This is a genomic window from Streptomyces scopuliridis RB72 (assembly GCF_000718095.1).
Taxonomy (GTDB): domain Bacteria; phylum Actinomycetota; class Actinomycetes; order Streptomycetales; family Streptomycetaceae; genus Streptomyces; species Streptomyces scopuliridis.
This window is the reverse complement of the sequence record NZ_JOEI01000033.1, coordinates 1-56,460: the sequence shown is the minus strand read 5'-3', so window position 1 is coordinate 56,460 and position 56,460 is coordinate 1. Positions and strand designations below refer to the sequence as shown.

Annotated in this window: 51 protein-coding genes (1 of these 51 only partly in view); 28 read left to right on the top strand and 23 right to left on the bottom strand. The window is 71.9% G+C overall.

The features are described from left to right. The 4 genes from pheT to IF11_RS0132170 all read left to right on the top strand — a co-directional run. On the top strand, positions 1-917 hold the 3' end of the coding sequence (gene pheT / locus IF11_RS0132185; RefSeq protein WP_030355328.1) for a phenylalanine--tRNA ligase subunit beta. 1,612 nt of this gene lie to the left of the window's left edge; the window shows 917 of its 2,529 coding nt (coding positions 1,613-2,529); its start codon lies beyond the left edge, outside the window; the stop codon is at positions 915-917. A gap of 204 nt (positions 918-1,121) precedes the next feature. Then, positions 1,122-2,246, top strand: a complete 1,125-nt coding sequence (locus tag IF11_RS0132180; protein WP_063759271.1) for a PP2C family protein-serine/threonine phosphatase — start codon at positions 1,122-1,124, stop codon at positions 2,244-2,246. Between the two features lie 360 nt (positions 2,247-2,606). Then, complete coding sequence (locus tag IF11_RS0132175; RefSeq protein WP_030355326.1) at positions 2,607-3,947, top strand: NsdA family TPR-like regulatory protein; 1,341 nt, start codon at positions 2,607-2,609, stop codon at positions 3,945-3,947. Between the two features lie 85 nt (positions 3,948-4,032). Next, a complete protein-coding gene (locus IF11_RS0132170; RefSeq protein ID WP_030355325.1) occupies positions 4,033-4,563 on the top strand; it encodes an NUDIX hydrolase in 531 nt (176 codons plus the stop codon). A gap of 15 nt (positions 4,564-4,578) precedes the next feature. Here the strand turns inward: IF11_RS0132170 and IF11_RS0132165 are convergent, their stop codons facing one another. Together IF11_RS0132165 and IF11_RS0132160 are read right to left on the bottom strand one after the other, a co-directional pair. Next, positions 4,579-4,836 (bottom strand): hypothetical protein, encoded by a 258-nt coding sequence (locus IF11_RS0132165; protein ID WP_030355324.1) that lies wholly within the window; start codon positions 4,834-4,836, stop codon positions 4,579-4,581. 174 nt (positions 4,837-5,010) lie between these two features. Continuing rightward, positions 5,011-5,871, bottom strand: a complete 861-nt coding sequence (locus tag IF11_RS0132160; protein ID WP_030355323.1) for a 3-hydroxybutyryl-CoA dehydrogenase — start codon at positions 5,869-5,871, stop codon at positions 5,011-5,013. Between the two features lie 192 nt (positions 5,872-6,063). On the opposite strand from IF11_RS0132160, the gene IF11_RS0132155 reads away from it, so the two are divergent. Continuing rightward, a complete protein-coding gene (locus IF11_RS0132155; protein WP_030355322.1) occupies positions 6,064-7,302 on the top strand; it encodes a glycoside hydrolase family 10-like protein in 1,239 nt (412 codons plus the stop codon). A 69-nt stretch (positions 7,303-7,371) separates the two neighbouring features. Here IF11_RS0132155 and IF11_RS0132150 read toward each other — a convergent pair whose 3' ends face one another. Continuing rightward, on the bottom strand, positions 7,372-8,325 hold the full coding sequence (locus IF11_RS0132150) for a DMT family transporter (protein ID WP_030355321.1): 954 nt from the start codon (positions 8,323-8,325) through the stop codon (positions 7,372-7,374). On the opposite strand from IF11_RS0132150, the gene IF11_RS0132145 reads away from it, so the two are divergent. Continuing rightward, on the top strand, positions 8,324-9,760 hold the full coding sequence (locus IF11_RS0132145; RefSeq protein ID WP_030355320.1) for an aminotransferase-like domain-containing protein: 1,437 nt from the start codon (positions 8,324-8,326) through the stop codon (positions 9,758-9,760). The two genes, IF11_RS0132150 and IF11_RS0132145, sit on opposite strands and share 2 nt — an antisense overlap. 127 nt (positions 9,761-9,887) lie before the next feature. Continuing rightward, positions 9,888-10,463 (top strand): histidine phosphatase family protein, encoded by a 576-nt coding sequence (locus IF11_RS0132140; protein WP_030355319.1) that lies wholly within the window; start codon positions 9,888-9,890, stop codon positions 10,461-10,463. A gap of 72 nt (positions 10,464-10,535) precedes the next feature. Here the strand turns inward: IF11_RS0132140 and IF11_RS0132135 are convergent, their stop codons facing one another. Next, entirely contained in the window at positions 10,536-11,399 is an 864-nt protein-coding gene (locus tag IF11_RS0132135; protein ID WP_051746402.1) for a DEAD/DEAH box helicase family protein, read from the bottom strand. Then, on the bottom strand, positions 11,396-13,324 hold the full coding sequence (recQ, locus tag IF11_RS0132130; protein WP_078491028.1) for a DNA helicase RecQ: 1,929 nt from the start codon (positions 13,322-13,324) through the stop codon (positions 11,396-11,398). Before recQ ends, IF11_RS0132135 begins: the two co-directional genes overlap by 4 nt. 186 nt (positions 13,325-13,510) lie before the next feature. Between recQ and IF11_RS0132125 the strand changes: the two genes are divergently transcribed. After that, positions 13,511-14,287 (top strand): VOC family protein, encoded by a 777-nt coding sequence (locus IF11_RS0132125; RefSeq protein WP_030355316.1) that lies wholly within the window; start codon positions 13,511-13,513, stop codon positions 14,285-14,287. Between the two features lie 18 nt (positions 14,288-14,305). On the opposite strand, the gene IF11_RS0132120 is transcribed toward IF11_RS0132125, so the two are convergent. The 7 genes from IF11_RS0132120 to IF11_RS0132090 all read right to left on the bottom strand — a co-directional run bounded on the left by IF11_RS0132120 (position 14,306) and on the right by IF11_RS0132090 (position 24,100). After that, on the bottom strand, positions 14,306-14,497 hold the full coding sequence (locus IF11_RS0132120; protein ID WP_030355315.1) for a DUF1059 domain-containing protein: 192 nt from the start codon (positions 14,495-14,497) through the stop codon (positions 14,306-14,308). A gap of 68 nt (positions 14,498-14,565) precedes the next feature. Next, positions 14,566-15,816, bottom strand: a complete 1,251-nt coding sequence (locus tag IF11_RS0132115) for an RNA polymerase sigma factor (protein ID WP_206300718.1) — start codon at positions 15,814-15,816, stop codon at positions 14,566-14,568. Positions 15,817-15,858: 42 nt separating this feature from the next. Next, on the bottom strand, positions 15,859-16,215 hold the full coding sequence (locus IF11_RS0132110) for a YciI family protein (protein ID WP_030355313.1): 357 nt from the start codon (positions 16,213-16,215) through the stop codon (positions 15,859-15,861). Between the two features lie 225 nt (positions 16,216-16,440). After that, positions 16,441-16,812, bottom strand: coding sequence for a hypothetical protein (locus IF11_RS0132105; RefSeq protein ID WP_240627822.1), 372 nt, complete (start codon positions 16,810-16,812; stop codon positions 16,441-16,443). Positions 16,813-16,909: 97 nt separating this feature from the next. Next, positions 16,910-17,905, bottom strand: a complete 996-nt coding sequence (locus tag IF11_RS0132100) for an ABC transporter ATP-binding protein (RefSeq protein WP_030355311.1) — start codon at positions 17,903-17,905, stop codon at positions 16,910-16,912. Next, on the bottom strand, positions 17,902-20,697 hold the full coding sequence (locus IF11_RS0132095) for an ABC transporter permease family protein (RefSeq protein ID WP_030355310.1): 2,796 nt from the start codon (positions 20,695-20,697) through the stop codon (positions 17,902-17,904). The genes IF11_RS0132100 and IF11_RS0132095 overlap by 4 nt, the downstream gene beginning before the upstream one ends. A gap of 1 nt (position 20,698) precedes the next feature. Further along, positions 20,699-24,100 (bottom strand): FtsX-like permease family protein, encoded by a 3,402-nt coding sequence (locus IF11_RS0132090; protein WP_030355309.1) that lies wholly within the window; start codon positions 24,098-24,100, stop codon positions 20,699-20,701. Positions 24,101-24,251: 151 nt separating this feature from the next. On the opposite strand from IF11_RS0132090, the gene IF11_RS0132085 reads away from it, so the two are divergent. Next, positions 24,252-24,983 (top strand): ABC transporter ATP-binding protein, encoded by a 732-nt coding sequence (locus IF11_RS0132085; protein ID WP_030355308.1) that lies wholly within the window; start codon positions 24,252-24,254, stop codon positions 24,981-24,983. 188 nt (positions 24,984-25,171) lie between these two features. On the opposite strand, the gene gap is transcribed toward IF11_RS0132085, so the two are convergent. Continuing rightward, on the bottom strand, positions 25,172-26,170 hold the full coding sequence (gene gap / locus IF11_RS0132080) for a type I glyceraldehyde-3-phosphate dehydrogenase (RefSeq protein WP_030355307.1): 999 nt from the start codon (positions 26,168-26,170) through the stop codon (positions 25,172-25,174). A gap of 107 nt (positions 26,171-26,277) precedes the next feature. Then, positions 26,278-27,234, bottom strand: a complete 957-nt coding sequence (locus IF11_RS0132075; RefSeq protein ID WP_030355306.1) for a GlxA family transcriptional regulator — start codon at positions 27,232-27,234, stop codon at positions 26,278-26,280. A 220-nt stretch (positions 27,235-27,454) separates the two neighbouring features. On the opposite strand from IF11_RS0132075, the gene argC reads away from it, so the two are divergent. Genes argC through IF11_RS0132050 form a run of 5 tightly spaced genes read left to right on the top strand, consistent with a single transcriptional unit; the run spans position 27,455 to position 32,315 of the window. Beyond that, positions 27,455-28,492 (top strand): N-acetyl-gamma-glutamyl-phosphate reductase, encoded by a 1,038-nt coding sequence (argC, locus tag IF11_RS0132070; protein WP_030355305.1) that lies wholly within the window; start codon positions 27,455-27,457, stop codon positions 28,490-28,492. After that, positions 28,489-29,673 (top strand): bifunctional glutamate N-acetyltransferase/amino-acid acetyltransferase ArgJ, encoded by a 1,185-nt coding sequence (gene argJ / locus IF11_RS0132065; protein ID WP_030355304.1) that lies wholly within the window; start codon positions 28,489-28,491, stop codon positions 29,671-29,673. The genes argC and argJ overlap by 4 nt, the downstream gene beginning before the upstream one ends. Further along, positions 29,670-30,575: an acetylglutamate kinase gene (gene argB / locus IF11_RS0132060; RefSeq protein ID WP_030355303.1), complete on the top strand. Its 906-nt coding sequence runs from the start codon at positions 29,670-29,672 to the stop codon at positions 30,573-30,575. Before argJ ends, argB begins: the two co-directional genes overlap by 4 nt. Next, positions 30,572-31,771 (top strand): acetylornithine transaminase, encoded by a 1,200-nt coding sequence (locus IF11_RS0132055; RefSeq protein WP_030355302.1) that lies wholly within the window; start codon positions 30,572-30,574, stop codon positions 31,769-31,771. The genes argB and IF11_RS0132055 overlap by 4 nt, the downstream gene beginning before the upstream one ends. A gap of 7 nt (positions 31,772-31,778) precedes the next feature. Next, the gene (locus IF11_RS0132050; RefSeq protein ID WP_030355301.1) at positions 31,779-32,315 is read left to right on the top strand and encodes an arginine repressor; all 537 of its coding nucleotides are present in this window, start codon (positions 31,779-31,781) and stop codon (positions 32,313-32,315) included. Between the two features lie 36 nt (positions 32,316-32,351). On the opposite strand, the gene IF11_RS0132045 is transcribed toward IF11_RS0132050, so the two are convergent. From IF11_RS0132045 to IF11_RS0132025, 5 genes are all read right to left on the bottom strand, one after another. After that, a complete protein-coding gene (locus tag IF11_RS0132045; RefSeq protein ID WP_030355300.1) occupies positions 32,352-33,125 on the bottom strand; it encodes an FAD:protein FMN transferase in 774 nt (257 codons plus the stop codon). Continuing rightward, complete coding sequence (locus tag IF11_RS0132040; protein WP_051746401.1) at positions 33,125-33,649, bottom strand: FMN-binding protein; 525 nt, start codon at positions 33,647-33,649, stop codon at positions 33,125-33,127. Before IF11_RS0132040 ends, IF11_RS0132045 begins: the two co-directional genes overlap by 1 nt. 9 nt (positions 33,650-33,658) lie before the next feature. Continuing rightward, entirely contained in the window at positions 33,659-35,026 is a 1,368-nt protein-coding gene (locus IF11_RS0132035) for a ferredoxin reductase family protein (protein ID WP_030355298.1), read from the bottom strand. 98 nt (positions 35,027-35,124) lie between these two features. Further along, positions 35,125-35,886: a L,D-transpeptidase family protein gene (locus IF11_RS0132030; RefSeq protein WP_030355297.1), complete on the bottom strand. Its 762-nt coding sequence runs from the start codon at positions 35,884-35,886 to the stop codon at positions 35,125-35,127. Positions 35,887-35,992: 106 nt separating this feature from the next. Then, positions 35,993-36,574 carry a pyridoxamine 5'-phosphate oxidase family protein gene (locus IF11_RS0132025; RefSeq protein ID WP_030355296.1) on the bottom strand — a complete coding sequence of 194 codons (582 nt, stop codon included), beginning with the start codon at positions 36,572-36,574 and terminating at the stop codon, positions 35,993-35,995. A gap of 83 nt (positions 36,575-36,657) precedes the next feature. Here IF11_RS0132025 and IF11_RS0132020 point away from each other — a divergent pair, with 83 nt between their 5' ends. From IF11_RS0132020 to argH, 3 genes are all read left to right on the top strand, one after another. Further along, positions 36,658-37,056, top strand: coding sequence for a DUF488 domain-containing protein (locus IF11_RS0132020; protein ID WP_030355295.1), 399 nt, complete (start codon positions 36,658-36,660; stop codon positions 37,054-37,056). Between the two features lie 62 nt (positions 37,057-37,118). Then, on the top strand, positions 37,119-38,312 hold the full coding sequence (locus IF11_RS0132015; protein WP_030355294.1) for an argininosuccinate synthase: 1,194 nt from the start codon (positions 37,119-37,121) through the stop codon (positions 38,310-38,312). An 83-nt stretch (positions 38,313-38,395) separates the two neighbouring features. Continuing rightward, positions 38,396-39,823: an argininosuccinate lyase gene (gene argH, locus IF11_RS0132010; RefSeq protein WP_030355293.1), complete on the top strand. Its 1,428-nt coding sequence runs from the start codon at positions 38,396-38,398 to the stop codon at positions 39,821-39,823. A 43-nt stretch (positions 39,824-39,866) separates the two neighbouring features. Here the strand turns inward: argH and IF11_RS0132005 are convergent, their stop codons facing one another. Beyond that, complete coding sequence (locus tag IF11_RS0132005; protein ID WP_240627692.1) at positions 39,867-40,400, bottom strand: HAD domain-containing protein; 534 nt, start codon at positions 40,398-40,400, stop codon at positions 39,867-39,869. Between the two features lie 94 nt (positions 40,401-40,494). Here IF11_RS0132005 and IF11_RS0132000 point away from each other — a divergent pair, with 94 nt between their 5' ends. Then, a complete protein-coding gene (locus IF11_RS0132000) occupies positions 40,495-41,043 on the top strand; it encodes a TetR/AcrR family transcriptional regulator (RefSeq protein WP_030355291.1) in 549 nt (182 codons plus the stop codon). Further along, on the top strand, positions 41,040-42,581 hold the full coding sequence (locus IF11_RS0131995) for an MFS transporter (protein WP_030355290.1): 1,542 nt from the start codon (positions 41,040-41,042) through the stop codon (positions 42,579-42,581). Before IF11_RS0132000 ends, IF11_RS0131995 begins: the two co-directional genes overlap by 4 nt. Positions 42,582-42,645: 64 nt before the next feature. Here IF11_RS0131995 and IF11_RS0131990 read toward each other — a convergent pair whose 3' ends face one another. Then, positions 42,646-43,275 carry a lysophospholipid acyltransferase family protein gene (locus IF11_RS0131990; RefSeq protein WP_240627693.1) on the bottom strand — a complete coding sequence of 210 codons (630 nt, stop codon included), beginning with the start codon at positions 43,273-43,275 and terminating at the stop codon, positions 42,646-42,648. A 332-nt stretch (positions 43,276-43,607) separates the two neighbouring features. Here IF11_RS0131990 and IF11_RS0131985 point away from each other — a divergent pair, with 332 nt between their 5' ends. The 3 genes from IF11_RS0131985 (at position 43,608) to IF11_RS0131975 (ending at position 46,016) form a co-directional block, all read left to right on the top strand. Beyond that, positions 43,608-44,771, top strand: coding sequence for a glycerophosphodiester phosphodiesterase (locus IF11_RS0131985; RefSeq protein WP_030355288.1), 1,164 nt, complete (start codon positions 43,608-43,610; stop codon positions 44,769-44,771). 128 nt (positions 44,772-44,899) lie between these two features. Then, positions 44,900-45,460, top strand: a complete 561-nt coding sequence (locus IF11_RS0131980; RefSeq protein WP_030355287.1) for an RNA polymerase sigma factor — start codon at positions 44,900-44,902, stop codon at positions 45,458-45,460. Between the two features lie 37 nt (positions 45,461-45,497). After that, a complete protein-coding gene (locus IF11_RS0131975) occupies positions 45,498-46,016 on the top strand; it encodes a GNAT family N-acetyltransferase (protein ID WP_030355286.1) in 519 nt (172 codons plus the stop codon). A gap of 110 nt (positions 46,017-46,126) precedes the next feature. Here IF11_RS0131975 and IF11_RS0131970 read toward each other — a convergent pair whose 3' ends face one another. Beyond that, on the bottom strand, positions 46,127-46,540 hold the full coding sequence (locus tag IF11_RS0131970) for a hypothetical protein (protein ID WP_030355285.1): 414 nt from the start codon (positions 46,538-46,540) through the stop codon (positions 46,127-46,129). Positions 46,541-46,544: 4 nt separating this feature from the next. After that, positions 46,545-46,904, bottom strand: coding sequence for a hypothetical protein (locus IF11_RS0131965; protein ID WP_030355284.1), 360 nt, complete (start codon positions 46,902-46,904; stop codon positions 46,545-46,547). 640 nt (positions 46,905-47,544) lie between these two features. On the opposite strand from IF11_RS0131965, the gene IF11_RS0131960 reads away from it, so the two are divergent. From IF11_RS0131960 to cobT, 6 genes are all read left to right on the top strand, one after another. Further along, the gene (locus IF11_RS0131960) at positions 47,545-48,630 is read left to right on the top strand and encodes a methionine ABC transporter ATP-binding protein (RefSeq protein ID WP_030355283.1); all 1,086 of its coding nucleotides are present in this window, start codon (positions 47,545-47,547) and stop codon (positions 48,628-48,630) included. Then, a complete protein-coding gene (locus tag IF11_RS0131955; RefSeq protein WP_030355282.1) occupies positions 48,627-49,298 on the top strand; it encodes a methionine ABC transporter permease in 672 nt (223 codons plus the stop codon). Before IF11_RS0131960 ends, IF11_RS0131955 begins: the two co-directional genes overlap by 4 nt. Positions 49,299-49,371: 73 nt before the next feature. Then, positions 49,372-50,232, top strand: a complete 861-nt coding sequence (locus IF11_RS0131950) for a MetQ/NlpA family ABC transporter substrate-binding protein (protein WP_030355281.1) — start codon at positions 49,372-49,374, stop codon at positions 50,230-50,232. Positions 50,233-50,379: 147 nt separating this feature from the next. Further along, the gene (locus IF11_RS0131945; protein ID WP_051746403.1) at positions 50,380-51,018 is read left to right on the top strand and encodes a GNAT family N-acetyltransferase; all 639 of its coding nucleotides are present in this window, start codon (positions 50,380-50,382) and stop codon (positions 51,016-51,018) included. A 176-nt stretch (positions 51,019-51,194) separates the two neighbouring features. Then, complete coding sequence (cbiE, locus tag IF11_RS0131940; protein ID WP_030355279.1) at positions 51,195-52,415, top strand: precorrin-6y C5,15-methyltransferase (decarboxylating) subunit CbiE; 1,221 nt, start codon at positions 51,195-51,197, stop codon at positions 52,413-52,415. A gap of 345 nt (positions 52,416-52,760) precedes the next feature. Then, a complete protein-coding gene (gene cobT, locus IF11_RS0131935; protein WP_030355278.1) occupies positions 52,761-56,057 on the top strand; it encodes a nicotinate-nucleotide--dimethylbenzimidazole phosphoribosyltransferase in 3,297 nt (1,098 codons plus the stop codon). Positions 56,058-56,460: the final 403 nt, after the last annotated feature.

Genomic DNA, 56,460 nt, shown 5'->3' with positions numbered 1-56,460 from the left:
ACGCCCTCGGGCTGCCGGCCGACGACGAGCGGCGCCGCACGGTGAGGCTCGTCAACCCGCTCTCCGACGAGGAGCCCGCGCTGCGCACCACGCTGCTGCCGGGCCTGCTCACGGCGCTGCGCCGCAACGACGGCCGCGGGTCGCACGATCTGGCGCTCTTCGAGACCGGACTGGTCTTCCGGCCCACCGGCCACGAGACCGTGCCGGTACGGCTGCCCGTCGACCGGCGGCCGACCGACGAGGAAGTGGCCGCGCTCGACGCCGCGCTGCCGGACCAGCCGCGGTACGCCGCCGTCGTGCTGGCCGGCGCGCGCGAGCAGGCCGGCTGGTGGGGCAAGGGACGCCCCGCGGAGTGGGCGGACGCCGTCGAGGCGGCCCGTGCCGTCGCCCGCGAGGCCGGGGCCGAACTGACCGTACGGGCCGAGCGGTACGAGCCGTGGCACCCCGGCCGCTGCGCCGCGCTGTTCGCCGCCGTGGACGGCGAGGAGACGCTCCTCGGCCATGCCGGAGAACTGCATCCGCGCGTCGTGAAGGCGCTCGGGCTGCCGGACCGCACCTGCGCCATGGAGATCGATCTCGATCTGCTGGAGCGCGCGGGCGCCGGTGTGATCAAGGCGCCGCGGATTTCCACCTATCCGGTGGCCACGCAGGATGTTGCGCTTGTCGTACCGAGCGAAGTGCCGGCCGCCGAGGTGGAGCGGGCGCTGCGCGAGGGCGCGGGGGAACTCCTCGAATCCCTGCGGCTGTTCGACGTCTTCACCGGCGAGCAGATCGGTGAGGAGCACAAGTCGCTTGCCTACGCCCTGCGTTTCCGGGCGGCGGACCGCACACTGACGGTCGACGAGGCCACGGCGGCCCGTGACGCGGCCGTCGCGCTCGCCGCCGAACGGACCGGGGCGGTCCTGCGCGGCGCGTGACCACCCTGCCGCGCGCCGTCGCTGTACTGGCTCTCGGCCCGTGAGGGGCGCACCCGGATCACCGGATGCGCCCCTCACTCATTCGGGTGAGAAGTCCTGGCGTGTCACGTCATGGGGCTTCCGTGATCGACACAATCGATCAGGCCGAGACGGTCGACGTACGCCCCACGGCTTAGCGGCCGGGCGGCCGAGGGAGGCCGACGGATGAATCGGACCAAGGCGACAGAGGACGCGCAGGCGGAAGCGCCGGCCTCCTGGGGCCTTGTCGAATGCGCGCTCCCGGGCGGTCTGCTCACAGCGGTGATCACCTGGGAGCTGACCCGCCCGGCGGCGGACCGCGACGACCTGCTCTCGCGCATCGTGAACTGCGTCGTCTTCCTGCTGGTGGTGGCGTATCTGCTGATCCGCGTACGGCGGCGGGCGGCGCGGGAGCTGCGGGAGGTCAAGGCCGTGGCGCGGGCCGCCCAGGAGGTGCTGATCCGGACCCTGCCGCCCCGGCTGGACGGTCTCGCGCTCTCCGCACGCCAGCTCTCCGCCTCGCGCGGCGCCGATGTCGGCGGCGATCTGTACGAGGTGGTGGCCACGGCCTACGGGGTGCGGGTCGTCATCGGGGATGTGCGCGGCCATGGACTGCCCGCCATCGGGGCGGTGGCCGCGGTCCTCGGCAGCTTCCGGGAGGCCGCCCATGACGAGGCCGGGCTCGACGGCGTCCTGCGCCGGCTCGACCGCGCTCACCAGCGCCATCTGCGGGAGTTGGCGCGTCAGGAGCCGCCCGCCGCCGGTGGCCAGGAGCCGGACTCCCTGTCGGGGGAGGAGTTCGTCACCGTACTGCTGCTGGAGATCGGGGCCGACGCGGAGGTACGGGCTCTCAACTGCGGCCATCCCTGGCCCTATCGGCTCGGCCGGGGCGCCGCCCGGCTGGCCTCCGGCGAGCCGCTGCCGCCGCTGGGCGCCTTTCCGCTGCCCGCCGATCTGCTGCCGTACCAGTGCGGTCCGCTGCGGCCCGGTGAGGCGCTGTTCCTGCACACCGACGGCGCCGAGGACGCCCGGGACTCGGCGGGGCGGTTCTTCGCTCTGGAGGAAGCGCTCGCGCAGGCCGCGGCGGGCCCGCCCCTGTCCCCCGCCGCCGTGGTGCGCCAGGTCCACGCGGCGCTGCTGCGGCACACCGGCGGGCGGATCACCGACGACATGGCGCTGCTCGTGCTGCGCAACGACCGCCCACCGGTGGGCGATTCCTCACGCGTGCCCGCGCAGCCCGGCGGACCGGGCCTGTGCTGTACGTGGGTTTCCGCGCGGGAACCCACCACCCACGCGCCCGGCCCGGGATGACCCGGCGCGCCACCCCCGTCGAGCGACCCCGGCGCCGAACGACCGCTGTCGGAAAGCCCGCTGTCCGAAAGCCCGCTGGAAGGCCCCATGGCTGCCCCGGCCTCCCTGTCTCGTACACGCGCCGCCCGCTCCGCCGCGGAGTGTCGGGCAGGTCGGCGGGGCGGACGGCGCGGTTGCGGGCCACCGCACTGTACGAGGGGGAGCCGGCGGCCCGGCGCCTCTTTTGCGAGGCGATTCAGTCAACCGGTCCCGCGATCCCCGCGGCAGGGTGCACGGGGCGTGTTTCCGGGCATTACGTTCACACCCCGTGCGTTTCCCGTTCCACTACGCTGGTTCGGCCGAGCCACCGGAGGGGCACTCATGCACCCCAATTCTCTGCTCGATTCCCTGCTCGACGAGGCGGGTATCTCCCATGCCGGTCTCGCCGCGCGGGTCAACCAGGCGGGCCGGGCCAGAGGCCTCGCCCTGCGCTACGAACACACCGCCGTCTCACGGTGGCTGAAGGGACAGCGGCCACGCGGCCAAGTGCCCGACCTGATCTGCGCGGTGCTGAGCGAGCGGCTGCACCGCTCGCTCACGCTGGACGACATCGGGCTCGGGGTGACGGGAGAGTCGCTCGTACCGCATGGCACCCCGCTCTCCGGTTTCGTGGAACGGGCCACCGCGCTGTGGCGCTGCGACGAACAGCAACGTCCGCACATAGTGGGCGCCCCCACCGTCACCGGCACGCCCGCCGTCATGCCCGTCTGGGAGTGGGAGAACCCTCCCGAGGACGCCGATGTCTCCCGCAGCGGCCGCAACAAGGTCGGCCCGGCGGACATCAAGTTGCTGCGGTCGGCCAGGGCGCACTACGAGCTGATGTACCGCCGGGCGGGCGGAGTCGCCACCCGCGCCAGGATCGTCCGCTTCCTCAACGCCGAGACCGCCCCGCTGCTGCGCGGCGGGTACAGCGACGCGCTGGGCCGCCAACTGCACCGCGCCACCGGCGGTCTGGTCGCGGTGGCCGGTATCTGCGCGTACGACTCCGACGCCCATGGGCTCGCCCAGCGCTACTTCCACCAGGCGCTGCGGCTGGCCAAGGCGAGCGGGGACCGGGGTCTCGGCGCGTATGTGATCGCGCTGCTGGTCAACCAGTCGCTGCACATGGGGGAGTACCGCCAGGCCGTCGCCTTCGCCGAGGCGGCGCTGCGGACGGCCGGGCGCCAGATCACCCCGGCGCTCGCCGCGGATCTGTACGCGATGCAGGCCAAGTCGTATGCGCATCTCGGCGACGGCAGCGGGGCGCTCGGCTGTATCCGGCGCGCGGAGACGGAGGCGGAGCGCATCCGCCCCGGCCACGAGCCGGACGAGACGGGCTACGTTCAGCCGGGTCTGGTGAATGTACAGGTGGCGGAGGCGCTGCTCAGCCTCGGTGATCTGGCCGCGGCACGGGCGCACGCGGCGGCGGCCGTGGACACCCCGGCGCACGATCGCGGCCGGGTCCACCGGCTCGCGATGCTCAGCCATATCGAGTTGCGGCAGGGCGAGGCCGACCGCGCCGCCAGAACAGCGGCCGAAATGGCCGAGCGCGCAAGGGGGATGGAGTCCCAGCGCCTGCGAGACCGGTTGCGCGCCGTACAGGAACAGCTGGTGGCCAGCGGATCCACGGACGCCGAGGAGACGGCGGAACTCATCGAAGGCGCGCTGCGCGTTCCTCTGTGAGCCCCTTTATGAGCCCCCGCACGTTCCCGTCCGCCAAGACTGCTGCTGCGATATTGCCATCAACTTGTCGGAAGGTGGCAGAAACGTGCAGTGGACGAAACTTAGCGAACAGACCGTGTACGAGAACCGCTGGTTCCGGGTCAATCTCGCGGACGTCAAACTCCCTGACGGCCGGCATCTGGACCACTTCCTCATCCGGCTCCGCCCCGTCGCCGTGGCGACGGCGGTCAACTCCGCCAACGAGGTGCTGATGCTGTGGCGGCACCGCTTCATCACCGACAGCTGGGGCTGGGAGCTGGCCGCGGGGGTGGTCGAGGACGGCGAGGACATCGAGACCGCGGCCGCCAGGGAGATGGAGGAGGAGACCGGGTGGCGCCCGGGACCGCTCCGGCATCTGCTCACGGTCGAGCCGTCCAACGGCCTGACCGACGCCAGGCACCATCTCTACTGGGCGGAGGACGCCACGTACATCGGCCATCCCGAGGACGACTTCGAGTCCTCGCGCCGGGAGTGGGTCCCGCTCAAGCTGGTGCCGGACATGATCGCCCGGGGTGAGATCCCGGCCGCCAATATGACGGCCGGGCTGCTGATGCTCCATCACTTAAGGCTGGGCTAGTCCTGGCCGCCGGCACTAGCGGCCCAGGGACTGCCAGACCGCCACCGCCAGCGCTCCGAGCGAGCAGAGCGCCGCCACGGCGGGCAGCGGCCACCTGGCGTGCTCCAGGGCCGCGACGCGCGCGGCCAGATCGGTCACATCCTTGTCGGTCTGGTCGTTGCGCTGGGCCAGTAACGCCAGCCTGCCGTCGGTCCTGGCGAGACCGACGTCGAGGCTGCGCCGTAACTCGGCACACTCTTCGCCGACCAGAGAATGGTCAGAGGGGGTGGTCACGAATCCGCTCCTGTTCGGGAATGTCGTCCAACGGTTCGACGCCCGGCCCCGGCGGTGCCGGGACCAAGCGGAACCGAGTCAACTCCCCTTGTGCGCGGGGCAGCAGGGTGTGTGAATGGCATATGCGAGCACCCTTCGCACACGCCGTGCGAATTTTGCGACTCTCCGTAATCGTCACCCGTAGGAGTAGAAGCCCGCGCCCGTCTTGCGGCCCAGCCTGCCCGCGTCCACCATCCGCTGGAGCAGTGGGGACGCCGCGTACAGCGGCTCCTTGTACTCCGCGTACATCGAATCGGCGACCGACGCCACGGTGTCCAGGCCGATCAGATCCGAGAGCTTGAGCGGGCCCATCGGATGGGCACAGCCCAGCTCCATCCCGTTGTCGATGTCCTCGCGGCTCGCGATCCCCGACTCGAACATCCGGATCGCGGCGAGCAGATACGGAATCAGCAGCGCGTTCACCACGAATCCCGAGCGGTCCTGGGCCCGGATCGCGTGCTTGCCGAGCACCCCCTGGACCACGGCCTCGGCGCGCTTGACCGTCTCGTCCGAGGTCGTGAGCGCGGGGATCAGCTCGACCAGCTTCTGCACCGGGGCCGGGTTGAAGAAGTGGATGCCGATGACCTGGTCGGGACGCGAGGTCGCGACGGCCAGCTTGACCAGCGGAATGGAGGAGGTGTTGGAGGCCAGGATCGCGTCGGGACGCGTCACGACCTGATCGAGCACCTGGAAGATCTCCGTCTTGATCTGCTCGTTCTCCACGACCGCCTCGATGACGAGATCGCGGTCGGCGAACTCCCCGAGATCCGTGGTGAAGCTGAGCCTGCCGAGCGCCTCGTCCCGCTCCGTCTCGGTGATCTTGCCGCGTTCGGCGGCCTTCGAGAGGGAGTTCTGCAGCCGGGTACGGCCGATCTCCAGGGCCTCGCCGGTGGTCTCGGCGACCTTGACCTCCAGGCCGCTGCGCGCGGCGACCTCCGCGATGCCTGCGCCCATCTGGCCGCAGCCCACCACTCCGACGCGGGCGATATCGGTCAGGGTGTCGGTCACATCGTGCCTTTCGCTGGTCCGTGTCCCGGCAGGTCCCCCGTGTGATTCCGGCGCCCGCCCCGGGACAGGACGTTACTCCGCCGGGGTGTGTGGACGGGGTGCCGGGGCGGGCATGCTGAGGCCGTACGGCGGCCCGGGTTCCGGTGACCCGGCCGCGCGGACCGACACAGGGGACGGAGCATGGGGCAGATCGGCAGAAGAGGGTTCGTGGCGGCGGCGACAGGGGTGGTGACCTCGCTGGTCACGGCCGGGGACGTGGCGGCCGTCGCCGCGTCCGTACCACGGCGGCACGCCCCGCGCCGGGAGCTGCGCGGGATGTGGATCGCGACCGTCGTCAACCGCGACTGGCCCTCCGCGCCGGGGCTCACCGCCGACCGGCAGAAGGCCGAGCTGCTCCAGCACCTGGACACGGCGGTCGCCCGCGGGCTGAACGCCGTGGTCTTTCAGGTACGGCCCACGGCGGACGCGCTGTGGCCCTCGCCGTACGAGCCCTGGGCGCAGTACCTCACCGGCACCCAGGGCAAGGACCCCGGCTGGGACCCGCTGGGTACGGCGGTACGGGAGGCACACGCGCGCGGACTGGAGCTGCACGCCTGGTTCAACCCGTACCGGGTCGCCAACCACACCGACCCCTCGCGGCTCATCGCGACACATCCGGCCCGGGTCCACCCGGACTGGGTGCTGCCGTACGGCGGGAAGCTCTACTACAACCCCGGTCTGCCCGAGGTCAGGACGTTCGTCCAGGACGCGATGCTGGACGCGGTCAAGCGCTACGACATCGACGCCGTGCACTGGGACGACTACTTCTATCCGTATCCGGTCGCCGGACAGGTCTTCGAGGACGACGCGGCGTACGCGCGCTACGGAGCGGGCTTCCCGGACAAGGCGGCCTGGCGGCGGGACAACACCGACCGGCTGGTGCGGGAGACGGCCGAGCGGATCAAGAGGATCAAGAAGCATGTGCGGTTCGGGATCAGCCCGTTCGGGGTGTGGCGCAACGCCGCCACCGACCCGCTCGGCTCCGACACCCGCGCCGGGGTGCAGACATACGACGATCTGCACGCCGACACCCGAGGGTGGATCAAGAAGGGCTGGATCGACTACATCGTCCCGCAGCTGTACTGGAACATCGGCTTCGCCGCCGCCGACTACGCGAAGCTGCTGAGCTGGTGGGACGGCGTCGTACGGGGGACGGGCGTCGATCTGTACATCGGCGAGGCCCTCTACAAAGTGGGCGATCCGGCCCAGCCGGCCGCCTGGCAGGACCCGTCCGAGCTGTCCCGCCATCTGACCCTCGCCAAGGAGTACGCGGGGGTGCGGGGGCACTGCTTCTTCTCGGCGAAGGAGGTCGGCGCGGATCCGATCGGGGCGATGTCGAGGGTGGTGGCCGACCACTACGGGAAGCGCGCGGAGAAGTGAGCCCAGCGGTGCCGGACTTCCTGACCGGCTCCCCGGGGGCCGGTCAGGTGCCCGCTCCTCCGGGGCCGGTCAGGTGCCCGCCCGCTGGGTGACCGCGATACAGACGAGCACCGCGACGGCCGCGACCGGCGCGGCGGGGGTGAGGTGCTCGCCGAGCAGCAGTACGGACCAGACCAGGGTGAGGACCGGCTGCGCGAGCTGGAGCTGGCTCGCCCGGGCGATGCCGATCGACGCCATGCCCCGGTACCAGACGTAGAGGCCGAAGAACGTCGAGCCCGCGGCGACCCAGGCGAGTCCGATCACGCCATGAACCGTCAGCCGGGCCGGTTCGAAGGACAGCGCCACCGCCGCGCCCGCCACCGCGAGCGGCAGACAGCCGATCAGCGCCCAGCCCACCACTTGCCAGCCGGGCATCACCCCGGCCAGCCGGCCGCCCTCCGTATAGCCCGCCGCGCACACCAGCAGGGCTCCGAAGAGATAGAGATCCCCGGAGGAGAGGGCCCCGCCGCTCTGCTGGACCGCGAACGCGATCACCACGGCCGCGCCGGCGAGAGCGGCCAGCCAGAAGGCCCTGGAGGGGCGCCTGCCCGTACGGACAGCGGCGAACGCGGCCGTGGTGAGCGGCAGCAGCCCGACCACCACGGCGGCGTGCGAGGTGGTGGAGGTCTCCAGCGCGAGCGTCGTCAGCAGCGGGAAGCCCACCACGACCCCGCCGCCGACGACCGCGAGCCCGGCCCAGTGCCGGCGCTCGGGGACCGGGACGCGGAGGGCCAGCAGAAAGCCGCCCGCGATGAGCGCGGCGAGCGCGCTGCGTACGGCGACGAGGGACCAGGGGCCGAAACTCTCCAGGCCCCACACGGTGGACGGGAAGGTGAGCGAGAAGGCGACGACGCCCAGCACGGCGAGGAGTGTGCCGCCGCGTGTGCTGTGTATGCCGCGCGTGTCCCCGGTGCTGCGCCCGGTGCCAGTGCCGCCGCTGACCGCTATCGAGGTGGGGGGAGTAGCGCTATCCTTTGCTGTCATGCATGAGCGTAGCAGTGTGGTGGAACTGGCGAATTCGCTGAAGCGGGAGTTGAACCGCTACTCACCTGGTGGAAAGCTGCCGTCCAGCAGGGCGCTGGTCGACCGTTATCGCGTCTCGCCGGTGACGGTCTCCCGCGCCCTCGCCAGACTCGCCGCCGAAGGGCTGGTCGTCACCCGCCCCGGCGCCGGTGCCTTCCGCGCGCCGGCCAGGACCGCCGCCCCGCCGCCGGGCGACACCTCCTGGCAGGAGGTCGCCCTCAGCGCCGACGCCGCCACCGAACTCGTACCGCGCTCGGTCGACGCCATCGGAGTACTGGTCACCCTCGCCGCACCACCGCCCGGCGTCATCGAGTTCAACGGCGGCTATCTGCACCCCTCGCTCCAGCCGGAGCAGGCGATGGCCGCCGCGCTGGCGCGGGCGGGCAGACGGCCCGGCGCCTGGGGCAGACCGCCCACCGACGGCCTGCCCGAACTGCGCGACTGGTTCGCGCGGGGGATCGGGGACACCTGGACGGCCGCCGAAGTCCTGGTCACGGCCGGCGGTCAGAGCGCGCTGACCACCGCGCTGCGCGCGCTCGCCCCACCCGGTGCGCCGGTGCTGGTCGAATCGCCGACCTACCCGGGGATGCTGGCGATCGCCCGCGCCGCCGGGCTGCGCCCCGTACCGGTGCCGGTGGACCCCGACGGCGTACGGCCCGAGCTGCTCGCCGCCGCCTTCCGGGCCAGCGGCGCCCGGGTCTTCGTCTGCCAGCCGCTCTTCCAGAACCCCACCGGAGCCGTGCTCTCCCCGGCCCGCAGACCCGAAGTGCTGCGGATCGCGCGGGAGGCCGGGGCGTTCATCGTGGAGGACGACTTCGTACGGCGGCTGGTGCACGAGGACGCGGGCCCGCTGCCAGGACCGCTCGCCGCCGACGACCCCGACGGCGTCGTCGTCCATGTCTGCTCCCTCACCAAGGCGACCTCCCCGAGCCTGCGGGTCGGCGTACTGGCCGCTCGGGGCCCGGTCCTGGAGCGGCTGCGCGCCATCCATGTCGTCGACACCTTCTTCGTACCGCGCCCGTTCCAGGAAGCCGCCCTGGAACTGGTCGGCTCCGCCGCCTGGAACCGCCATCTGCGCTCCGTCTCCGCCGCGCTGAAGACCCGCAGGGACGCGATGACCACCGCGCTGCGCACCGAACTGCCCGAGCCGGCCCTTCCCCATATCCCGTCCGGCGGCTACCACCTCTGGCTCCGCCTCCCGGACGGCACCGACGAACAGGCCGTCGTCTCGGCCGCCCTGCGCGCGGGGGTCGCGGTCGCGCCGGGCCGTCCGTACTTCAGCGCCGAGCCGCCCGCCGCCCATCTTCGGCTGAGCTTCGCCGCGGTGGCGGGGCCCGCGGAGATCACCGAGGGCGTACGACGGCTCCGTACGGCCTGGGACGAGACCCTCGGCTGAACGGGGCACGGTATGGCCGAGCGTCGCGCACGGACGGGGCACATGCCCGGCACATATCCGGAATCGTTTCCTCCGCGCCACCGGCTGCCTCTTGACCGGTCCGGCTTTCGGCCCCACGATCACGGCCATGAGTGTTCGGGTCACTTTGGTCGCCGCCGCGCGCAGCTCGGACCTGTACGACGAGCGCTTCGACGACGACCGCCCCCTCGACCGGGCCGGCTGGTACGAGATGCAGCGCGTCGCCCACGCCCTCGTCCCGCTGTCCGCCGCCGACCTCCGCTACTGCTCGCCGACGCTGCGCAGCCGTACCACCGGCGACGCCCTCGGCTACGCGCCGCTCGCGCAACCCGCCCTGCGTGACTGCGACATGGGCCGCTGGCGCGGCTTCACCCTCGCTGAGGTGATGGCCCGCGAACCGGCGGCGGTCGACGCCTGGGTGGCCGACCCGCGCTCCGCCCCGCACGGCGGCGAGACACTGCTGGCCTTCATCTCCCGGATAGGGGGCTGGCTGGACACCCGGCCCGCCGAGGACATCGCCGCGATCGTGGCGGTCGCCGAACCGGCCGTCGTACGGGCGGCGCTGGTGTACGCGCTCAAGGCGCCGCCGCGCACGTACTGGTACGTGGATGTCCAGCCGCTGTCGACCATCACCCTGACGGGCACCCCGGGCCGGTGGAGTCTGCGACTGGACGGCGGCGTCTGAGCGGCGGAGTCTCAGCGACCCGGCGGAGCGGGCTCTAGTGCCGCGACGGGGCAAACATTGCCGGGAGGGGCACTAGCGGGCGCGGTGGTGTCCCGGGGCCAGGACCGGTGGGGACGCGGCATCGTCGGGCGGGGCCGGGAAGTCGGCGATGGCGAGGTCGATGTCGTCCCGGCAGTCCTCCCGTCCGCACTCACAGGCGAAGGCATGGACGGCCGTCCGCGCGTCCCCCGGGGACCACGGGCGCGCGAAGAAGGCCTCGTACTGGGCGACCACGGCCCGGTTGGCATACCGCAGCAGCCGCGCGCGCTCGCCGGCCGTCTCCGCCACCGGGCCCATGCTCAGGGCCCCGGCGAAGATCTTCTCGACCGCCGCCACGGTCTCCTCGACCCCACTGTCCCCGTCGATCACCAGCCGATGGGCGCCGTACTCCGCCACCTCGGCCTCGATCTCCCCGACCAGTGACCGGTAGAGCGTGAGCGGCCCGGCGGAGAGCCCGCGTTCACGCAGCCGGGCCCGCTGGATCTCCGCCGACGGCTGGAGCCAGACGGACGCGGCCGGGCCGCCGGGGACCGTCGCGACGACCGCCGGGGTGATCGGGGTGCCCTCGGCGATGGTCAGCGGGGCCGCCGGGAGCGCGCGGAGGTCGTCGACGATCATCCGCCCGCGCTCATGGTGCAGGGACATCGCGATCAGCTCCGACTCGGGCACCGACCAGCGCTCCGCGCGCGGCAGCGCCTCGAACCGGATCGCGGCCGGGTGTCCGGCGGCGATCGCGCGGTCGCGGTGCTCCCAGGTGTGGGCGTCGGCGTTGTACCAGCGCAGTCCGCGCCGCCGGGCGATTAGCCGGGCCACGGTCGTCTTGCCGGCCCCCGGCGGCCCGCCGATCCAGAGCACCTGGGGCAGTGCCTGGGGCAGCGGCGGCTGAGGCCGGCTCATTCCGCCGCACCGACCGCCGCCGTACCGAGCGTCTCCAGGATCTGCTGCCCGTACTTCGCCAGCTTGTTCTCGCCGACCCCCGTGACCGTGCCCAGCTCCGCCAGCGTCGACGGAGCCAGCGTCGCGATCTCGCGCAGCGTCGCGTCATGGAAGATCACATACGCCGGTACGCCCTGCTCCTTCGCCGATGCCGCCCGCCAGGCGCGCAGCGTCTCGAACACCGGCACGGCCTCCGCCGGCAGATCGACCGGTGCGGAACGCTGCTTGGACGACTTCTCCGCGCGCGCCGGCCTGGCCGCCTTCTCGGGCTCGCGCCGCAGGACGACCGGGCGCCGCCCGCCCAGGACCTCTCCGCTCTCGTCCGTGAGCACCAGCGTCCCGTAGTCGCCCTCGACGGCGATCAGCCCCTGCGCCAGCAACTGCCGCGCCACGCTCCGCCACTCGGCCTCGCGCAGCTCCGTACCAATGCCGAAGACGCTCAGCGCGTCATGGTCGAACTGAATGACCTTGGCCGTCTTCTTGCCCAGCAGGATGTCGGTGATCTGCCCCGCGCCGAACTTCTGGTTGCGCTCGCGCTTCAGCCTGACCACGGTCGACAGCAGCTTCTGCGCGGGGACCGTGCCGTCCCAGGACTCCGCGGGCGTCAGACACGTATCGCAGTTGCCGCATGCGGTGCTCCGCTGCCCGAAGTACGCGAGCAGCTGGACGCGCCGGCATTCGACGGTCTCGCACAGTGCGAGCATGGCGTCGACATGGGCGCCCAGCCGTCGGCGGTGCGCGTCGTCGCCCTCGGAGGTCTCGATCATCTTGCGCTGCTGTACGACGTCCTGGAGCCCGTACGCCAGCCAGGCCGTGGACGGCAGCCCGTCACGCCCGGCGCGTCCGGTCTCCTGGTAGTAGCCCTCGACGGACTTCGGCAGATCGAGATGGGCTACGAACCGTACGTCCGGCTTGTCGATGCCCATGCCGAACGCGATGGTCGCGACCATCACCATCCCGTCCTCCCGCAGGAAGCGCGCCTGGTTCCCGGCGCGCGTGCGGGTGTCGAGCCCCGCGTGATACGGCAGCGCGTCGACGCCGTTCTTCACCAGGAACTCGGCGGTCTTCTCCACCGACGCCCGGGAGAGGCAGTAGACGATGCCCGCGTCGCCGGGGTGCTCGGCGCGCAGCAGCTGGAGCAGCTGACGCTTCGGGTCGTTCTTCGGCGCGATGCGGTACTGGATGTTGGGCCGGTCGAAGCTGGCCACGAAATGCCGCGCGTCCTGGAGGCCGAGCCGGGACGCGATCTCCGCGTGCGTGGCCTCGGTGGCGGTCGCGGTCAGCGCGATACGCGGCACATCGGGCCAGCGCTCGTGCAGCGAGGAGAGGGCGAGATAGTCGGGGCGGAAGTCGTGTCCCCACTGGGCCACGCAGTGCGCCTCGTCGATGGCGAACAGTGAGATCGTGCCGCGCTCCAGCAGCCGTACGGTCGACTCGACGCGCAGCCGCTCCGGCGCCAGATAGAGCAGATCCAGCTCACCGGCGAGGAACTCGGCCTCGACGAGGCGCCGTTCGTCGAGATCCTGGGTGGAGTTGAGGAATCCGGCCCGTACGCCGAGCGCCCTCAGGGCGTCGACCTGGTCCTGCATGAGCGCGATGAGCGGTGATACGACGACCCCGACGCCCTTACGCACCAGGGAGGGGATCTGGTAGCAGAGCGACTTGCCGCCACCGGTCGGCATGAGCACCAGCGCGTCGCCGCCCGTGACCACATGCTCGATGATCTCCTGCTGGCTCCCGCGGAAGGAGTCGTATCCGAAGACGCGACGCAGGACCTCCAGCGCCTCACTCGCTTCAGGACCCGCTTCAGGATCCGTTTCAGGACCTGCTTCGGGACCTGCTTCGGGGCGCGTCTCGGGAGGGGTGCCGGTTTCCGGGGAGCTCATCCGCCGATTCTACGAGGGACCGCCGACATCGATCAGGCCGATCGCGATCTCCGCCGCGGGGACGGGTGCTGTAGGACATGTTCTGACCTGCATCGCCTCTAGCGTCGGAGACCCGGCACGGAGGAGACCTCCTCCGGGTACCGGATGAGCCTCCGAAAACCCTTAGAGAGAGCGCAGGAGCGATCGATGAGCCTTGTCACCCGCAATCAGCCGGCCGGCACCCCCACCTGGATCGACCTCGACGTGCCCGATGTCGAGCGCGCGAAGGAGTTCTACGGCGCGCTGTTCGGCTGGGAGTACGAGCCGGGTGCGGCCGCCTACACGGTGTGCCGTCTGCGCGGCCGTGCGGTGGCCGGATTCCGGCAGGTCCCCGCCTCGGATTCCACCGCTTCGACCCTCTCGGGTCTGTGGTGTGTGTACTTCGCGACCGACGACTGCGACGCCACCGCGAAGCGGATCGTCGACGCGGGCGGCACCCTGACGCGGGGCCCGCTGGAGATCGGGGACCAGGGCACGCTGGCACTCGCCGCGGACCCGTCCGGCGCCCGGTTCGGCCTCTGGCAGGGGCGCGCGCTCCTCGGCTGCGAGATCGTGAACGAGCCGGGCAGTCTCGTACGCAACGACCTGACCAGCCCTGACCCGGGACCGGCGCGGGAGTTCTACCCGGCGGTCTTCGACTTCACGCTGGACGGCAACGACGATCTGCCGGGCGCGGACTTCAGCTTCCTGCGCCGGCCCGACGGTCATGAGATCGGCGGCATCATGGGGGTCCCGGAGGCGCCGTCCGCCGCGTGGCAGACGCTGTTCGAGGTCGCCGACGCGGACGCCGCGGCAGAACGGGCCCTGGCGGCCGGCGGCACCGCGGGCGTCCCCGCGGACACGATCTATGTGCGGATGGTGAAGATCACCGATCCCTTCGGCAATACCTTCGAGGTGGGCTCCCGGCCCGTGGGCACCCCGTAGGGCCGGGTCGGCCGGGCCTCAGGCGTGCTGGGGCATCTCGTCCTTGAGTGCGGCGCGGATCTGTTCACGCAGTTCCGGGCTGCTCTTGTGGCCGTGCATGGACACAGCGTGCTCGCTGGCGGCGCGGACCACTTCTTCCTCCTCGCCGGAGATGGCGAGGGTGCAATTCGTCTCGCTCGGGAAATCCCGGCAGTCGGCTACCTTGCGCATGATGTACCTCCTCGTCCCAGTTTCCTCCTTTTTGCCTGTTTGTAGCCATACGGGGTATTCCGCTGCTGTCACCCGGGGTCGGAAACGGCTCGGGCCGCCCGTTCCAGGAGCAGCCCCCGCTCCCGTGCGTTACGGGTCAGGGACGCCGCCCGCTCGAACTCCGCGCGTGCCTCGTCGCCCCGCCCCAGGCGCTCCAGCAGATCTCCCCGGACGCTCGGCAGCAGGTGATAGCCCTTCAGGGCCGGTCCTTCCGCCAGGGCGTCCACCAGCTTCAGCCCGGCCGCGGGGCCCTCCGCCATCGAGACGGCGACCGCTCGGTTCAGCTCCACCACCGGGGACGGGGTCAGTGCCATCAGCCGGCCGTACAGCGCCGCGATCGCCGTCCAGTCCGTGTCCTCGTAGCGGACCGCCCGCGCGTGGCAGGCGGCGATCGCGGCCTGGACGGAGTACGGGCCGTGGCCCGCGCGCCGCAGGGATTCGACGCCACGGAGGATGAGCATGCGGTTCCACTTGTGGCGGTTCTGGTCGGCGAGCAGCACCGGCTCGCCGTCGGGGCCCGTGCGGGCGGCGATGCGCGAGGCCTGGAGCTCCAGGAGCGCGGCCAGACCATGGACTTCGGGCTCCTCGGGCATCAGGCCCGCCAGGACACGCGCCAGCCGCAGCGCGTCCTCGCACAGGGCCGGGCGCACCAGATCGTCCCCGGCCGTCGCGGAGTACCCCTCGTTGAAGATGAGGTAGATGACTTCGAGGACCGACGCGACCCGGGCGGCCCGGTCGGCGGCGCCCGGGACCTCGAAGGGGACCCCGGCCTTGGCGAGCGCCCGTTTCGCGCGGACGATGCGCTGGGCGACCGTCGGCTCCGGGGCCAGGAACGCGCGGGCGATCTCCTCGGTCGTCAGTCCGCCCAGCAGCCGCAGCGTGAGCGCGACCCGGGCCTCCGTCGACAGCACGGGATGGCACGCGGTGAAGATCAGCCGCAGCAGATCGTCGTCGATGTCGTCCGCGCCCACGGGCTCGGGCGGCGGCCCCACGTCCTCCAGCGCCCGGCCGACCTCCGCCAGCTTGCGCGCGTACGTCTCCTTGCGGCGTACGAGATCGATGGCGCGGTGCTTGGCGGTGGCCATGAGCCAGGCGCCCGGTCTGTCCGGGACGCCCGACTCCGGCCACTGCTCCAGCGCGGCGACCAGAGCGTCCTGCGCGAGTTCCTCCGCGATGCCCACGTCCCGCACGATGCGGGCGACACCCGCGATGATCCGCGCGGACTCGATCCTGAATACCGCTTCGACCGTTTCGGTCGCGCTTGCTGATGTCACGACCACCCATCAGAGCAGCCGGGTGGGGGTGGGGCAAGCGGGGCCCGGTCAGCCCTCGGCGATCTCGCGGACCTCGACGCTGACGGTCCAGTTCTCCGGGTGGACCTCAAGGAACCGCTTCGCCCACTCCAGGGCCTCCGCCTTGTCCTTGCAGCGGGTGAGGGAGTAGCCGCCGATGACTTCCTTGCTCTCGGTGAAGGGCCCGTCGGTGTAGCTGAGCTTGCCGTCGGACCAGGTGATCCGGGTGCCCTCGGACGTCGGGGTGAGTCCGGCGGTCTCCAGCATGACCCCGGCCTTGGTGATCTCCTCGAACAGCGCTCCCATGCGCGCCTCGAACTCGGGGTCGGGGCCCTCGGCGGGGGAATTCTGCTCGTCGATGCGGACCATCGTCAGAAAACGCGGCATGGTGACTCCTCGGTCGGGAGGGCGGGGGCTTTCCCCGCCTCTCACACCCTTGCGTCGAACGGGATACGGCCGGATCGACAGCTCCTCCGGAAATCTTCCAAGATTTTTCCGGGCCGGTCTCGTCGTACCGCAGGGTGACCGGGCTGGTCAGGGAACGGGTCGGCCAGGGCGGGTGACGGTCACGGCGGCCTGATCGTGATCGTCACCCGTCGCGCCGGCACCTCGTCACATGAAGCCGACGATGCGCGGCGGTGCGAACAGATGGCGGGCACGGTGCTCCAGCACCATCTCGTCGCGGATCCGCCGGCCCGACGTGTCCGACACACACCGCTCGCACGCCGGGTCGACCGCGGGCACCTCCGAGGTGTGCTCGGCGGCGATGTGCTGGGCGAGCCGGATCTGTGTCGTCACGACCGAGTCGAAGGGGTCGTAATCCACCCCAGGCTCACCCGCCGCCCGCGCCGCTTCCACCACTTCCGGTGCGCGCTTCATCGCCTTGTACAGCCTGTTGCACTCGTGGCAGCTCCACATCCAGGAAGGAGGCAGCGGCCACTCCTCCTCAGGGCGGGGTGCGTCCTTGGCGTCCTTGGCGTCCATGGCGGTCACCGTAGCGACAGCCGTACGGCGGACGCAGCGGTTCGGCCGAACCTCACCCGTGCGTGGGCGCACCACTCCCCGCGCCCTGGGGCCCGGCCTACTTCTCGCCCGCGTCGTCGGGCCAGACCCCGATGTGGTCCTGCTCCAGCTCCAGCATCACGCGGTCTTCCATGCCCAGTGCCGTGGCGTACTCCGCGGGCAGCTGAAGCCGTCCGGCCCGGTCCAGCATCGCGTACTCCCGGGCCACCACCGACTCCCGGCCCTCCGCGTCGACCTCCGTGCGGCGCAGCACCTCCGACGCGGTGCGGCCGTCACGGATCGCGACCGTACGGCGGACCTCGTCCGCGACGGCCTGGTCGTGGGTGACGATCACGATCGTCGTGCCCAATTCCTCGTTGGCCCGGCGGAACGCCGCGAAGACCTGCTCACCCGTCGCCGAGTCCAGCTCGCCCGTCGGTTCGTCGGCGAGCAGTACGGAGGGGGAGTTGGCGAGAGCGACGGCGATCGCGACGCGCTGCTGCTGCCCGCCGGACAGCTGGTGCGGGCGGCGGTCGCCGCAGTCGGCCACCCCCAGCATCGCCAGGAGCTCCGTCGCCCGCTCGGCCTTCCGCTTCGAGCCGCCGCGGCCCGCGCGTCCCCGCAACTGCATCGGCAGCGCCACATTCTGGGACGCCGTCAGGTAGGGGAGGAGATTGCGGGCTGTCTGCTGCCAGACGAAACCGACCACGTGACGGCGGTAGTCCAGCCGGGACTTGGCGTCCATCGCGAGCAGATCACGGCCCGCGACCTTGGCCGCGCCCGCCGTGGGGACGTCCAGACCGGCGAGGATGTTCATCAGCGTCGACTTGCCGCTGCCGGAAGCGCCGACCAGGGCCATCAACTCGCCCTCCTGGACCGTGAGATCCAGCCCCTGGAGGGCCTGCACCTCCACTCCGTCCGTGGTGAAGATGCGCACCAGCCGGTCGCAGGCGATCAGCGCGTCATGACCGTACGAGGGACGGCCCCCGCGCGCCGCGGCGCGTTTCTCCAGCTCGGCGAGAGTCGGCCGCGCGCTCGGCGTTCCGGCCGCCGGATCGGTCGTCGTGTCGGTCATCGCGTGTCTCCTGCTCTGAGTTCGGTGATCGATCCGCGCCGCCCCGTCCACCAGGCCTGGCCGAGGGCCACGGCCCCCGTCAGCGCGACCACGCCGGCCGCGGGCAGCGCGAGGGTCCACACGTCGGTACGCAGCGACACGCCGCCCGCCGGCGTGAGACCGGAAGCGGCGGTCAGGGCGAGCCGGGCCAGGTCGACGCCGGGAGCGAGCAGTTGGATGGTGGCCCAGGCGACGAGGATGCCGCCCCCGGCGGCGAGCAGCGCCTGGGGCAGCGCCTCAAGGCCCAGCAACTGACGGCTCTGACGGGTCGTCAGCCCCATGGTGCGCAGCCTGGCCAGCAGCGCGGCCCGTTCCGGCGCCGAGTGCAGCAGCGACAGCAGAAGGGCGACGACGGCGTAGGCCGCGCCCGCGACCACGGCGGTGGCATAGATCCGCTCGGCACCGGACTGGAGCGGTGAACCGGTGAGCGCCGCCCGTTCCTCGCTCCGGAGCGACACCTCGATCTCCTGCTCGGCCCCGGCGCCGAGCGCGGCCCGCAGCGCCGACGCGTCCATCCCCGTGCCCATGGCCAGCAGCGTCGTTGGATCGGCGTGCTTCAGGCCCTTACGGTCGACGAGCAGGAATTCGGAGCGGGGGGCGGCCGGCGTATGGGGCCGTACGGCGGTGATCCGTACGGTGACCTCACCGGCCGGCGAGGTGATCCGGCGCGGCGCGGTACCGAGCCGCTTAGCGACGCCCGGTGAGGCGACCGCGTCGAGCACCCCGCCCGTGCTCCTCAACGCGTCGGCGGGGAAGGCCCCGAGGTCCAGCTGCCGGGCCAGCCGCGTGTACGACTCCGGCTCGACCCCGATGAGGGTGAGCGGCTTCTGCGGCGCGGTACTGGCGCTCTCGCCGATCGCGAGTTCCGCCGTCGACTCGACGCGTACGGCCGCCGTGTCCCGTACACCCGCCACCTTCCGCGCCGCCCGTTCCGCCTCCGCCGGCAGTGGTGTGGCGTCCCGAGGGGTCGAGACCCGGGCGTCGGCGCCGACCGCCAGCAGCGCGGCCCGGTCCCGTGCCTCCGTGACCCCGGACAGCACCGAGCCGCCGAATGCCGCCGTCGTCAGCGCGATGAGCAGCGCCAGCAGCGGCAGCGTCGCCGTCGCCGACGACCGCCCGGCGCGGGCCAGCGACAGGAAACCGATCGCGCCACGCAGCCGCGCGGCCGGACGGGCCGCCCAGCGCAGGGGCAGCGGATACAGCCGTACGAGCACGAGCGCGGCGATCAGCGCGACGAGCACCGGAGCCGCGCTCACCAGCAGGTCACCGGTGCCGGACGTGCCGCGACGGCGCAGGGTCACCACGGAGGCGACGGCGATGATCAGCAGGGTCAGTTCGGCGACGGTCCGCTGTCTGCCGGGTCTGGCCAGGGCGAGGTCGTCGCGGTCGCCGTGCGCCCGCGGCCGCCGGTGCAGGAAGACGGCCCGCACCGGCAGGGTGGCGCAGGCGAGCAGTGCCACGGCCGTCGCGCCGTACACGGCGGGCAGCGGACGCGCCTCGTCCACCGCCACCACGGCCAGCAGCAGACCGGCCCCGGACGCGGGCAGCGCGATCACGGCGGTTTCGGCGAGGAGCCGTCCGCCGATGCCGCGCAGGGAACCGCCGCGGGAGCGCAGGAGGGCGAGTTCATCGGTGCGGCGCGCGGCGATCAGACCACCGGCCATCGCGAGCACGACGGCGGCGACCGACCCGACCCCGAAGGCCGCGACGACGACGATGCGTGTGATCGCCTCACGCGTCGCGACATGCGAGCCGACCACCGTCTCCAGCTCGGTGCTCAGGACCGCGGTGCCGCCCGCGATCTCACGCATCTTCAGCAGTTCGGGTCCGCCTTCGAGGGAGGCGATCCGCTGGAGGAGTCCGGGCGTGTCCTGCGCGGTCAGCCCTCCGGTCGCGGGCGCGACGCGCCAGTACCTCTCCGGCATCGACTGGGTGCCGAGGAGGGCGGGCCCGGCGTCGGGCGCCAGCAGGAGGCCCGCCTCCCAGCGGTACAGCGGCGGGTTGCTCGGCAGGGCGGCCAGACCAGGGGTGCGCAGGACCGGTTCGACGGACCAGTAACTGCCCTGCGAACCTCGGGGGTCGACGATCCCGGTGATCCGTACGGCCAGATCCGTGGACCCGGTCGAGTCACTCAGCCGGATCACCGAGCCGACCCGAAGACGCAGAGTACGGGCGGTCTCCGAGGTCACGGCGGCCTCCAGCTCCTTGGTCTCCGCCGTGATCCGCCCGTCGGCGGCGGGCAGCCGGCCTTCGCGCACGGCGGCGTGGGCGGCCAGGTCCGACTGCGTGGCCAGCGTGAACCCGGGAGAGACCCCGTCGGGACGCGGCAGCCAGCTGTCCTGGCCGCTGAGGGCTTCGGAGGTCCGTACCCCGTACGCCGACTCCGCCGCGTCCGCCCGCAGCGGCCCTGGCAGACCCGCCAGCACCTTGCGGTGGACGGCCGAGAGCGCGGCGGGCCGCATCTCCTCCTCGCGGGCGGGCAGCGGAATCTCCAGCCCGGGCTGGGGCGTGGTCAGCTGCAGCGCGGTCGCGCTCGGGGGCGCGTCGGCGATCTCCCGCCGTAGTCCTCCGGTCTCGTAGGAGTCCACGGCCCGCGGGAGCGCGGCGGCGAGGAACGCCGTGATCAGCACGAGCAGACCGAAGGCCACGGCAGCCCCGGGGGCTGTCCGCAACCGCGTCCGCACCCATGGCGCGACCGCGCGCCCCGGCCGTTCCGCGCGCTCCGTACGTACATCGACTGGCCCGCGTGTCATCTCAGTTGTCCCCCTGGTGGCGAAGCGAACCGACAGGATCGGCGCGCCGGACGGCGATGGCCGCGGTGATCAGCACGGGCACGGCGGCGACGCCCGCGAGGAACAGGGCGACCTGGGACACCGGGAGCTCCACGAGCACCCGGGGGACCGGCTGGGCCGCCTGCGCGGTCAGTACGACCAGCGGCACCACGGCCCGGGTCAGGAGCGTCCCGAGCACCGCGCCGGCGAGCAGACCGATACCGATCAGCAGCCCCTGCTTCGTCGCGACCAGGCGGGCGAGGCTCCGGCGCGATGCCCCGAGGGCACGCAGGACGGAGAGTTCGGCGGACTGCTCCCGCAGGGAACCCACGGCGCTCACCGCGAACCCCACCGCGGCGAGCGCGGCGGCGGCCACCGCGACGGCCATCAGCGCCGAGCGCGGCCCGCTGCCGAGCGGGTCGTCCGAGAGACCGGCCGCGACTTCGTCGCGTACGAGCACCTGGCCGGGCGTGCTGTCCGGGCGGGCCCGCAGCGCCGACGCGACGTCCGCGGCAGCGCCGGGGGCGGTGCTCAGCCACCACTCGTTCGGCGCGAGTGCGCCGCTCGCGCGGTCCGTCAGCACCTCGTTGACGGCCCGCAGATCGACGAGCAGCGCACCGCCGTCCGCCGCATCGCTCTCACCCGCGGTGGTCACCGGGCCGGCGCCGCCACCGGAGGCCACCGTGCTTCCGGTCGTCGGCAGTTCCCGTACCGCCTTCACGATCGTCACCCGAAGCTGCTCCCCGGCCAGACTCAGGTCGACGCTGTCCCCGAGCCCGGCCCCGGACGCGCGCAGGAAGCCGTCCGTGGCGACGGCCGAGATCTTCTCGCGGGCGGCGGGGCGTGCGACATCGAGCTGTACGGAGAGATGGCCGCCGCTCTCGCCCGCGCTCCCCGTGGTGTACGAGACGGTCAGCGGCGCGGTCCGCGAGGCGACCGGGCTCAGCGCCGTCGGTGTGCCCTCCTCCTCGTTCTCCGTCACGCTCAGGCTGCCCCGCCAGCGCACCTCGCCGGGTACGGACACCGGGCGTTCGGCGCCGTCGGAGCCCGTGGCCAGCAGCCGCTCGACACTCAGCCGGTGCCGCTCGGACCCCTTGGCCGGGGCTTCCCCGCCGAGCTGGAACCCGGTCACGCCCAGCGGCCCGGCGGGGGCGCCGCGCGTGCCCGACGCGGTCGCGTCGAGATCGACGACGACCCGGTGGGCGCGGCCGTCGACGGGCACCGTCCCGGCGCCGATCCGGTAGGGAATGCCGTAGCGGTCCTCGACCGTGACCTGGAGCTCGGGCGCGAACCCGGAGGAGGCCCGGCCCGGCGCCACTTCCTCCTTCTCGATACGCACGTCCTCGATACGCACGTCGAGATTCTCGATACGCACGTCGAGGGCGAGCCGGCGGGTGCCGTCGGGCAACGGCACCACAGCCCGCGCCGGGGCCTTCCGGGGCGCGGCCGCCCTCAGCAGCCCCTCCACCGGCTCGTCGGCGAGATCGCCGCGCATCAGCATCCGCTCGTCGGCATGCGCCGTGTCCAGCGCGAGCACCGTCGCCTTACGGCCGCCGGACAGATCCGTGACCGTACGGTGGGCGGGCGCCGCCTGCCGTACCCCCGGCAGCGACGCGTACAGCCCGGCCTGACCGGGGCCGGCGGGCCTGTTGTCCAGCACCCGCACCGAAGCACCCGTACCGAAGTCGGCCTGGTCGCGCTGGGACCGGTCCCATGACGCGCTCTGGCCGATCGCGAGCATGCCCATCGCCACGGCCAGCACCAGCAGCAGGACGGGCCCGGCGCCGCGCAGCGCCCCACGGCTGAAATGCCAGCCCGCCAGCGCGGTGGTCAGACCGCGGCCGCTCGCGGCCCGCCGCTCCGCGAGCCGCGCCGCGGGAGGCAGCAGCCGCAGCGTGAGCACGGTGCCGGCGAGCAGCGCCAGCGCGGGCGCCATGACCATCAGCGGGTCCACGCCCAGAACGCCCTCGCGGTCACCGCTGAGCGCTCCACCGCCGGACGTCCGGGTCTGCTGGTCCAGCTGCCAGTAGGCCACCGCCGCGATCAGCAGCAGCCCGACGTCCGCCCCCGCGCGTACGGAGCCGGGCAGCGCGGCGGCGCGGCCACGCCGCATCCCCGAGGCCGGGCCGGCCGTCGCGGCCAGCGCGGGCGAGACGACCGCCGCCGCACAGCAGACGGCGACCGCCGCCGAGACCAGCCACACCGGCCCGGCCGCGATCTCGCCGAACCGCCCCCCGGCGCCGTCGCCGAGCGCGGACCGCCGTACGAACAAGCCGGTCAGCGGAGCCGACAGCAGCGGGGCGCAGAGCGCGGCCGGAGCCGCGAGCAGCAGTGCCTCCGTCACGGCGAGAGCGGCGAGCCGGCGGCGCGAGGCACCGCGCGCCCGCAGCAGAGCGGTCTCGCCCGCCCGTTCCGCGCCGAGGACCCGGGCGACCAGCAGCAGTGCGTACCCGGCCAGCAGGAGCAGTTGCAGGGCGACGATCAGCAGCGTGGACCGGGACACCAGCAGCGCACGCTCGGTCCGGTCCAGCAGGGACGGCAGCGCGGTGCTCGCGGTCGTGCTGTCCCCGAGCGCCGGCTCCTCGCGCAGGAGCGCGGGGGCGCGTGTGGACGCCGTGCGCAGCGCGCCGATCCGGTCGGTGGTGATGCTCCGGTAGTCGGCGGTGGCCACCCAGGCGCTGTTGCCGTGGGAGATGGCGCCGGAGGCGAGGACGGCCGGGTCCGTGAGCAGCGGACCGTACGTGGTGAAGTCGAGGTCACGGACTCCGCGCCCGCCGAGCGTGTCCAGCCGCCAGTACGGATCGACGGGGTTGGTGGCCTTGTACACGCCGGTGACCCGGACGGCCAGCCGGGTGCCGGCCAGCCGGTCGGTGAGCGTGACGCTCGCTCCCGCGCGCAACTTCAGCTGCGTGGCGGCGACTTCGGGCAGGGCGACGGGTATGGCGCCGCCGTCGGCTTCCCGTCCGGAGCCCGGCCAGGCGCCCGACACCAGGGTGATCCGGGACCGGTCCAGCGCGGCGAAGTGGGTCAGGTCGGGCTTGCCCTCGGTGGCGCCGGCCGCCTGGAGGGACGTGGGCAGCGCATACGTTCCCGAGCTCTCCAGCTTCCGCAGCGTCACGGGCAGCCCGTCGAAGGCCTGCCGCGCGCCCCGGGCCGCCGCCTCCTGGGCGGCGTCGCTCCGGTCCAGGGGAACGTCCGCGCTGATGACGAGCACGGCGGAAGCGGCGCCCCGGCCGCGCAGCGTCTCCCGCAGCGCCGTGTCCGCGAGCGAACCGGAGAACGCGGTGAGGGCCGCGAGCACACAGGTGGTCAGCACCACCGCGAGCAACGCGGCGGCCAGGAGCAGCCGGTGCCCGACCGCGCGCAGAAATATGAACCCCGCCACCCGTTCCCCCGCCCGGTTTACGTCAACGCCTGTTGAAATGGCTTTGTATCAGGAAACCCCACCCGGTCGAAAAGAGGTTCGTCTCCATTGCCCGTCCGGAGGATGTCCGCACATACTGTGACCGGACCGATCACGCACGGGGGGCGCACCAATGACGCAGCACAGCAGCACCCGGGCCGGCGCCGCCGTCCTGGGCGAGCGGTCCGGCGAGCCCATGGTCAGGGCGGAAGAACTGCACCGTTCGTACGGCACCGGTCCCGCGGCCGTCCACGCGCTGCGCGGTGCCTCCCTCGACGTCGCGCGCGGCGAACTGGTCGCCCTCAAGGGGCGCTCCGGCGCCGGAAAGACGACTCTGCTCAATCTGGTCGGCGGTCTGGACTCCCCGGACCGCGGCCGCGTCGTCATCGACGGCACCGACCTCGCCGAGCTCGGCGAGAACGGGCGCCTGGAACTTCGCCGCGACCGCATCGGCTTCATCTTCCAGTCCTTCGGCCTGATCCCCATCCTCAGCGCGGCGGAGAACGTGGGCGTACCACTGCGGCTGCGCAAGGCCGATCCGCGTGAGCGCGAGGAGCGGGTGGCGCTGCTGCTCTCCCTCGTGGGCCTCACCGATCACGCGGCGCAGCGCCCCGGCGAACTCTCCGGCGGCCAGCAGCAGCGCGTCGCCATCGCCCGCGCCCTCGCCAACCGGCCGGCGCTGCTGATCGCGGACGAACCGACAGGACAGCTGGACGCCCAGACCGGCCTCGCGGTGATGGAACTCCTGCGCACCGTGGTGCACAGCGAGGGCGTCGCCGCGCTCGTCGCCACGCACGACCCCCAGCTGCTCGATCTGGCCGACCGCGTGGTGGAACTGAGCGACGGCGAGATCACCGAACGCTGAACGCCGGGGCCATGCCCTCCCTGAGGGACGGCGACCCGGCACGTCTCGTCGACGAACCCTTGCGTCAGCCTGCCCCGGCCCGACTCCGGTGTGGCTGAGCGCTCTGGTCGGCCCGGCCGGCCAACCAGAGCGCTCACAGGAGGTGCTGGGCAGCGAGGCCTCCGAAGCAGGGCCGCCCAGGCTTCCGGTCAGCTGGTGGCGAGGAGCTCAAGCGTGTCGATCACGCGGTTCGAGAAGCCCCACTCGTTGTCGTACCAGGCGACCACCTTGACGTGGCGGCCGTCGACGCGGGTGAGGGCCGAGTCGAAGATCGACGAGGCCGGATTGCCCGTGATGTCGGACGACACGAGCGGGTCGTCCGAGTACTCAAGGATGCCGGCGAGCGGCCCCTGCGCCGCGGCGTGGTACGCCGCCAGCACGTCCTCGCGCGTCACGTCGCGGGCGACGGTCGTGTTGAGTTCGACGATCGAGCCCACCGGAACCGGCACGCGGATCGAGTCGCCCGACAGCCTGCCGTCGAGGTTCGGCAGCACGAGGCCGATCGCCTTGGCGGCGCCCGTTGTCGTCGGCACGATGTTGACGGCGGCGGCGCGGGCGCGGCGGGCGTCGCGGTGCGGACCGTCCTGCAGGTTCTGCTCCTGTGTGTAGGCGTGCACCGTCGTCATGAAGCCGTGCTCGATGCCGGCGAGATCGTCGAGCACCGCGGCCAGCGGCGCAAGCGCGTTGGTCGTGCACGAGGCGTTCGAGACGATCGTGTGCACCGCCGGGTCGTACGCGTCGGTGTTGACGCCGAACGCGAGCGTGACATCGGCGCCGTCCGCCGGCGCGCTGATGAGAACCCTTTTCGCGCCCGCGTCGATGTGGGCGCCGGCGGCCGTGGCCGACGTGAAGCGGCCGGTCGCCTCAAGCACGATGTCGACGCCGAGCTCGGCCCACGGCAGCTGCGCCGGTTCACGCTCGGCGAGCACGGTGATGCGACGGCCGTCGACGACGAGGGCGTCCCCGTCGACATTCACCGGGCGACCGAGCCGGCCCGCCGTCGTGTCGTAGGCGAGCAGCCGCGCGAGGGTGGCGGGCTCCGTGAGGTCGTTGACCGCGATGATCTCCAGGTCGCTGTCACGTTCCAGCAGCGCACGCAGCACATTGCGTCCGATGCGGCCGAATCCGTTGATGGCGATGCGCGTCATGTTTGGTGTCCCTTCGAGTTCGCCATCAGGTTCGCGTGCAGCGTCCGCCGGTGACAGCGGCGTGATCGCCACGGTCCGAAAGGATCGCGCCACGTGGTGGTGGCGGGCTACTCGCCCTGGGCGAAGGTGCGCCGGTACTCGCTCGGCGTGGTGCCGAGGATGCGATGGAAGTGCAGCCGCAGATTCGTACCGGTGCCGAGACCGACGTCGGCGGCGATCTGCTCGACGCTCCGCTGTGAACGTTCGAGCAGTTCGCGCGCCACGTCGATGCGGGCGCGCATGACCCACTGCATCGGCGTGTACCCCGTGTCCTCGACGAAGCGTCGCGAGAACGTGCGCGGCGACACCGCCGCATGCCGGGCGAGCGCTTCAAGGGTGAGGGCCTCGCCGAGCCGGTGCAGCGCCCACTCTCGGGTGGCGGCGAACCGCTCGCCGAGCGGCTCGGGCACGCTGCGCGGCACGTACTGCGCCTGACCGCCGCTGCGGTAGGGGGCCGCTACCAGGCGCCTGGCCGCGTGGTTCGCCGCGGCCACCCCGAGATCGCCGCGCAGAATGTGCAGGCACAGGTCGATGCCTGAGGCGGCGCCGGCCGACGTCAGCACGCTGCCCTCGTCGACGAACAGAACGTTCTCGTCGACCTGAACGAGCGGATGCTTCGCCGCGAGTGCCCGCGTGTAATGCCAGTGCGTCGTGGCGCGCTTGCCGTCGAGCAGGCCCGTGGCAGCGAGCGCGAAGGCGCCCGTCGAGATGGCGGCGAGCCGCGCGCCCCGATCGTGGGCCCCGATCAGCGCATCGACGACGGCCTGCGGCGGGTCGTCGCGGTCTGGGAACCGGTAGCCGGGGACGAAGACGATGTCGGCCCACTCAAGTACGTGGAGGCCGTGGGCGACGTAGTACGACAGGCCGTCGCCGCCGGTCACGAGCCCGGATTCCGCGCCGCACACCCGCACCTCGTACGGCATGCTCGCGCGGGTCGTGAACACCTGCGCGGGAATACCGACATCGAGAGGCTTCGCACCCTCAAGCACGAGGACGGCGACGTGATGCAGGGATGGGGCAGGCACGGGGAAGAGGGTACGCGGGGGTGCGGGGGCGCATCGGCCTGGTTCCGAAAGCCGGGCAGGTCCGCCGGGGGTCTCGGCTCACCTGTGGGCCGGGTCCACCGCTCACGGGCCACCTCAAGAACTCGGTCACATCCGTCCGGCAGGCCCGCCACCAGCACCTGTCATTGCATAAAGCTGCGGGGAAACGTATAGTCATGCCATTACTGAGGAGGGTTTGTCGATGGCTGTACGTACGGTGCGTGCCGCGGTGGCGGGAGCCAGTGGGTACGCGGGCGGGGAGCTGCTCCGGCTGCTTCTCGGCCACCCCGGGATCGAGATCGGAGCCCTCACCGGCAACTCCAACGCGGGCCGGCGGCTCGGTGGGCTTCAGCCGCATCTGCTGCCGCTCGCGGACCGGGTGCTGGCGGAGACCACGCCCGAGGTGCTCGCCGGGCATGAGGTCGTCTTTCTGGCGCTGCCGCACGGTCAGTCCGCGGCCGTCGCCGAGCGGCTCGGTGACGAGGTGCTCGTGGTCGACATGGGCGCCGACTTCCGGCTGAAGGACGCGGCGGACTGGGAGCGGTTCTACGGGTCCGCCCACGCCGGGACCTGGCCGTACGGTCTTCCCGAGCTGCCGGGTGCCCGCGCCGCGCTGGAGGGGTCCAGGCGTATCGCGGTGCCCGGCTGCTATCCCACCGCCGTCTCGCTCGCGCTCTTCCCGGCGTACGCGGTGGGGCTGGCCGAGCCCGAGGCCGTGATCACCGCCGCGTCCGGCACCTCGGGCGCGGGCAAGGCGGCCAAGCCGCATCTGCTCGGCTCCGAGGTCATGGGCTCCATGAGCCCGTACGGCGTCGGCGGCGGACACCGGCACACCCCCGAGATGATCCAGAACCTGAGCGAGGCCGCGGGGGAGCGGGTCACCGTCTCCTTCACGCCCACCCTCGCCCCCATGCCCCGCGGCATCCTCGCCACCTGCTCCGCCAAGGCGAAGCCCGGCATCACGGCGCAGGAGGTCAGGGCCGCGTACGAGAAGGCCTTCGCGGACGAGCCCTTCGTCCATCTGCTCCCCGAGGGGCAGTGGCCCGCCACGGCGTCCGTCTACGGTTCCAACGCCGTACAGATCCAGGTCACGTACGACGAGGCCGCGGGCCGCATCATCGCGATCAGCGCCATCGACAACCTCACCAAGGGCACTGCCGGCGGCGCGGTGCAGAGCATGAACATCGCCCTCGGACTCCCCGAGGACACCGGACTTTCCACGATCGGAGTGGCACCTTGAGCGTCACCGCAGCGAAGGGATTCACGGCAGCGGGCATCGCCGCCGGAATCAAGGAGAACGGCGGCCCGGACCTGGCCCTCGTGGTCAACAACGGTCCGCGCCGCGCCGCCGCGGGCGTCTTCACCTCCAACCGTGTCAAGGCCGCCCCCGTCCTCTGGTCCGAGCAGGTCCTCAAGGGCGGCGCGGTGACCGCCGTCGTCCTCAACTCCGGTGGCGCCAACGCCTGTACGGGGCCGAAGGGCTTCCAGGACACCCATGCCACCGCCGAGAAGGCCGCCGAGGTCCTCAGCGCCCAGGGAGCGGACGGCGAGGGCGCGGACGGGCACAGCGCCGGGGAGATCGCCGTCGCGTCCACCGGACTGATCGGCCTGCCGCTCCCCATGGACAAGCTGCTCCCCGGCATCGAGAAGGCCGCCACCGAGCTCTCCGCGCACGGCGGCGAGAAGGCCGCCATCGCCATCAAGACCACCGACACGGTGCACAAGACCGCGGTGGTCCAGGGCGACGGCTGGACGGTCGGCGGCATGGCCAAGGGCGCGGGCATGCTCGCCCCCGGCCTCGCCACCATGCTCGTCGTCCTCACCACCGACGCCGACATCGAGGCGCCGGCCCTGGACACCGCGCTGCGCGCCGCCACCCGTACCACCTTCGACCGCGTCGACTCCGACGGCTGCATGTCCACCAACGACACCGTGCTGCTGCTCGCCTCCGGCGCGTCCGGGGTGGCGCCCGGTGACGACGAGTTCGCCGAGGCCGTCCGTACGGTCTGCGCCGATCTGGCACGCCAGCTGATCGGTGACGCCGAGGGCGCCTCCAAGGACATCCGTATCGAGGTGATCAACGCCGCGACCGAGGACGACGCCGTCGAGGTGGGCCGCTCCATCGCCCGTAACAACCTCCTCAAGTGCGCCATCCACGGCGAGGATCCCAACTGGGGCCGGGTGCTCTCCGCCATCGGCACCACCGGCGCGGTCTTCGAGCCCGACCGGCTCAATGTCGCCATCAACGACGTCTGGGTCTGCAGGAACGGCTCCGTCGGTGAGGACCGCGACCTCGTCGACATGCGGTACCGCGAGGTACGGATCACCGCCGATCTGGCCGCGGGCACGGACTCCGCGGTCATCTGGGCCAACGACCTCACCGCCGAGTACGTCCACGAGAACAGCGCGTACAGCTCATGACCGCCCGTAAGCACACCGCGCTGCCCAAGGCGCAGATCCTCATCGAGGCGCTGCCCTGGCTCACCCGGCACAACGGGAAGACCGTCGTCATCAAGTTCGGCGGCAACGCCATGATCGACGAGGACCTGAAGGCCGCCTTCGCGCAGGACGTCGTCTTCCTGCGGCAGGCCGGTCTCAAGCCGGTCGTCGTGCACGGCGGCGGTCCGCAGATCAGCGCCCAGCTCGACCGGCACGGTCTGGTCAGCGAGTTCAAGGCCGGGCTGCGGGTCACCACGCCCGAGGCGATGGATGTCGTACGGATGGTGCTGGCCGGGCAGGTCCAGCGTGAGCTGGTCGGGCTGCTCAACCAGCACGGCCCGCTCGCCGTCGGGATGACCGGCGAGGACGCGCACACCATCTCCGCGACCCGGCACCGGCCCCGGATCGACGGAGAGCTGGTCGACATCGGCCGGGTCGGCGAGATCACCGCGATCGAGACGGGCGCCATCGAAGCGCTGCTGGCGGACGGCCGGATCCCGGTCATCTCCTCCATCGCGCGCAGCGCCGACGACGGCCATGTCTACAACGTCAACGCCGACACCGCCGCCGCCGCGCTCGCCGCCGCGCTGGGCGCCGAGACGCTGATGGTCCTCACCGATGTCGAGGGGCTGTACGAGGACTGGCCCAACAGCGACGACGTGATCAGCCGGCTCACCGCCACCGAGCTGGAGAAGCTGCTGCCCGAGCTGTCCAGCGGGATGGTGCCGAAGATGGAGGGCTGCCTGTTCGCCGTACGCAACGGGGTCAGGACCGCGCGCGTCCTGGACGGCCGGGTGCCGCACTCGATCCTGCTGGAGATCTTCACCGACTCGGGCATCGGCACGATGGTCGTGCCCGACGGACAGGAAGGAGCCACGAAGTGACCGGCAACGAGAAGCTCGCGCAGCGCTGGCGGAGCGTCATGGCGGACAATTACGGCACGCCGAAGCTGTCCCTCGTCCACGGAGAGGGCGCCAGGGTCCGGGACGCGGACGGCGTCGAGTACACCGACTTCGTCGGCGGCATCGCGGTCAACGCCCTCGGCCACGCGCACCCCGCCGTCGTCGACGCCGTCTCGCGGCAGATCGCGTCCCTCGGCCATGTCTCCAACCTCTTCATCGCCGAGCCGCCGGTCGCGCTCGCCGAGCGGCTGATCCAGCTCTTCGGCCGCCCCGGCCGGGTCTTCTTCTGCAACTCCGGCGCCGAGGCGAACGAAGCGGCCTTCAAGATCGGCCGGCTGACGGGCCGTCAGCACATGGTCGCCACCGACGGCGGCTTCCACGGCCGCACGATGGGCGCGCTGGCCCTCACCGGCCAGCCCGCGAAGCAGGAGCCCTTCCGGCCGCTGCCCGGTGACGTCACCCACGTCCCGTACGGGGACGCCGAGGCGCTGCGCGCCGCCGTCACCGAAGAGACGGCCCTCGTGATCATCGAGCCGATCCAGGGCGAGAACGGCGTGGTCGTCCCGCCCAAGGGCTATCTGGAGGCGGCCAGGGAGATCACCCGCGCCACCGGCACGCTGCTGGTCCTGGACGAGGTGCAGACGGGCGTCGGCAGGACGGGGCACTGGTTCGAGCACCAGGCGCACCAGGGCGTCGAGCCCGATGTCGTCACCCTCGCCAAGGGGCTCGGCGGCGGTCTGCCGCTCGGCGCGGCCGTCGCCTTCGGGGAGGCGGCCGAGCTGCTCAAGCCCGGCCAGCACGGTACGACGTTCGGCGGCAACCCGGTCGCCTGCGCCGCCGGACTCGCCGTACTCGACACGCTCGCCGCCGGCGGACTCCTGGACCAGGTGAAGCGGCTCGGCGAGAAACTGCGGAACGGTATCGAGGGTCTCGGCCATCCGCTGGTCTCCCACGTCCGCGGCTCGGGACTGCTCCTGGGTATCGTGCTCACCGAGCCACTCGCGCCCCAGGTGCATCAGGCGGCTCAGGGTGCCGGGTTCCTCGTGAACGTGCCCGCTCCGGATGTCGTACGGCTGATGCCGCCGCTGATCATCGGCGACACCGAGGTGGACGCGCTCCTGGAGGCGCTGCCCGGCATTCTCGACGCGGCCAACGGGGATGGACGACACGGAGAATGAGACGACGATGACCGAGGCCCAGGACACCGAGCACGGCGGGCAGTCCGTACCGCAGACCAGAACCGCCCGCCACCGCAGGATCGTCGACATCCTCAACCGGCAGCCGGTGCGCTCCCAGAGCCAGCTGGCGAAGGTGCTCGCGGACGACGGGCTGAGCGTCACGCAGGCGACGCTCTCCCGGGACCTGGACGAACTGGGCGCGGTCAAGATCCGCAACACCGGCGGCGAGTTGATCTACGCGGTCCCGAGCGAGGGCGGCTTCCGTACCCCGCACGCCCCGCTCGGGGAGTCGGCGAAGGAGGAGCGAATGCGCCGGCTCGCCGGTGAACTGCTCATCTCCGCCGAGGCGTCGGCCAATCTCGTCGTCCTGCGTACGCCGCCGGGCGCGGCGCAGTTCCTCGCCTCGGCCATCGACCAGGCGGAGTTGAGCGACATCCTGGGCACCATCGCGGGAGACGACACCCTGATGCTGATCAGTCGCGACCCGGCGGGCGGCCAGGCGCTCGCGGACCATCTGCTGAAGCTGGCCCAGAACGACCGCTGAGAGCGGGGGAGTTCAGAGCCCGGTCGTGGGTTCCGCTCAGGCGCTGACCTTGGCGACATAGCGGTGGAAGCCGCTCGTCGTCCACGTACGGCCGTCGGGCATGACGGCGAAGCCCTCGGCGCCCGGCAGCGCCTCCAGCCAGCCGCGCGCCCGCTCGCCCATCGCGTACGCGGCCGTCGCGCGGGTGTCGGCCGTGGTCAGCCCCTCCGGGCAGACCACGGTGACCGAGGCGAGCCCGCCGACCGGTGGCCGGCCCGTGTACGGATCGAGGACATGGCAGCCGCGCTCGGCGGGTCCCGAGGTGGCCACGCCCAGCCCCTCGCCGGTCTCGATGACCGTGGCCAGCCCGCCGGGGCGCAGCGGGTCGGAGATCCCCACCCGCCAGGGCCCGCCGAGCAGTTGGATGTCGCCACCGCCGTTGAGACACACCGAACCGGCCCCGGACGAGGCGATCATCCGTACGGCACGCTCCACCGCCCAGCCCTTCACCAGCCCCGTCGGATCGAGACCGCCCGCGTAGCGGGTGGTGAACCATCCCGCGCTCTCCCGCTCCGCCGCCGCGCACAGCTCCAGCACCTCGACGACCTCCCGCGCGCACGCGGACAGGGCGAGCTCTCCCCGCCCCAGCCGCAGGATCTGGCTGTCCGGACGGAACGTCGAGAAGAGCTCGTCGGCGCGGTGCAGCGAGGCCACGGCCGCGTGCAGCCCGGCGCGGACCCGGGGCTCGTCCTGTACCCCCCGGATGTCGAACGAGAAGACCGTGCCCATCGACTCCTCGACATGGCGCAGCCGGGCGGTGTCGGGCGCCATCAGACACCCGCCTTGTCGAGCGCGCTCTGCAGCGAGTCCCGGTAGCCCTGGCTGGTGTAGCTGGCTCCGGAGACGGCGTCTATCCGGGCGTTCTGGGCGGTGACGGCCGCCTGGTCGAGCTGGGGGACGGCGTCGGCGGTGACCGACTGGCTGCGCGCGTCGGCGTCGGGGGCCTGGACCGCCTCGGACTTGGTGATCTTGCCGCCGGCGACGGTGATCCGGACCTGGACGGGCCCGTACTGGGTGTCCACGGCATCCCCGACCACGGTCCGCGAGCCGCCGGCAGCGGGCTCTCCGGCCCCGTCCCCGGCTCCGACCCCGGCCCCACCGCCGGGCTCAGCCGTGGACCCGCCGGCGCCCGCCGTGGCGGACACCCCCGTACCGGCCCCCGCCCCCACCGGCGCCCCGGCCACCGGCGTCCCGCCGGGCTGCTTCAGCGCGAGCAGCAGGACAACGCCCGACGCCGTCGCGGCGGCGCCGATCATGATCCGCCGGAGCGGATGCCTCGTCTTCGTCGGTTTCATTCGGCTGCCTCACAGTTCGAAGGACTCGTGATGGATACGACGGGTGGGCACGCCCGCCTCGCGCAGGGCCTCGTACGACTGACGGGCGAGCCCCGCGGGCCCGCAGAGATAGACATCGTGGTCCCCGATGTCCGGCAGCAGCTCCCGCAGCCGCCGCGGGGTGATCTCGGGCCGCACGCCGTCCGGCCCGTTGACCGCGTACAGCAGCCGGGCGCCGCGCGCCGACGCGATCTCCCGCAGCTCGGCCCAGAGCGCCAGATCCTCGGTCTTGCTCGCCCGGTAGAGCAGCGTCAGATCACCGGGCCCGCCGGGCAGCGTCTCGAACAGCGCCCGCATCGGCGTGATGCCGGCGCCGCCCGCGATCATCAGCACCTTCTCCTTGCTGCGCCGGGCGGCTGTCAGGGCGCCGTACGGGCCCTCCGCCCAGACCCGGGTGCCCGGCTCCAGCCGGGACAGGGCCGCGCTGTGCCCGCCGTTCGCCTTGACGGTGATCCGCAGCAGATCCGGCCGGGGCGCCGCGGACAGGGAGTACGGATTGGAACTCCAGCGCAGCCCGTCGGTGAGGAACCGCCAGCGGAAGAACTGGCCGGGCTGGGCGCCGAGCCGGTGCAGCCGCCGGCCGGTGATCAGTACGGAGACCACGCCGGGCGACTCGTACACGGTCTTCTCGACCCGCATCCGGTGGCGCCGGTTGAGCTGGATCGGGGCCAGTACGCGGTACCGGATCAGCAGCGCGCCCGCCGCGCCGTACAGCACGTACCAGACCGTCCGGGCCGCCGGGTTCCCGACGAACTCGGCTCCGGTGGCGAGTTGATGCCAGAACGTCAGATAGACGGCGGCGTAGGTGAGCAGATGGAGGTAGTACCAGGTCTCGTAGCGCACCCGGCGGCGCACCGCCCCCGCCGAGACACCGCCGATCACGAGAAAGAGCACGGTTCCGATGGCCGCCTCGATCATCCGGGGGTATTCGAGGACGACGCCGGCGCCCTGCTCCACGAGACCGGTACCGGCCCGGACCGCGTACCCCCAGACGGTCAGCAGGACATGGGCGATCACCAGCCCGACCGCGTACCGCCCGCCCGTCGCGTGCCAGCGCGTCACCCGGTCGGAGCCCACCCGCCGCTCCAGCGCGGGGATCCGGGCCATCAGCAGCACCACGATCGCGATCGCGTATCCGCCGAGCAGCCCGGTCAGCCGGCCCGCTCCGGTCAGCCACTCCGCCGCGTCGAGACGGACGACCGGGGTGTTCTGCCACCACAGGGCCAGGACGGCCGCCGCCCCCGCCCAGCAGACCGCCAGCACGGGCAGCGCGCCCGACCGTCGCGGGCGGATCGCGCGCAGGGTCTGCCTTCTGGCGGCCCGGCCGTTGTGCAACATCGCCACAGGACTGCTCCTCCGTTGCCTCCGTGCCCGGCGATACGGATGTGAGCGGCGGAGAGTTCAACGGAGGGCGCGGAGAAGAGCCCGGGGGCCGGTCAGGTGGCGCTCTCGGCGGCCCTCACGGAGGTGATGGCCGTCGGTCCCGAGGACGTACCGATCGCGATATGCGGACGGCGGTCCGGATCGGCCCAGGCCAGGACGGCGCTCATCGCGTCGGCCGGTACGGAGACACATCCGGCGGTCGCGCCCTCGCCGTTGACGTGCAGGAAGATCCCGGCGCCCCGGCCGCGCACCGGCCGGTCGTAGTTGAAGCCGATCACCAGCGCGAGGTCGTACTGGGACGGGTAGTCGGCCAGACGCTCGGACTCCGTCGCCCGGCAGTCCGACGGCAGCCCCTCCACCCAGCGGTTGTACGCCCGCGACTCATTGTCCTGGCACCACCAGGACCGCTCCGTCACCGGGCGGTAGCCGACGCTCGTCCCGTCCGGCGCGGGCGCGAGGCCGAATCCGTACGGCAGGCCGTACAGCCCGGTCGGGGTGGTCGAGGTGCCCTGCTTGCGCGACCGGCCCTCGGTCAGCCCGCCCGCTCCGAAGCGCGCCTTGGCGGAACCGGCCGCCACCCACCGCGCGCCGCGCCGGTCCCACCAGGTCACCCGGCCGGTGGTGGCTCCGGGCTCCGGGGCCTCGGCGGTGATCAGCTGGCTGCCGCCGCCGGTGTCCGCCATCCGCTCGGGAAGCGGCACCTCGGCGGACGGCGCCCCGGCGGACGGCGCCCCGGCGGACGGCGCCCCGGGGGACGCGGCCGTGAGCGTGGCGACGGTGAGCAGGACGGAGCCGAGTACGAGAGCGATGCGCATGCCCGGACCGTATGCCGCCGGGGCGGCGGCGGCCTCTCCGCTGCTCCGAACGGCGGTGCGCCGGACGGCGGTGCGCCGGACGGCGGGGCCGACCGGAAGCGGCCCCTCAGTCCGCGCGTGCCGGGAGCGGCAGCGGCAGCGCCGGCAGCCCGTCCAGGCTCACCCCGACATGGTCCTTCTTCTCGCAGTACGCGGCGAACTCCTCGTCCGACTTCCGGCCGAAGTGCTCGGCGTGCTGGGTGCGCTCCTCCCGGTAGTCCATGAAGGGGACGGCGAAACCGCAGGCGTCACCGATGCGCTCGGCGTGGATCACGATGATCGCGCGGGCGCCGGGCCCGTCGGCGTCCGCGAAGAGGCGGATGTACTCGCCCCAGCGTGGATCGTCCCGGAAGACCGGCTCCCCCCGTCCGTGCACCCGCAGCACCTTGGGCGGTCCGGTGAACGCGCACCACATCAGGGTGATGCGGCCGTTCTCCCGCAGATGCGCGATGGTCTCGGCGCCGCTGCCGCCGAAGTCCAGATAGGCGAGGGTCAGCTCGTCGATCACGACGAGGGTCCCGGCCCGCCCCTTGGGCGAGAGATTGACATGGCCGTCGGCCGCCAGCGGCGCGGTGGCGGTGAAGAAGACGGGCTGTTCCTCGATGAAGGTCCGAATCCGGCCGTCGATCCGTTCGTATCGCTTACCCATGTTCTGGATTATCGGCGCTGGGGGCCCGGCGGGAAGGCCGTTTCCAACGGGTGGGACGGCCCCGACGGTCGCACGATGGAACGATGACGAAGGAGCGGAAGACGAAGAGCGGCACCGAGGGACGCGAGGTCCGAGTACGCCGGGTGTACGAGGCGCCGGAGCCCGGCGACGGCACCCGGGTACTGGTGGACCGGCTCTGGCCGCGCGGACTGGCCAAGAGCGAGGCCGCGCTGGACGAGTGGCTGAAGGACGCCGCGCCCTCGGCGGAGCTGCGCAAGTGGTACGGACACGATCCGGCGCGGTTCGAGGAATTCGCCGGCCGGTACGCCGCCGAACTCACCGGACCCGGCCCTGAGCAGGCCCTCGTACGGCTGCGTGAACTGGCCGCCGAGGACACGCTCACCCTGCTCACGGCCACCAAGGACACGCGGCACAGCCATGCCCTGTTGCTCGCCGCGGAGGTCCGCGGGGGAGCGCGTTGACAAAACCATACGGTGCATCGCATAGTTATACCTGTCAGTGAATGCACCGTAAGGAGAAACCCGTGACCGAGCGCGTCGTACTCGCCTACTCGGGCGGCCTGGACACCTCCGTCGCCATCGGCTGGATCGCCGAGGAGACGGGCGCCGAGGTCATCGCCGTTGCCGTGGACGTCGGCCAGGGCGGCGAGGACCTGGACGTCATCCGCAAGCGCGCGCTCGCCTGCGGTGCCGTCGAAGCCGAGGTCGCGGACGCGAAGGACGAGTTCGCCGAGGAGTACTGCCTCCCGGCGATCAAGGCCAACGCCCTCTACATGGACCGCTACCCGCTGGTCTCCGCCCTCTCCCGGCCGACGATCGTCAAGCACCTCGTCGCCGCCGCGAAGAAGCACAACGCCGGCACCGTCGCCCACGGCTGCACGGGCAAGGGCAACGACCAGGTGCGCTTCGAGGCCGGGATCACCGCCCTCGGCCCGGATCTGAAGTGCATCGCCCCGGTCCGCGACTACGCGATGACCCGCGACAAGGCGATCGCCTTCTGCGAGCAGAAGAACCTCCCGATCGCGACCACCAAGAAGTCCCCGTACTCCATCGACCAGAACGTCTTCGGGCGGGCCGTCGAGACGGGCTTCCTGGAGGACATCTGGAACGGTCCGATCGAGGACGTGTACGAGTACACCTCGAACCCGGCCACGCCCCGCGAGGCCGACGAGGTCATCGTCTCCTTCAAGGAGGGCGTGCCCGTCGCCATCGACGGCAAGCCCGTCACCGTCCTCCAGGCGATCCAGCAGCTCAACGAGCGGGCCGGCGCCCAGGGCATCGGCCGGATCGACATGGTCGAGGACCGGCTCGTCGGCATCAAGTCCCGGGAGATCTACGAGGCCCCCGGCGCCATCGCGCTGATCACCGCGCACCAGGAGCTGGAGAACGTCACCGTCGAGCGCGAGCTGGCCCGCTACAAGCGGCAGGTCGAGCAGCGCTGGGGCGAGATCGTCTACGACGGCCTGTGGTTCTCGCCGCTCAAGCGCGCCCTGGACGGCTTCATCAACGAGGCCAACCAGCATGTCACCGGCGACATCCGGATGACCCTGCACGGCGGCCGGGCCGTTGTCACCGGCCGGAAGTCGGACGAGTCGCTGTACGACTTCAACCTCGCGACGTACGACTCGGGCGACACGTTCGACCAGTCCAAGGCGCAGGGCTTCATCGAGATCTTCGGCCTCTCGTCGAAGATCGCCGCTCGGCGTGACCTCGCCTGATCCCAACCGTTTGACAGTCCGCCTCCCCGTTCCTCCGCGGCGGGGAGGCGGTCGTACTTCCCGATCCCTTCTGAGGAGCAGCAGTGAGCAGCAGCAACGGTGATGTCCGGCTCTGGGGCGGCCGGTTCGCCGACGGTCCGGCGGAGGCGCTGGCAGCCTTGTCCGCGTCCGTCCACTTCGACTGGCGGCTCGCGCCGTACGACATTGCCGGCTCCCGCGCCCACGCCCGCGTGCTGCACAAGGCCGGGCTGCTCACCGCCGATGAGCTGACCCGCATGCTGGCCGGTCTCGACCAGCTGGAGGCCGATGTCGCCGACGGCTCGTTCACCGGCACCGTCGCGGACGAGGACGTCCACACCGCGCTGGAGCGCGGCCTGCTGGAGCGGCTCGGCGCCGACCTCGGCGGCAAGCTGCGCGCCGGGCGGTCCCGTAACGACCAGATCGCCACGCTCTTCCGGATGTACCTCCGTGACCACGCCCGGGTCATCGGCGGCCTGATCGCGGACCTCCAGGACGCGCTGGTCGGGCTCGCCGAGGCGCACCCGGACGTCGCGATGCCCGGCCGTACGCACCTCCAGCACGCCCAGCCCGTCCTCTTCGCCCACCATGTGCTGGCGCACGCGCAGTCGCTGTCCCGGGACGCGGAGCGGCTGCGGCAGTGGGACAAGCGCACGGCGGTCTCCCCGTACGGCTCCGGCGCGCTGGCGGGGTCCTCGCTCGGGCTCGACCCCGAGGCGGTCGCCGCCGACCTCGGCTTCGAGCGCGGCTCGGTCGGGAACTCGATCGACGGCACGGCCTCCCGTGACTTCGTCGCCGAGTTCGCCTTCGTCACCGCGATGATCGGCGTCAATCTGTCGCGGATCGCCGAGGAGATCATTCTCTGGAACACGAAGGAGTTCTCCTTCGTCACCCTCCACGACGCCTTCTCCACCGGCTCGTCGATCATGCCGCAGAAGAAGAACCCGGACATCGCCGAGCTGGCGCGCGGCAAGTCCGGCCGGCTCATCGGCAATCTCACCGGGCTGCTGGCCACGCTGAAGGCGCTGCCGCTCGCGTACAACCGCGACCTCCAGGAGGACAAGGAGCCGGTCTTCGACTCCTGCGACCAGCTGGAGGTCCTGCTGCCGGCCTTCACCGGCATGATGGCCACGCTGACCGTCAACCGGGAGCGGATGGCGGAGCTGGCACCGGCCGGCTTCTCGCTCGCCACGGACATCGCCGAGTGGCTGGTCAGGCAAGGCGTGCCGTTCCGGGTGGCGCACGAGGTCGCGGGGGAGTGCGTCAAGGAGTGCGAGACGCTCGGTATCGAGCTGGCCGATCTGACGGACGAGCAGTTCGCGAAGATCTCCGAGCACCTCACCCCCGAGGTGCGGACGGTGCTCAATGTGCCGGGCTCGCTGGCCTCCCGCAACGGCCGGGGCGGTACGGCCCCGTCGGCCGTCGCCGTCCAGCTCTCCGAGGTCAAGGCCGATCTGGTGATACAGCACGCCTGGGCGAACGCCAAGAAGTAGCCCCCGCCACCGAAGTAACCGGCTCTCCTGGAGCCGTTCGCCGCTACAGCGCCGCCGCCCACTCCGCGAGCGTGTCGAAGTCCGGACGGGTCAGCCCGATCCGGGGATCGATACGCATCAACAGGGCGGCGGCGAGGTGGCGTTGGTCCGTCCACGCGCGGTCGTACGAGGTGATCTCGTCGTCGACCCAGGCGAAGGGCCGTCCGGCCGCGTACTCCAGTACGTACGGCGTCTTCCAGAAGGTCCCGAGCGGGGCCCTGCGCTCCGGGCCGGACCACTCGACGTACGGCAGCTCCGGCAGCCCGAGGACCGGCGCGATCCACTCATTGGCGTCGTTCTCCCACGTGGTGGCCCAGACCAGCTCGTAGCGGTCGGCGAGCGCCAGCAGTTCCACTCCGTGCTCCGGGTTGAGCAGCACGGGCAGCGGCTGATCCGCGGGCCAGCCCGAGGGCCGCATCCAGTGCCGTACGTACCCTTCCGGCGCCCCCTCGGCCGCGAGGGCGAGATACGGGTTCAGCGGACCGTCGACATCGATCAGCAGCAGTGGCTTCGTACGCGAGTCCATACGCGACTTCATACGCGGGTTCCTTCCCTCTGGGTAGTGCGCGGGGTAGTGGTTCAGCGCTGTATCGAATGAGACATTGGTGTCTCATGTGGGTTATGGTCGTCTCATGACCGTCGATCGTGAACAGGTGCTGCGCACCGCCGCCGCCCTTCTCACCCGCAGGGCCACCGCCACCATGGACGAGGTCGCCCGGTCCGCGGGGATAGGGCGAGCGACGCTGCACCGCCACTTCGCCGGGCGGGACGCGCTGATCAAGGCGCTGGAGGAGCTGGGCCTCAAGGAGCTGGAGACGGCCCTCGACGACGCCCGGCTCGACGAGGGCCCGGCGGACGAGGCGCTGCGCCGGCTGATCGCGAGCGTCGAGCCCTCCGCCGGGCTGCTCGCCTTCCTCCTCACCGAGAACCAGCTCTTCGAGGGCGATGTCTACGACGGCTGGAACCGCACCGACGCCCGGATCTCCGCGCTCTTCCGGCGCGGCCAGGAGGAAGGCGTGTTCCGTATCGACCTCAGCCACGCCTGGCTGACGGACGCCTTCTACGGACTGATCAGCGCCGGCGCCTGGACCGTCCACGACGGCCGCGCCGCCCCCAAGGATTTCCCGTACATGATCGCCGAGTTGCTGCTCGGCGGAGCACGACGGAGTGTGAAGCAATGACCAGCACCCACCTCACCGCGGCGGAGAGCGATCAGACGCCCCGTCCCGGGCGCTGGATCGCGCTCACCGTGCTCGTCCTCGCTGTGCTGCTGGTGGCCGTCGACGCCACCGTTCTGGGCCTCGCCACACCGTTCCTCAGCGAGGACCTCAAGCCGACCGGCACCCAGCTCCTCTGGATCGGCGACATCTACTCCTTCGTCATCGCCGGTCTGCTGGTCTCCATGGGCAGCCTCGGCGACCGGATCGGCCGCAAGAAGCTGCTGCTGACGGGCGCGGTCGCCTTCGGCGGGGTCTCCGTACTCAACGCGTACGCGACCACCCCGGAAATGATGATCGTGGCCAGGGCGCTGCTCGGCGTCGCGGGCGCGACCCTGATGCCCGCCACCCTCGCCCTGATCCGCAATATCTTCCACGACCCCAGGGAACGCAGCCTCGCCATCGGCATCTGGGGCGCGATGGCCTCCGCGGGCGCGGCGGTCGGTCCGGTCGTCGGCGGCTTCCTGCTGGAGCACTTCTGGTGGGGCTCGGTCTTCCTGATCAATCTGCCCGTGATGGCCGTTCTGGTGATCGTCGGCATCAAGACGCTGCCCGAGTCGAAGAACCCCGCGCCGGGTCCCTGGGACCTGACGAGCGTGGTGCTCTCCCTGGTCGGCGTCGTCGGCGTCGTATACGCGATCAAGGAAGCGGCCGCGCACGGTCCTGGCTGGGACGTCGTGGTCGTGGGCCTGCTGGGCGCGGGCGCGCTCCACTGGTTCGTACGGCGCCAGCTCACGCTGCCCGCCCCGCTGCTCGACATACGGCTCTTCCACCACCGGGGCTTCTCCGGCGCGGTCCTGGCCGATCTGCTGACCATCCTCGGCCTCTCCGGGCTGGTCTTCTTCCTGTCGCAGTATCTGCAGCTGGTGCAGGGCCGCCGGCCGCTGGAAGCGGGGCTGGCCGAACTGCCCGCCGCCGTCGGCGCGGTGGCGGCGGGACTCCTCGCCGGAACCATCGCCCGCCGTTACTCCGTACGGTCCGTGGTGGCCGGCGGGCTCGCGGCGATCGGTCTGTCCCTCGCGGCGCTGGTCACCATCAGCCAGTCCACCGGCTATCCGCTGCTGGGGGCTGTCCTGCTGATCGTCGGCGTGGGCGCGGGCTTCTCCTTCACCGTCACCGCCGATGTGATTCTCTCCAGCGTCCCCAAGGAGCACGCCGGTTCCGCCTCCGCGGTGTCGGAGACCGCGTACGAACTGGGCGCGGCGCTCGGTATCGCGCTGCTCGGCTCGATCGTCACCGGCGTCTACCGGGGCTTCCCCACCCCGTCCGGTGTCCCGGCCGACGCGGCCTCGGCCGCGCACGAGTCCCTGGGCGGCGCCGTGGAGGCCGCCGCCGGACTCCCGGGGCACTCCGGGGCGGCGCTGGTGGCGGCGGCTCAGGAGGCGTTCGTGGACGGTCTGCGCTTCGCGGCGGGGGTGGGCGCGGCGGTGCTGCTGGCCACGTCGGTGGTGGCCTGGTTCCTGCTGCGCGGCCAGAAGCTGGAGGACGGCGTGGAGCACTGACGGGGTGTCGAGCCCTGACGGGCGCCGGGAGCAAGGGCATGGAAGCCCTCGGCGCCCGAACGGGTTACGCCGCCTTCGCCTTCGTGGCGTACATGTCCACGTACTCCTGCCCGGACAGCTCCATGACCTCGGTCATCACCGAGTCCGTCACCGCCCGCAGCACATACCGGTCGCGGTCCATGCCCTCGTACCGCGAGAACTCCATCGGCTTGCCGAAGCGCACGGTCACCTTGCCGGTCCGGGGCATGCCCGAGCCGTTCGGCTGGAGCTTGTCCGTACCGATCATGGCGAAGGGCACCACCGGGGCGCCCGTCATCAGCGTCAGCCGCGCGATGCCCGTACGGCCCCGGTACAGCCGGCCGTCGGGGGAGCGGGTGCCCTCCGGATAGATACCGAAGATATTGCCCTGGTCCAGGATCCGACGGCCCGTCATCAGCGCCGCGACCCCGCCCCGGCCACCGTCGCGGTCCACCGGGATCATGCCCACGCCGGTGAAGAACCAGGCCATCAGCCTGCCCTTGAGGCCCTTGCCGGTGACGTACTCGTCCTTGCCGATGAAGAAGACCTGACGGTCACAGACCAGCGGCAGGATCATCGAGTCGATGAAGGTGAGATGGTTGCCGGCGAGGATCACCGGCCCGCTCCCCGGAATGTTCTCGGCGCCTTCCACACGGGTGCGGAACATCAGGCGCATGATCGGTCCGAGCGCTGCCTTGATGAGCGCGAAGCGGGACAACGGTTCCTCCGGTGTCGTGCGAAGTTGCTGGACGGCCGACTTTGAGGCCGGGCGAAGAGGTGGGGCGGCGTCGCGCGGCCTCTTCGCCCGGCCTCTAAATCTCTGCAGGTGAGGACGGTACTCGCAACTCCACACGAGCGCACATCGGGTTCACCGACCGGATACACGCTGTTGACGTGAGTTTCCGCCACGTTCGCCCAGGGTCTCCCGTACGGAAGGCGTGGCCGCCTACGCTCGGCCCTCGTTTGGCAGTCGTTGACAGGTGCGGGACATCACATCGAGGAGCGTTCATGACACAGGGTGCGCGGAATACGCCCGGACGGCGGACCGTACTCGGAGCGGCGGTGCTCGGCTCGGCGGCCGTGGCGCTGCCCGCCTCGGCGCAGGCTGCCGAGCGCGCTGTTGAAACGGGTCGGGGCGGCCACGGACCGGCGAAGCCGGCCCTGCCCGTACCCACGATCATCGGCCACCGCGGAGCCAGCGGCTACCGTCCCGAGCACACCCTCGGCTCGTACCAGCTCGCCCTCGACCTCGGCGCGCATGTGATCGAGCAGGACCTGGTGCCCACCAAGGACGGCCATCTGGTGTGCCGTCACGAGAACGACATCACGGCCACGACCGATGTCGCGGACCACCCGGAGTTCGCGGGCCGCAAGACCACCAAGAGCATCGACGGCGTCAGCCTCACCGGCTGGTTCACCGAGGACTTCACGCTCGCCGAGCTGAAGACGCTGCGCGCCAAGGAGCGCATCCCCGGCGTCCGGCAGCGCAACACGCTCTACGACGGCCGCTGGGACGTCCCCACCTTCGAAGAGGTGCTGCGCTGGGCGGACGAGCAGGGCCGCCGCCTCGGCCGCAAGATCTGGCTGTACACCGAGACCAAGCACCCCACCTACTTCCGCGGTCTCGGCCTCGGCCTGGAGGAGCCCCTCGCGAAGCTGCTGCGCCGCTACGGGCGTGACCGCAAGGACTCCGCCATCTTCCTCCAGTCCTTCGAGCCGAGCAGCATGCAGCGGATGGCGAAGCTGGTCTCCTCGCCGCGCGTCGTCCTGCTCGACGCCGCCGGCACCCGCCCGTGGGACTTCAAGGTCGCGAACGACCCGCGTACGGTCGCCGATCTGGTCAAGCCCGAGGGCCTGAAGTGGATCGCGTCCTACGCGCAGGGCATCGGCCCGACGCTCGACCTGATCATCCCGAAGGACGCCACGGGCAAGCTGGGCACGCCCACCACGCTGGTACGGGACGCGCACGCGAAGGGGCTGATCCTCCACCCGTACACGCTGCGCGACGAGAACGCCTTCCTGCCGGCGGACTTCCGGCGCGGTACGGACCCGAACGCGTACGGCGATGCCTTCGGCGCCTTCCGGGCCTACTTCGAGCAGGGCATCGACGGCATCTTCACCGACAACCCGGACACCGGTCTGCTGGCGCGGGCGGACTTCGTCAGCCGCTGAGCGCGCGTGCCCCGGTCGGGTGACCGCCCGGCCGGGGAGCAACCGCCCGTCGTCGCACGGACGTCACGGCGGGCATGACATCAGTCCGGCCCATCCGGCCCCTCCCCGCTTCCCGACCGCCCCAGCCCATGGCGCACCGCCCGCCGGCCTCCGTCCGCCCGTCGGAGTCCGCGCGGTCGACGGCTCTCGTCCACGCGCTGCTTCCGCTGGTGCGCGCGGAGGCGGCGGCGGAGGCTCCGGGGGCCGGGACCGAGCCAGGAGACCTCGAACAGGCCGCCTGGGTACGGCTGCTGGAACGGCCGGCCGCCGAGCCCTGGCCCGGCGACACCGCGCGCTGGGTACGGGATGTCGTACGGGCCGAGGCCCGCCGCGCCCGGCGCACCGCCGCCCGCGAACTCCCGTACCGCTACGAACCCGCCGCCGGGCCCGAGTCCGACCCCGAGCGAGCCGCGCTGCGCACCGACCGGAGGCAGACGCTCCGCGCGGCGGTCGGCCGTACCCCCGGACGCTGTCCGCTGGTCCTGACCGCGATGCTGTCGCCGGAGGACCTCACCTACCGTGAGATCGCGGGGGAGTTGGGTATGTCACAGGGCAGTTTGGGACCGTTACGTTCCAGATGCCTGGGATGCCTGCGCAGAATGCTGGCGGCCGGGGTTGCGGCTCCTGAACTCGGGGGAAAGGAGCGGTAGACCACCGGCGGACCAAGTGAGCGGGAGGCATGCACACATGGGCATGAGCGTGACCATCTCAGCGGCGAGCGCGCAGGACGCTGAACAGATCCTGAAGCTGCAGTACCTGTGCTACCAGAACGAGGCCGAGCTGTACGGCGACTACACCATCGAGCCCCTGACCCAGACGCTCGACGACCTGCGGGCCGAACTCGCCCAGGGCCACGGCCTGGTGGCCAGGCTCGGCGACGAAGTGGTGGCGTCGGTGCGCGGCAGTATCGACGCGACGGGCACCGCCCGGATCGCCAAGCTCATCGTCCATCCCCGGATGCGGCGCCACGGCCTCGGCGGACGGCTGCTCGACGCCATCGAGACGCACTTCGCGGGACAGCCGGCGGCCCAGCGCTTCCAGCTCTTCACCGGCCACCGCAGCGAGGGCAATCTGCGGCTCTACCGCAGCCGCGGCTACGCCCCGGTGTCGACGGAGCAGGCGGGCCCCCGACTGAGACTGGTCACCCTGGAGAAGGAAGCCGCGACGGAGGCCGCGGCCGTCGGGGCGTACGTCGCCAGCGCCTGACGTGAGGGCGGAATCCCCGGCGGCACGACCCCAGTGGCATGGCCTCAGGGGTACGAAGGGGGTTCCGCTTCCCGATCACCCGCGACGAGCGGCGATGCGGTCCATCGACGCTATCGACGGCTCTTGCGCAGCCACAGAATGCCGGTGACCGGCAGCAGCACCGGAATGAAGAGGTAGCCCATCCCGTAGTCCGACCAGACCGTGGCGTCCGGGAAGGCCGACGGATCGGCCAGCGTCCATGTCCCGACGGTCAGTACGCCCACCAGCTCCGCGGCGCAGCAGAGCAGAGCGGCCTTCCGTGCCGTCTCCCCGCCGCGTACCAGCGTGTAGGTGATGAACGCGTAGACCGCGGCGGCGACGGCGGAGAGCGCGTAGGCCAGTGGCGCGCGGTCGAATTCGGTGGCGATCTGGTAGACGGACCGGGAGACCGCGCCGACCGACATCACGCCGTACAGCCAGACCAGCAGCAGCCCAGGACCCCGGACCAGCCTGACCGGTGCCCCGTCGGCGCCTTCGGTGGTCATGTCGTCAGCCTTCCCAGATGTCATGGAGCCGTACTTCCAGCACGGCCAGGACGACCGCTCCGGCGGCGACCGTGACCGAGCCCCAGCGGGTCCGCTCGCTCAGCGACAGGAACCCGGCCGCGGGGACCGCGAACAGCGCGCCGAGCAGATACGAGACGAAGATCACCGAGCCCTCGTCGGCCTGCTCGCCGCGCGCCAGCTGCACGATCCCGACGACCAGCTGCGCCAGCGCGAGCACCGACACCACGGCCATGCCGATGAAGTGCCAGTCCTTGGTGGGCTGGTCGCGGTAGGCGGCGAAGCCGCACCAGGCGGCGAGGGCGAGCGCGGCCACGGAGACCGCGACCGTCAGGGCGACAAGCATGGGCCCGAGCGTATTACGGGGCGAAAGGCCCGCCGCGCGCGCCCCCGCGAGGCCGGTGCCTCCGCGCCCGGTGGCTCCGAGCACCCGGGACCGTGGCCTTGACCACAGCGCGCGACCACTCCGAGCGGACGCCGACTGTTGTGGGCGTTCCCGACTCGGCGATATCCGCGCAGGTCACGGCCCATGCGGCGGGGATCCGTACCGCCCGATAGGGGCCATCATCGACCGTCGTGGACCTCGACGAGGTGTCCGTATGGTGCGGCGAAGTTGTCCGCTATACGGACAACCCCCAGGCGTCCATCCTCACGTCTGTTTTACTTACGGCATGACCACAACGAGCTACCGCGCCCCCGCGACCGAGGCGAACCACACGCCCGGTGCTCGTTGTCTGTGTCGAATGTGCGCCAACTGAGGGCCCCTGCCTGAGCCTCGCGCCCCGAAGCGAGACCCGACGGCCGAGCCGCGTCCGTACCCCGTAAGGCCATGAGAGCCATGGTCCGAAGGCCGGCCGGCGCAGCGTGCCTGCCCCCGTGTGCGTCGCCTCCCGGTCACCCACCGCGTCAGCGCGCCATGTCGGAATGACGAATGCCCCGTGCCCGGCGGACCCCTCGCCGCGCACTCGACAGTGATGGAAACCCCTGTGATCACTACTACGGGCCTGACGAAGATCTACCGGTCCGCCCAGTCACGCGGCCGTGAAGTCACCGCGCTCGACGGCGTCGACCTGCATGTCCGCGAGGGCGAGGTCTTCGGAGTCGTGGGACAGAGCGGCGCCGGGAAGTCGTCGCTCATCCGCTGCGTCAATCTCCTCGAACGCCCCACCGCCGGTACGGTCACCGTCGACGGCCAGGACCTCACCGCACTCGCCGGCCGCGGCCGGCGGGCGGGCAAGGAGCTGCGCCGGGCGCGCAGTTCGATCGGCATGGTCTTCCAGCACTTCAATCTGCTGTCCTCCCGCACGGTCAGGGACAACGTCGAACTGCCGCTGGAGATCCTCGGCGTGGCGGGCCAGGAACGTACGCGCCGCGCCCTGGAGCTGCTGGATCTGGTCGGTCTCGCCGACAAGGCCAAGGCGTATCCGGCCCAGCTCTCCGGCGGCCAGAAGCAGCGGGTCGGAATCGCCCGCGCGCTGGCCGGCAACCCCAAGGTGCTGCTCTCCGACGAGGCGACGAGCGCCCTGGACCCGGAGACCACCCGCTCGATCCTCCAACTGCTGCGCGACCTCAACCGGCAGCTCGGTCTGACGGTGCTGCTCATCACGCACGAGATGGAGGTCGTGAAGACGATCTGCGACTCGGCGGCGCTGATGCGCAAGGGCCGGATCGTCGAGTCCGGCACGGTCGGCGAACTGCTCGCCACCCCTGGATCGCAGCTGGCGCAGGAGCTGTTCCCGGTGGGCGGTACGGCCTCGGGTCCCGGCCGTACGGTCCTCGACGTCACCTTCCTCGGAGCCGCCGCGACCCAGCCGGTGATCTCCCAGCTCGCCAGGACCTACAACATCGACATATCGATCCTGGGTGCCGCGATGGACACCGTCGGCGGGCGGCAGATCGGCCGGATGCGGATCGAGCTGCCCGGCGCCTACGAGGACAACGTCGTCCCGATCGGCTTCCTGCGCGAACAGGGTCTCCAGGCCGAGATCGTGGACGACGCGGACACAGGCGCCGACGCGGCAGCCACCGTCCCCGCGCAGAGCCCCGCACCAGTGAAGGAAGATGCCAAGTGACCTGGTCGGAGATGCAGCCCCTGCTGTCCCAGGGGACCATCGACACCCTCTATATGGTGCTGTGGTCCGCGCTCGTCACCCTCGCCGGCGGACTGCCCCTCGGCATTCTGCTGGTCCTCACCGACAAGGGCGGACTGCTCCAGAACGCCGTGGTCAACAAGGCCGTCGGGGCGATCGTGAACATCGGCCGCTCGCTGCCGTTCATGATCCTGCTGATCGCGCTGATCCCGTTCACCACCCTGATCGTCGGCACGTTCATCGGCCCCACCGCGATGATCGTGCCGCTGGCGATCGGCGCCATCCCGTTCTTCGCGCGACTCGTCGAGACGGCCATCCGCGAGGTCGACCACGGGCTGGTCGAGGCCGTCCAGGCGATGGGCGGCTCGATCCCCACCATCGTCCGCAAGGTGCTGCTGCCGCAGGCCCTGCCGTCGCTGGTGTCCGCCGTCACCACCACCGTCATCGTGCTCATCGGCTACTCGGCCATGGCCGGGGCGGTCGGCGGTGAGGGGCTCGGATCCAAGGCCGTCACCTATGGATTCCAGCGCTTCGAGAACGGCTTCATGATCGCCACGGTTGTCGTCCTGATCGCGATCGTCACCGTGGTCCAGCTGCTCGGCGACGGGGTCGTACGGCTGCTGGCGCGCCGCGGCCGTACCGCCACCTGACCCGATTCCACCCTCAGGCCCGCACTCCTTGTCCGGGCCACGTCACCCGCATCACCGGAAAGAGGCACTCTTCGTGCGTACCACCGTCAAGTTCAGCGCGGCAGCCGCCGCCACCGCCGCTCTCGCCCTCGGCCTCAGCGCCTGCGGCACCTCCTCCGACCCGGGCTCCTCGTCCGCCGCCGGAGCCTCCGCCGACACCTCCAAGCCGCTCGTCGTCGCCGCGTCCCCGACGCCGCACGCCGACATCCTGAACTTCGTCAAGAAGAACCTGGCGGACAAGGACGGTCTCAAGCTGGAGGTCAAGGAGTTCACGGACTACGTCCTGCCGAACACCGCCACCCAGAGCGGCGAGGTCGACGCCAACTTCTTCCAGCACAAGCCGTACCTGGACGACTTCAACAAGAAGAAGGGCACCGACATCGTGCCCGTCGTCGATGTCGAGCTGGAGCCCCTCGGCCTCTACTCCAAGAAGGTCAAGGACCTCAAGGAGCTCAAGGCCGGCCAGAGCGTCGCCATCCCCAACGACACCACCAACGAGGGCCGCGCGCTCAAGCTGCTCGCGGACAACGGTGTGATCACGCTCAAGGACGGCGCGGGCACCGACGCCAACCTCGCCGACATCAAGGACGCCAAGGGCCTGAAGTTCAAGGAACTGGAGGCGGCCACGCTGCCCCGCGCCCTGAACGACGTGGACGCCGCCGTCATCAATGGCAACTACGCCATCGAGGCCGACCTCAAGCCCGCCAAGGACGCCCTGGCCCTGGAGAAGGCCGACGGCAACCCGTACGCCAACTTCCTCGCCGTCAAGCGCGGCAACGAGAAGGACCCGCGGGTGGAGAAGCTCGCGAAGCTCCTGAACTCGCCCGAGGTGAAGAAGTACATCGAGGACACCTACGAGGGCTCGGTCGTGCCCGCTTTCGGCGCGGCCAAGTAGTCACCGCAGTAACGTTCCTGTCGGCGAGAGCCCCGTACACGCACGTCGTGTACGGGGCTTCCGTATCCGTACGGACCCGGCCATGCGCATCCGCCACCCGATGCTGCATGCTGTGCATTTACGACGGACTGAGGCATGGAGCTGTGCATGACTACCACCTTTCCGGACGTTTCCATCAGCACGGAGCGGTTGGTGCTGCGCCCCTTCGAGCCGGCGGACATCCCGGCGCACATCGAGATGATGAATGACGAGCTGGTCACGGCCTGGACCTCCGTCCCTCATCCGTATACGAGAAGAGACGCCGAGGAGTGGATCGGCAGAATCGCCCCCGCCGAGCGCCTGGAAGGGCGCGGGATCGCGTTCGCCGTCACCGAGTTCCTCACCCAGCGGCTCGTCGGGGTCGTACGGCTGCGGAACACCAACTGGCACGCACTCGCCACCGAGGCCGCGTATGTGACCGCGCCCTGGGCGCGCGGTGAGGGATACGCCACCGAATCGGCGCTCGCGGTCGCCCAGTGGCTCTTCCGCGACCAGAAGTTCGAACGCATCGAGGTGCGCACCCCCGCCGACAACACGGCCTCCCAGCAGGTCGCGCAGAAGATCGGCTGCATCAGCGAGGGCGTCCTGCGCAACGCCTGGATAGCGCGCACCCAGACCGAGGACGGCGGCTGGACCGACATCCGCACCGACCTGATCGTCTGGAGCCTGCTGCCCGAGGATCTCGAAGGCGTCGCCGAGCAGATGGCGGACGCGACGGGCTACGCGTCCTTCACCGACTGGAACTGACGGCCACCCCCCACCGCCCGGCCGGCCTCCCGGCCCGGCCAGGTACTCTCACCGTGCGCTCACGACCGTACGGGCAGTGCCCCGCGCGACGGCCGCGATCCACGACCACCGGCAGCGATCTCCCACCTCTGCCCCGCTTCCGCCCCACTTGAGACGACTTACGGAGACTGACGACGATGGCCGACCGCGTCACGGTGATCGGCTGGGACGGCTCGCCCCTCACCGCCGCGGCCAAGTCCGCGCTCTCCGCCGCCACTCTGGTGGCCGGAGCCGCCCACCATCTGGCGCTCCCCGAGGTGCCGCCCGGCGCCGAGCGCATCCGCCTCGGCTCGATCGACCTCGCGGCCCGCAGGATCGCCGGGCACCGCGGCAGCGCCGTGGTCCTCGCCGACGGCGACCCCGGCTTCTTCGGCGTCGTACGCACCCTGCGCGCGCCGGAACACGGCCTGGAGGTCGAAGTCGTCCCCGCGGTCTCCGCCGTGGCCAGCGCCTTCGCGCGGGCCGGGATGGCCTGGGACGACGCCCAAGTCGTCGTCGCCCACCGCCGTACGCTCCGCCGCGCCGTCAATGTCTGCCGGGCGCACACCAAGGTCGCCGTCCTCACCTCCCCGGGCGCCGGCCCCGCCGAACTCGCGCTGCTCCTCGACGGGATCCACCGCACCTTCGTCATCTGCGAGGAGCTCGGCACCGACCGGGAACAGGTCACCGTCCTCACCTCCGACAAGGCCGCCGACCATGTCTGGCGTGATCCGAACGTGGTGATCGTCATCGGCGGAGTCGGTACCGCGGTCTCCCCGGGCAGCGGCTGGATCGCCGGCCGCGACCCCGGATACCCGCCGGCCGAACGCGGCTGGGCGCTGCCCACCGAGGAGTACGGCATCGAGCTGGACGAGGGCGAGTCGACCTGGCTGCGTGCCGCCCAGCTGGCCCGGCTCGGCGCCCGTACCGGCGATCTCGTCTGGGACATCGGCTGCGGGAGCGGAGCACTCGCCGCCGAGGCGGCCCGCTTCGGCGCCGCGGTCATCGCCGTGGACGACGAGCCGGGGGCCTGCGCCAGCACGGCCGCCGCCGCCCGCCGCGCCGGCGTACAGCTCCAGGTCGTCCAGGGCCGGGCGCCCCACGTACTGGAGCGGCTGCCCGAGCCCGATGTCGTACGGATCGGCGCCGGCGGTCTCGATGTGGTCACCGCCTGCGCCGACCGCAGGCCCGAGCGCATCGTCACCCACGCGGCCACCCGCGACGAGGCCGAGGCGGTGGGAACGGCCCTGGCGGCAGGGGGATATGAGGTGGAGTGCGCCCTGCTCCAGTCTGTCGGCCTCGACACCGGCGACTGGTCCGAGCGCGAGCGCTCCGTCGTCTTCCTCGTCTCCGGACAGCGTCCGGAGAGCGGCCCCTGACCCTGCTTCCGCGCCGCGCGGGGTAGGCTGGCCGATCGTTGTACAGCAGCCGGGCGTTCGTTACTTCGTTCGTCAATGTCCGGAAAAGGGGCCCGTTTTGGGCCCTGATGTGGTACGGCGAGAACCGGGGGACGCGCGACGTGGCGCAGTCCACAGCGGGCCGTGGCGGATACCACCGCCAGGGCCCTGAAAGACCGCGGAAGCCCAGACACCAGGGCCGACGCGGGCCTTTCGTGCCGCCCGGCGCCCACGCTCGTTGTTCATGACGGGCGCCGGAAGCGCCGCGGATCGGGCGCCCCGGTGGAAGGGCTGAAGGAGCAGAACCAATGGGCGAGGGGTACGCACATGACTGACACCGGCCAGGTCCCGGTCGAGGGACTGCCGGAGAACGCAGGCATGGTGGAGCAGCCGGGCATCCCCGCTCCCGGCGCGTACACCTACCTCGCCCCCTCCGCACCCGTCACCGAGGACGAAGACCTCCTGCTCATGCCGAGCGCCCAGGGCGGCTGGAACGACCCCCAGGTCGTGCCCAGTGAGGCGCCCCTCGCCTACGCCGTGCCCGAGGGGTACGCCACGCCCGACGGGTACGCCGCCGCGCCGGAGAGCTACGCCCCGGTGGCGCCCGAGGCGTACGCCGTTCCCGAGCAGGCCCTGATCCAGCAGCAGATGCCGCCCATAGAACAGCCGGCGCCGATCCAGGAGCCGGTGGCCCAGGTCCAGGCCGAGGCGCCGGACGGCTACCAGCCCCAGCCGGAGTTCACCGCCGAGCCGACGCAGGCTCCGGTCGCGCAGGCCGAGTTCGAGCAGCCGGCCGCCCCCGTGGAGCCCGAGGCCCCGGTCGTGTCCGAAGAGGTGACGGACCTGCCGCAGCCCGGGCAGACCCCGCACCAGCCGGGCGCGCACGAGGCCGGAGGCCGGGACACCAGTTCGGTGGATCTCACCGGCGTACGTATGCCGGCGCCCGTGGCGGCCCCCGCGCCCGCCCCTGTCCAGACGCCGGTGCGCCGCCCGCTGCACATGGGCCCGCCGGTGCCCGACCCGACGGGTGGCGTGGTGCGTTCGCTCGCCGACCGGGGGCCGGCGGGCACGCCGACGCAGGCCGTCCGGGTACGCGCCCAGGCCCAGGGACCGGCCACCACGGGCCCGGAGTATCTGGACGTCCCGCGCGAGGAGCCCGCCGTCCTCGCGGGACCGCAGCTGAGCGAGATCCCGCCGCAGGCGGGGGCCCCTTGGTCGGCCGAGCCGCCGGCCGCCGAGCCCGAGCCTGTGGCCGTGGCTGTGGCGCCGGAGGCGGCGGCAGAAGCGGTCGTCCCGGAGCCGGAAGCCCAGGCCGAGCCGGTCCCTGTACCGGTCCCCGTCCCGGCCGAGCCGGAGCCCGAGGTGGCCGCCGTCGTCGAGCCGGAGCCCGAGGCGGTCGCCGTCGTCGAGCCGGAGCCGCAGCCCGAACCGATCGCCCCCGAACCGCCCGCCGCGGAGCAACTGCCGGAACCTGCCCCCGAGCCGGAGCCGGAGCCCGCCCCCGTGGCCGAGGCCCCGGCCGCGGTGTCGGTCGAGCCGGCCGAAGCGCAGGAGGCCCCGGCTCCCGCCGCCGAGCAGATCGAGCAGCCGGCGGAAGAGCCCGTACTCGCACCGGCCCCGGAACCCGAGCCGGTCCAGGAGTCCGCCCCCGAGCCCACGCCGGAACCCGAGCCCGCACCGGTCCAGGAGTCCGCGCCCGAACCGGCGCCGGAGCCTGCCCCGGAGCCCGAAGCCGCGCCGGAACCGGAACCGCTCGCGGAGACCACCGCCGTACCGGAGCCCGTCGCCGTACCGGAGCCCGTCGCCGTACCGGAGCCCAAGGCCGAGGCGGAGCCTCAGCCCGAGGAAGCCGAACCCGAACCCGAGCCCGCGCCCGTCGCGCAGGAAGGCACCGCGGCCCCGTCCGGCTACGACGACGCCGAACGCGACGCCGTGCTCCGTGTGATGCGCGAGCGCCGGGACATCCGTAACGGCTTCCGCTCCGACCCCATCCCGCACGAGGTCCTGCTGCGCGTCCTGGAGGCCGCGCACACCGCGCCCAGCGTGGGCCACTCCCAGCCCTGGGACTTCGTCGTCATCCGCTCAGCCGAGACCCGGCGGTCCATGCACGAGCTGGCACAGCGTCAGCGTGACGCGTACGCCAAGGCGCTGCCCAAGGGCCGGGCCAAGCAGTTCAAGGAACTGAAGATCGAGGCCATCCTCGACACCCCGGTGAACATCGTCGTCACCGCGGACCCCACGCGCGGCGGCCGGCACACCCTCGGCCGGCACACCCAGCCTCAGATGGCCCCGTACTCCTCGGCGCTCGCCGTGGAGAACCTGTGGCTCGCCGCCCGCGCCGAGGGCCTCGGCGTCGGCTGGGTCAGCTTCTTCGACGAGCGCGAGATGGTGCGCGCACTGGGGCTGCCCGAGCATCTCGAAGTAGTGGCGTACCTCTGCGTCGGATACGTGGACGAGTTCCCCGTCGAGCCCGAGCTGATGCAGGCCGGCTGGTCCAAGCGCCGGCCGCTCTCCTGGGTCGTCCACGAGGAGACGTACGGCCGCCGCGCCCTGCCGGGCGAGGAGCCGCACGATCTGCTCCAGGAGACCATCGCCGGAATCCGCCCGCTGGACGCCAAGGCGCTGGGCGAGGCATGGGAGCGGCAGAAGCGGATGACCAAACCCGCCGGCGCGCTCGGCATGCTGGAGATCATCTCCGCCCAGCTCAGCGGATTGTCCCGGCTCTGCCCGCCGCCGATCCCGGAACCGGCCGCCGTCGCGATCTTCGCGGGCGACCACGGCGTACACGCGCAGGGGGTGACCCCGTGGCCGCAGGAGGTGACCGGCCAGATGGTCGCCAACTTCCTGGGCGGCGGCGCGGTGTGCAACGCGTTCGCGACCCAGGTGGGCGCGGAGGTCTGCGTCATCGACGTGGGCGTCACCGGCGAACTCCAGGCGACGCCGGGCCTGCTGCCCCGCAAGGTCCGCGCCGGTACGGCCGACTTCACGACGGGGCCCGCGCTGAGCCGCGAGGAAGTCCTCGCGGCGATCGAGGTCGGCATCGAGACGGCCCGCGATCTGGTGGCCGCGGGCAACAAGGCCCTGCTCACCGGAGAGATGGGCATCGCCAACACGACCGTGTCGGCCGCGCTGATCTGCGTCTACACCGGCCAGGACCCGGCGGAGGTCACCGGCCGGGGCACCGGCATCAACGACGAGATGCACGCCCGCAAGGTGGACGTCGTCCGCCGAGGTCTCGACCTGCACCAGCCCGACCCGTCCGACCCGGTCGGCGTCCTCGCGGCGATCGGCGGCCTGGAACACGCGGCCCTGGTCGGATTCCTGCTGGGCGGCGCGTCGCTGCGTACGCCGGTCATCCTGGACGGCGTGAGCGCCGGCGCGGCGGCGCTGGTCGCCCGGGCGATCGCCCCGGAGGCCCTGGCGGCCTGCATCGCGGGCCACCGCAGCGCGGAGCCGGGCCACGTAGCGGCCCTCAACAAACTCGGCCTGCGCCCCTTGGTCGACCTGGACCTCCGCCTGGGCGAGGGCACGGGGGCGCTGCTGGCGCTCCCGGTGGTACAGAGCGCGGCGCGGGCGATGCACGAGGTGGCGACGTTCGACTCGGCGGGGGTCACGGAGAAATAGGCTGCGCGTTGCCCGGGGTCCGCTCGCCTTTGACCGGGGGCCGGTGGTCCGGGTGCGGGTTGTTGCCGGGTGGCGCGGTTCGCCTTCCGGCGGGGGGTCGTGGTCGGGGGTGCGTTTGTCTGTGGCCCGGGGCCGGTGGTCGGGTTCGGGTTGTTGCCGGGTGGCGCGGTTCGCCTCCGGCGGGGGGTCGTGGTCGGGGGTGAGTTTCGGCGGGGGCCGGTGGTGCGTCTGCGGGTTGTTGCCGGGGTGCGCTCCGGGGTTCGCGCCCGGGACGGCATGATTTACGGCGCGCAGCGGCCCTGATGATGGGTTCGGGCGTTCGTGCGCCACAAATCACGCTTTAGTGTCCCGGACACGACCCCTGCGCGCCCCCCTTCACTGCCCGCACAGGCGGCCCGGCCGT

Bases quoted from the DNA above. Each gene is read 5' to 3' on its own strand.
- IF11_RS0132180 (WP_063759271.1), top strand. From the start codon at position 1,122: ATGAATCGGACCAAGGCGACAGAGGACGCGCAGGCGGAAGCGCCGGCC.
- IF11_RS0132175 (WP_030355326.1), top strand. From the start codon at position 2,607: ATGCACCCCAATTCTCTGCTCGATTCCCTGCTCGACGAGGCGGGTATC.
- IF11_RS0132155 (WP_030355322.1), top strand. From the start codon at position 6,064: ATGGGGCAGATCGGCAGAAGAGGGTTCGTGGCGGCGGCGACAGGGGTG.
- IF11_RS0132145 (WP_030355320.1), top strand. From the start codon at position 8,324: ATGCATGAGCGTAGCAGTGTGGTGGAACTGGCGAATTCGCTGAAGCGG.
- IF11_RS0132150 (WP_030355321.1), bottom strand. From the start codon at position 8,325: ATGACAGCAAAGGATAGCGCTACTCCCCCCACCTCGATAGCGGTCAGC.
- IF11_RS0132140 (WP_030355319.1), top strand. From the start codon at position 9,888: ATGAGTGTTCGGGTCACTTTGGTCGCCGCCGCGCGCAGCTCGGACCTG.
- IF11_RS0132135 (WP_051746402.1), bottom strand. From the start codon at position 11,399: ATGAGCCGGCCTCAGCCGCCGCTGCCCCAGGCACTGCCCCAGGTGCTC.
- recQ (WP_078491028.1), bottom strand. From the start codon at position 13,324: ATGAGCTCCCCGGAAACCGGCACCCCTCCCGAGACGCGCCCCGAAGCA.
- IF11_RS0132125 (WP_030355316.1), top strand. From the start codon at position 13,511: ATGAGCCTTGTCACCCGCAATCAGCCGGCCGGCACCCCCACCTGGATC.
- IF11_RS0132120 (WP_030355315.1), bottom strand. From the start codon at position 14,497: ATGCGCAAGGTAGCCGACTGCCGGGATTTCCCGAGCGAGACGAATTGC.
- IF11_RS0132110 (WP_030355313.1), bottom strand. From the start codon at position 16,215: ATGCCGCGTTTTCTGACGATGGTCCGCATCGACGAGCAGAATTCCCCC.
- IF11_RS0132105 (WP_240627822.1), bottom strand. From the start codon at position 16,812: ATGGACGCCAAGGACGCCAAGGACGCACCCCGCCCTGAGGAGGAGTGG.
- IF11_RS0132100 (WP_030355311.1), bottom strand. From the start codon at position 17,905: ATGACCGACACGACGACCGATCCGGCGGCCGGAACGCCGAGCGCGCGG.
- IF11_RS0132095 (WP_030355310.1), bottom strand. From the start codon at position 20,697: ATGACACGCGGGCCAGTCGATGTACGTACGGAGCGCGCGGAACGGCCG.
- IF11_RS0132085 (WP_030355308.1), top strand. From the start codon at position 24,252: ATGACGCAGCACAGCAGCACCCGGGCCGGCGCCGCCGTCCTGGGCGAG.
- gap (WP_030355307.1), bottom strand. From the start codon at position 26,170: ATGACGCGCATCGCCATCAACGGATTCGGCCGCATCGGACGCAATGTG.
- argC (WP_030355305.1), top strand. From the start codon at position 27,455: ATGGCTGTACGTACGGTGCGTGCCGCGGTGGCGGGAGCCAGTGGGTAC.
- argB (WP_030355303.1), top strand. From the start codon at position 29,670: ATGACCGCCCGTAAGCACACCGCGCTGCCCAAGGCGCAGATCCTCATC.
- IF11_RS0132050 (WP_030355301.1), top strand. From the start codon at position 31,779: ATGACCGAGGCCCAGGACACCGAGCACGGCGGGCAGTCCGTACCGCAG.
- IF11_RS0132045 (WP_030355300.1), bottom strand. From the start codon at position 33,125: ATGGCGCCCGACACCGCCCGGCTGCGCCATGTCGAGGAGTCGATGGGC.
- IF11_RS0132040 (WP_051746401.1), bottom strand. From the start codon at position 33,649: ATGAAACCGACGAAGACGAGGCATCCGCTCCGGCGGATCATGATCGGC.
- IF11_RS0132035 (WP_030355298.1), bottom strand. From the start codon at position 35,026: ATGTTGCACAACGGCCGGGCCGCCAGAAGGCAGACCCTGCGCGCGATC.
- IF11_RS0132030 (WP_030355297.1), bottom strand. From the start codon at position 35,886: ATGCGCATCGCTCTCGTACTCGGCTCCGTCCTGCTCACCGTCGCCACG.
- IF11_RS0132025 (WP_030355296.1), bottom strand. From the start codon at position 36,574: ATGGGTAAGCGATACGAACGGATCGACGGCCGGATTCGGACCTTCATC.
- IF11_RS0132020 (WP_030355295.1), top strand. From the start codon at position 36,658: ATGACGAAGGAGCGGAAGACGAAGAGCGGCACCGAGGGACGCGAGGTC.
- IF11_RS0132005 (WP_240627692.1), bottom strand. From the start codon at position 40,400: ATGAAGTCGCGTATGGACTCGCGTACGAAGCCACTGCTGCTGATCGAT.
- IF11_RS0132000 (WP_030355291.1), top strand. From the start codon at position 40,495: ATGACCGTCGATCGTGAACAGGTGCTGCGCACCGCCGCCGCCCTTCTC.
- IF11_RS0131995 (WP_030355290.1), top strand. From the start codon at position 41,040: ATGACCAGCACCCACCTCACCGCGGCGGAGAGCGATCAGACGCCCCGT.
- IF11_RS0131990 (WP_240627693.1), bottom strand. From the start codon at position 43,275: ATGCGCCTGATGTTCCGCACCCGTGTGGAAGGCGCCGAGAACATTCCG.
- IF11_RS0131985 (WP_030355288.1), top strand. From the start codon at position 43,608: ATGACACAGGGTGCGCGGAATACGCCCGGACGGCGGACCGTACTCGGA.
- IF11_RS0131980 (WP_030355287.1), top strand. From the start codon at position 44,900: ATGGCGCACCGCCCGCCGGCCTCCGTCCGCCCGTCGGAGTCCGCGCGG.
- IF11_RS0131975 (WP_030355286.1), top strand. From the start codon at position 45,498: ATGGGCATGAGCGTGACCATCTCAGCGGCGAGCGCGCAGGACGCTGAA.
- IF11_RS0131970 (WP_030355285.1), bottom strand. From the start codon at position 46,540: ATGACCACCGAAGGCGCCGACGGGGCACCGGTCAGGCTGGTCCGGGGT.
- IF11_RS0131965 (WP_030355284.1), bottom strand. From the start codon at position 46,904: ATGCTTGTCGCCCTGACGGTCGCGGTCTCCGTGGCCGCGCTCGCCCTC.
- IF11_RS0131945 (WP_051746403.1), top strand. From the start codon at position 50,380: ATGACTACCACCTTTCCGGACGTTTCCATCAGCACGGAGCGGTTGGTG.
- cbiE (WP_030355279.1), top strand. From the start codon at position 51,195: ATGGCCGACCGCGTCACGGTGATCGGCTGGGACGGCTCGCCCCTCACC.
- cobT (WP_030355278.1), top strand. From the start codon at position 52,761: ATGACTGACACCGGCCAGGTCCCGGTCGAGGGACTGCCGGAGAACGCA.